This window comes from Bradyrhizobium sp. HKCCYLRH3073, assembly GCF_051167995.1.
Lineage (GTDB): Bacteria > Pseudomonadota > Alphaproteobacteria > Rhizobiales > Xanthobacteraceae > Bradyrhizobium.
Genome location: NZ_JBNPUD010000008.1, coordinates 300,120 through 354,765, shown reverse-complemented (window position 1 = coordinate 354,765; position 54,646 = coordinate 300,120). Strand labels below are relative to the sequence as shown.

At 66.8% G+C, this 54,646-nt stretch carries 56 protein-coding genes (2 of these 56 only partly in view); 23 read left to right on the top strand and 33 right to left on the bottom strand.

The window, feature by feature from the left end:
- A protein-coding gene (locus ACQR1X_RS20875; protein ID WP_315733902.1) for a hypothetical protein crosses the window boundary here: on the top strand, window positions 1–242 show its 3' portion. 43 nt of this gene lie to the left of the window's left edge; only the last 242 of its 285 coding nucleotides appear in the window; the start codon falls outside the window, past its left edge; the stop codon is at window positions 240–242.
- A 100-nt stretch (window positions 243–342) separates the two neighbouring features.
- On the opposite strand, the gene ACQR1X_RS20870 is transcribed toward ACQR1X_RS20875, so the two are convergent.
- Together ACQR1X_RS20870 and ACQR1X_RS20865 are read right to left on the bottom strand one after the other, a co-directional pair.
- Window positions 343–894, bottom strand: coding sequence for a DUF4112 domain-containing protein (locus tag ACQR1X_RS20870; protein ID WP_315803496.1), 552 nt, complete (start codon window positions 892–894; stop codon window positions 343–345).
- 63 nt (window positions 895–957) lie between these two features.
- Window positions 958–1,917, bottom strand: a complete 960-nt coding sequence (locus ACQR1X_RS20865; protein WP_315803339.1) for a helix-turn-helix transcriptional regulator — start codon at window positions 1,915–1,917, stop codon at window positions 958–960.
- 260 nt (window positions 1,918–2,177) lie between these two features.
- Between ACQR1X_RS20865 and ACQR1X_RS20860 the strand changes: the two genes are divergently transcribed.
- Window positions 2,178–2,423: a hypothetical protein gene (locus ACQR1X_RS20860; RefSeq protein WP_434881284.1), complete on the top strand. Its 246-nt coding sequence runs from the start codon at window positions 2,178–2,180 to the stop codon at window positions 2,421–2,423.
- 31 nt (window positions 2,424–2,454) lie between these two features.
- A complete protein-coding gene (locus ACQR1X_RS20855; protein WP_434899486.1) occupies window positions 2,455–2,703 on the top strand; it encodes a GCG_CRPN prefix-to-repeats domain-containing protein in 249 nt (82 codons plus the stop codon).
- A gap of 10 nt (window positions 2,704–2,713) precedes the next feature.
- Here the strand turns inward: ACQR1X_RS20855 and ACQR1X_RS20850 are convergent, their stop codons facing one another.
- The 6 genes from ACQR1X_RS20850 to ACQR1X_RS20825 form a co-directional block, all read right to left on the bottom strand.
- A complete protein-coding gene (locus ACQR1X_RS20850) occupies window positions 2,714–3,151 on the bottom strand; it encodes a DUF5413 family protein (protein ID WP_315803336.1) in 438 nt (145 codons plus the stop codon).
- Between the two features lie 54 nt (window positions 3,152–3,205).
- On the bottom strand, window positions 3,206–4,855 hold the full coding sequence (locus ACQR1X_RS20845; protein WP_315803335.1) for a hypothetical protein: 1,650 nt from the start codon (window positions 4,853–4,855) through the stop codon (window positions 3,206–3,208).
- Window positions 4,856–4,891: 36 nt separating this feature from the next.
- Entirely contained in the window at window positions 4,892–6,184 is a 1,293-nt protein-coding gene (locus ACQR1X_RS20840; protein WP_315803334.1) for an adenylosuccinate synthase, read from the bottom strand.
- 347 nt (window positions 6,185–6,531) lie between these two features.
- Window positions 6,532–7,215: an ABC transporter ATP-binding protein gene (locus ACQR1X_RS20835; RefSeq protein WP_434899485.1), complete on the bottom strand. Its 684-nt coding sequence runs from the start codon at window positions 7,213–7,215 to the stop codon at window positions 6,532–6,534.
- Window positions 7,208–8,434 (bottom strand): ABC transporter permease, encoded by a 1,227-nt coding sequence (locus ACQR1X_RS20830; RefSeq protein WP_315803332.1) that lies wholly within the window; start codon window positions 8,432–8,434, stop codon window positions 7,208–7,210. The genes ACQR1X_RS20835 and ACQR1X_RS20830 overlap by 8 nt, the downstream gene beginning before the upstream one ends.
- Window positions 8,431–9,699: an efflux RND transporter periplasmic adaptor subunit gene (locus ACQR1X_RS20825; RefSeq protein ID WP_434899484.1), complete on the bottom strand. Its 1,269-nt coding sequence runs from the start codon at window positions 9,697–9,699 to the stop codon at window positions 8,431–8,433. Before ACQR1X_RS20825 ends, ACQR1X_RS20830 begins: the two co-directional genes overlap by 4 nt.
- A 210-nt stretch (window positions 9,700–9,909) precedes the next feature.
- Between ACQR1X_RS20825 and mgtA the strand changes: the two genes are divergently transcribed.
- The 3 genes from mgtA to ACQR1X_RS20810 all read left to right on the top strand — a co-directional run bounded on the left by mgtA (window position 9,910) and on the right by ACQR1X_RS20810 (window position 14,589).
- Window positions 9,910–12,471 (top strand): magnesium-translocating P-type ATPase, encoded by a 2,562-nt coding sequence (mgtA, locus tag ACQR1X_RS20820; RefSeq protein ID WP_434899483.1) that lies wholly within the window; start codon window positions 9,910–9,912, stop codon window positions 12,469–12,471.
- Between the two features lie 147 nt (window positions 12,472–12,618).
- Entirely contained in the window at window positions 12,619–13,542 is a 924-nt protein-coding gene (locus ACQR1X_RS20815) for a DMT family transporter (protein ID WP_316217476.1), read from the top strand.
- A 114-nt stretch (window positions 13,543–13,656) separates the two neighbouring features.
- A complete protein-coding gene (locus ACQR1X_RS20810; RefSeq protein WP_434899482.1) occupies window positions 13,657–14,589 on the top strand; it encodes a DMT family transporter in 933 nt (310 codons plus the stop codon).
- A gap of 24 nt (window positions 14,590–14,613) precedes the next feature.
- Here the strand turns inward: ACQR1X_RS20810 and ACQR1X_RS20805 are convergent, their stop codons facing one another.
- From ACQR1X_RS20805 to ACQR1X_RS20780, 6 genes are all read right to left on the bottom strand, one after another.
- Window positions 14,614–16,299, bottom strand: a complete 1,686-nt coding sequence (locus ACQR1X_RS20805; RefSeq protein WP_316217478.1) for a methyl-accepting chemotaxis protein — start codon at window positions 16,297–16,299, stop codon at window positions 14,614–14,616.
- Between the two features lie 118 nt (window positions 16,300–16,417).
- Window positions 16,418–18,274 carry an ATP-dependent zinc metalloprotease FtsH gene (gene ftsH / locus ACQR1X_RS20800; protein WP_434899481.1) on the bottom strand — a complete coding sequence of 619 codons (1,857 nt, stop codon included), beginning with the start codon at window positions 18,272–18,274 and terminating at the stop codon, window positions 16,418–16,420.
- 130 nt (window positions 18,275–18,404) lie between these two features.
- Entirely contained in the window at window positions 18,405–20,072 is a 1,668-nt protein-coding gene (locus ACQR1X_RS20795) for a mucoidy inhibitor MuiA family protein (RefSeq protein ID WP_434899492.1), read from the bottom strand.
- A gap of 192 nt (window positions 20,073–20,264) precedes the next feature.
- A complete protein-coding gene (gene serA, locus ACQR1X_RS20790; RefSeq protein WP_316237580.1) occupies window positions 20,265–21,854 on the bottom strand; it encodes a phosphoglycerate dehydrogenase in 1,590 nt (529 codons plus the stop codon).
- A gap of 206 nt (window positions 21,855–22,060) precedes the next feature.
- On the bottom strand, window positions 22,061–23,233 hold the full coding sequence (locus tag ACQR1X_RS20785) for a phosphoserine transaminase (protein ID WP_434894662.1): 1,173 nt from the start codon (window positions 23,231–23,233) through the stop codon (window positions 22,061–22,063).
- Window positions 23,234–23,377: 144 nt separating this feature from the next.
- The gene (locus tag ACQR1X_RS20780; RefSeq protein ID WP_315803323.1) at window positions 23,378–23,668 is read right to left on the bottom strand and encodes a hypothetical protein; all 291 of its coding nucleotides are present in this window, start codon (window positions 23,666–23,668) and stop codon (window positions 23,378–23,380) included.
- Window positions 23,669–23,774: 106 nt separating this feature from the next.
- Between ACQR1X_RS20780 and ACQR1X_RS20775 the strand changes: the two genes are divergently transcribed.
- Together ACQR1X_RS20775 and ACQR1X_RS20770 are read left to right on the top strand one after the other, a co-directional pair.
- The gene (locus ACQR1X_RS20775) at window positions 23,775–24,761 is read left to right on the top strand and encodes an aldo/keto reductase (RefSeq protein ID WP_434899480.1); all 987 of its coding nucleotides are present in this window, start codon (window positions 23,775–23,777) and stop codon (window positions 24,759–24,761) included.
- The gene (locus ACQR1X_RS20770) at window positions 24,758–25,609 is read left to right on the top strand and encodes an amidohydrolase family protein (protein ID WP_434899479.1); all 852 of its coding nucleotides are present in this window, start codon (window positions 24,758–24,760) and stop codon (window positions 25,607–25,609) included. Before ACQR1X_RS20775 ends, ACQR1X_RS20770 begins: the two co-directional genes overlap by 4 nt.
- Here ACQR1X_RS20770 and ACQR1X_RS20765 read toward each other — a convergent pair whose 3' ends face one another.
- From ACQR1X_RS20765 to glmM, 4 genes are all read right to left on the bottom strand, one after another.
- Window positions 25,610–26,065: a GNAT family N-acetyltransferase gene (locus ACQR1X_RS20765; RefSeq protein WP_434881276.1), complete on the bottom strand. Its 456-nt coding sequence runs from the start codon at window positions 26,063–26,065 to the stop codon at window positions 25,610–25,612.
- A 28-nt stretch (window positions 26,066–26,093) separates the two neighbouring features.
- On the bottom strand, window positions 26,094–26,921 hold the full coding sequence (locus ACQR1X_RS20760; RefSeq protein ID WP_316237585.1) for an outer membrane protein: 828 nt from the start codon (window positions 26,919–26,921) through the stop codon (window positions 26,094–26,096).
- Between the two features lie 194 nt (window positions 26,922–27,115).
- Window positions 27,116–27,958, bottom strand: coding sequence for an outer membrane protein (locus tag ACQR1X_RS20755; protein WP_316217483.1), 843 nt, complete (start codon window positions 27,956–27,958; stop codon window positions 27,116–27,118).
- A 397-nt stretch (window positions 27,959–28,355) separates the two neighbouring features.
- Entirely contained in the window at window positions 28,356–29,708 is a 1,353-nt protein-coding gene (gene glmM, locus ACQR1X_RS20750) for a phosphoglucosamine mutase (RefSeq protein WP_315803317.1), read from the bottom strand.
- 404 nt (window positions 29,709–30,112) lie between these two features.
- Between glmM and ACQR1X_RS20745 the strand changes: the two genes are divergently transcribed.
- Window positions 30,113–31,249 carry an alpha-hydroxy acid oxidase gene (locus tag ACQR1X_RS20745; RefSeq protein ID WP_316237586.1) on the top strand — a complete coding sequence of 379 codons (1,137 nt, stop codon included), beginning with the start codon at window positions 30,113–30,115 and terminating at the stop codon, window positions 31,247–31,249.
- 57 nt (window positions 31,250–31,306) lie between these two features.
- Here ACQR1X_RS20745 and ACQR1X_RS20740 read toward each other — a convergent pair whose 3' ends face one another.
- From ACQR1X_RS20740 to ACQR1X_RS20705, 8 genes are all read right to left on the bottom strand, one after another.
- Window positions 31,307–31,885 carry a hypothetical protein gene (locus ACQR1X_RS20740; protein WP_315803494.1) on the bottom strand — a complete coding sequence of 193 codons (579 nt, stop codon included), beginning with the start codon at window positions 31,883–31,885 and terminating at the stop codon, window positions 31,307–31,309.
- Between the two features lie 144 nt (window positions 31,886–32,029).
- Window positions 32,030–32,872 (bottom strand): shikimate dehydrogenase, encoded by an 843-nt coding sequence (locus tag ACQR1X_RS20735; RefSeq protein WP_316177613.1) that lies wholly within the window; start codon window positions 32,870–32,872, stop codon window positions 32,030–32,032.
- Between the two features lie 117 nt (window positions 32,873–32,989).
- Window positions 32,990–34,753 carry a SulP family inorganic anion transporter gene (locus ACQR1X_RS20730; protein ID WP_316177611.1) on the bottom strand — a complete coding sequence of 588 codons (1,764 nt, stop codon included), beginning with the start codon at window positions 34,751–34,753 and terminating at the stop codon, window positions 32,990–32,992.
- Between the two features lie 93 nt (window positions 34,754–34,846).
- Window positions 34,847–35,149, bottom strand: a complete 303-nt coding sequence (locus ACQR1X_RS20725) for a helix-turn-helix domain-containing protein (RefSeq protein ID WP_315757334.1) — start codon at window positions 35,147–35,149, stop codon at window positions 34,847–34,849.
- Window positions 35,150–35,353: 204 nt separating this feature from the next.
- Window positions 35,354–37,402, bottom strand: coding sequence for an elongation factor G (locus ACQR1X_RS20720; RefSeq protein ID WP_315803313.1), 2,049 nt, complete (start codon window positions 37,400–37,402; stop codon window positions 35,354–35,356).
- A 175-nt stretch (window positions 37,403–37,577) separates the two neighbouring features.
- Window positions 37,578–38,051: a DUF992 domain-containing protein gene (locus tag ACQR1X_RS20715; RefSeq protein WP_315803312.1), complete on the bottom strand. Its 474-nt coding sequence runs from the start codon at window positions 38,049–38,051 to the stop codon at window positions 37,578–37,580.
- 178 nt (window positions 38,052–38,229) lie between these two features.
- On the bottom strand, window positions 38,230–38,754 hold the full coding sequence (locus tag ACQR1X_RS20710; RefSeq protein ID WP_315803311.1) for a DUF992 domain-containing protein: 525 nt from the start codon (window positions 38,752–38,754) through the stop codon (window positions 38,230–38,232).
- Between the two features lie 121 nt (window positions 38,755–38,875).
- Window positions 38,876–40,078: a pyridoxal phosphate-dependent aminotransferase gene (locus tag ACQR1X_RS20705; protein WP_315733933.1), complete on the bottom strand. Its 1,203-nt coding sequence runs from the start codon at window positions 40,076–40,078 to the stop codon at window positions 38,876–38,878.
- Window positions 40,079–40,269: 191 nt separating this feature from the next.
- Here ACQR1X_RS20705 and ACQR1X_RS20700 point away from each other — a divergent pair, with 191 nt between their 5' ends.
- From ACQR1X_RS20700 to ACQR1X_RS20680, 5 genes are all read left to right on the top strand, one after another.
- Window positions 40,270–41,502, top strand: a complete 1,233-nt coding sequence (locus tag ACQR1X_RS20700) for a glycosyltransferase family 87 protein (RefSeq protein WP_434899478.1) — start codon at window positions 40,270–40,272, stop codon at window positions 41,500–41,502.
- 193 nt (window positions 41,503–41,695) lie between these two features.
- The gene (locus ACQR1X_RS20695; RefSeq protein ID WP_315803309.1) at window positions 41,696–42,346 is read left to right on the top strand and encodes a glutathione S-transferase family protein; all 651 of its coding nucleotides are present in this window, start codon (window positions 41,696–41,698) and stop codon (window positions 42,344–42,346) included.
- A gap of 194 nt (window positions 42,347–42,540) precedes the next feature.
- Window positions 42,541–42,792: a hypothetical protein gene (locus ACQR1X_RS20690; RefSeq protein WP_316237589.1), complete on the top strand. Its 252-nt coding sequence runs from the start codon at window positions 42,541–42,543 to the stop codon at window positions 42,790–42,792.
- Window positions 42,793–42,859: 67 nt separating this feature from the next.
- Complete coding sequence (locus ACQR1X_RS20685) at window positions 42,860–43,054, top strand: hypothetical protein (protein ID WP_434840259.1); 195 nt, start codon at window positions 42,860–42,862, stop codon at window positions 43,052–43,054.
- A 61-nt stretch (window positions 43,055–43,115) separates the two neighbouring features.
- Window positions 43,116–43,577 carry a GNAT family N-acetyltransferase gene (locus tag ACQR1X_RS20680; RefSeq protein ID WP_434899477.1) on the top strand — a complete coding sequence of 154 codons (462 nt, stop codon included), beginning with the start codon at window positions 43,116–43,118 and terminating at the stop codon, window positions 43,575–43,577.
- Window positions 43,578–43,841: 264 nt separating this feature from the next.
- On the opposite strand, the gene ACQR1X_RS20675 is transcribed toward ACQR1X_RS20680, so the two are convergent.
- The 3 genes from ACQR1X_RS20675 to ACQR1X_RS20665 form a co-directional block, all read right to left on the bottom strand.
- The gene (locus tag ACQR1X_RS20675; RefSeq protein ID WP_316217492.1) at window positions 43,842–44,162 is read right to left on the bottom strand and encodes an antibiotic biosynthesis monooxygenase family protein; all 321 of its coding nucleotides are present in this window, start codon (window positions 44,160–44,162) and stop codon (window positions 43,842–43,844) included.
- 135 nt (window positions 44,163–44,297) lie between these two features.
- Window positions 44,298–45,521 carry a DUF1501 domain-containing protein gene (locus ACQR1X_RS20670; RefSeq protein WP_434899476.1) on the bottom strand — a complete coding sequence of 408 codons (1,224 nt, stop codon included), beginning with the start codon at window positions 45,519–45,521 and terminating at the stop codon, window positions 44,298–44,300.
- Window positions 45,518–47,038: a DUF1800 domain-containing protein gene (locus ACQR1X_RS20665; RefSeq protein ID WP_315803302.1), complete on the bottom strand. Its 1,521-nt coding sequence runs from the start codon at window positions 47,036–47,038 to the stop codon at window positions 45,518–45,520. The genes ACQR1X_RS20670 and ACQR1X_RS20665 overlap by 4 nt, the downstream gene beginning before the upstream one ends.
- Before the next feature lie 145 nt (window positions 47,039–47,183).
- Here ACQR1X_RS20665 and ACQR1X_RS20660 point away from each other — a divergent pair, with 145 nt between their 5' ends.
- The 4 genes from ACQR1X_RS20660 (at window position 47,184) to ACQR1X_RS20645 (ending at window position 49,423) form a co-directional block, all read left to right on the top strand.
- Entirely contained in the window at window positions 47,184–47,405 is a 222-nt protein-coding gene (locus tag ACQR1X_RS20660) for a cysteine-rich CWC family protein (protein WP_315803301.1), read from the top strand.
- Window positions 47,402–48,085, top strand: a complete 684-nt coding sequence (locus tag ACQR1X_RS20655) for an HAD family hydrolase (protein WP_315803300.1) — start codon at window positions 47,402–47,404, stop codon at window positions 48,083–48,085. The genes ACQR1X_RS20660 and ACQR1X_RS20655 overlap by 4 nt, the downstream gene beginning before the upstream one ends.
- Before the next feature lie 342 nt (window positions 48,086–48,427).
- Window positions 48,428–48,925 carry a hypothetical protein gene (locus ACQR1X_RS20650; RefSeq protein ID WP_316217496.1) on the top strand — a complete coding sequence of 166 codons (498 nt, stop codon included), beginning with the start codon at window positions 48,428–48,430 and terminating at the stop codon, window positions 48,923–48,925.
- A gap of 15 nt (window positions 48,926–48,940) precedes the next feature.
- On the top strand, window positions 48,941–49,423 hold the full coding sequence (locus ACQR1X_RS20645; RefSeq protein ID WP_316237593.1) for a hypothetical protein: 483 nt from the start codon (window positions 48,941–48,943) through the stop codon (window positions 49,421–49,423).
- Here the strand turns inward: ACQR1X_RS20645 and ACQR1X_RS20640 are convergent.
- Window positions 49,398–50,027 carry a TetR/AcrR family transcriptional regulator gene (locus ACQR1X_RS20640; RefSeq protein ID WP_434899475.1) on the bottom strand — a complete coding sequence of 210 codons (630 nt, stop codon included), beginning with the start codon at window positions 50,025–50,027 and terminating at the stop codon, window positions 49,398–49,400. The genes ACQR1X_RS20645 and ACQR1X_RS20640 overlap by 26 nt on opposite strands.
- Window positions 50,028–50,119: 92 nt before the next feature.
- Between ACQR1X_RS20640 and ACQR1X_RS20635 the strand changes: the two genes are divergently transcribed.
- On the top strand, window positions 50,120–50,908 hold the full coding sequence (locus ACQR1X_RS20635) for a crotonase/enoyl-CoA hydratase family protein (protein WP_434899474.1): 789 nt from the start codon (window positions 50,120–50,122) through the stop codon (window positions 50,906–50,908).
- Here ACQR1X_RS20635 and ACQR1X_RS20630 read toward each other — a convergent pair.
- From ACQR1X_RS20630 to ACQR1X_RS20620, 3 genes are read right to left on the bottom strand one after another with little or no spacing between them, the layout of a single operon-like run.
- Window positions 50,905–51,600, bottom strand: coding sequence for a glutathione S-transferase family protein (locus ACQR1X_RS20630; RefSeq protein WP_434899473.1), 696 nt, complete (start codon window positions 51,598–51,600; stop codon window positions 50,905–50,907). The genes ACQR1X_RS20635 and ACQR1X_RS20630 overlap by 4 nt on opposite strands.
- A gap of 30 nt (window positions 51,601–51,630) precedes the next feature.
- A complete protein-coding gene (locus ACQR1X_RS20625) occupies window positions 51,631–51,870 on the bottom strand; it encodes a hypothetical protein (RefSeq protein WP_316177581.1) in 240 nt (79 codons plus the stop codon).
- Between the two features lie 7 nt (window positions 51,871–51,877).
- On the bottom strand, window positions 51,878–52,639 hold the full coding sequence (locus ACQR1X_RS20620; RefSeq protein ID WP_434840247.1) for a TSUP family transporter: 762 nt from the start codon (window positions 52,637–52,639) through the stop codon (window positions 51,878–51,880).
- 90 nt (window positions 52,640–52,729) lie between these two features.
- Between ACQR1X_RS20620 and ACQR1X_RS20615 the strand changes: the two genes are divergently transcribed.
- From ACQR1X_RS20615 to uvrB, 4 genes are all read left to right on the top strand, one after another.
- Window positions 52,730–53,653, top strand: a complete 924-nt coding sequence (locus ACQR1X_RS20615; protein ID WP_315803292.1) for a LysR substrate-binding domain-containing protein — start codon at window positions 52,730–52,732, stop codon at window positions 53,651–53,653.
- A 66-nt stretch (window positions 53,654–53,719) separates the two neighbouring features.
- Window positions 53,720–53,932, top strand: a complete 213-nt coding sequence (locus ACQR1X_RS20610; RefSeq protein WP_315803493.1) for a hypothetical protein — start codon at window positions 53,720–53,722, stop codon at window positions 53,930–53,932.
- 203 nt (window positions 53,933–54,135) lie between these two features.
- Complete coding sequence (locus ACQR1X_RS20605; protein WP_315714095.1) at window positions 54,136–54,318, top strand: hypothetical protein; 183 nt, start codon at window positions 54,136–54,138, stop codon at window positions 54,316–54,318.
- Window positions 54,319–54,482: 164 nt separating this feature from the next.
- Window positions 54,483–54,646: the 5' portion of an excinuclease ABC subunit UvrB gene (gene uvrB / locus ACQR1X_RS20600; RefSeq protein WP_434899472.1), read on the top strand. The gene runs 3,241 nt beyond the window's last position; 164 of the gene's 3,405 nt are visible here — the first part of the coding sequence; the start codon lies at window positions 54,483–54,485; its stop codon lies off the right edge, out of view.

Genomic DNA, 54,646 nt, shown 5'->3' with positions numbered 1-54,646 from the left:
TGTTTCCCGCCGCCATCCGCAAGAAGAAGCGGGCGGGTTTCGCCTATCGGCGGTTCGGCACCGCGGCCGAAGCCGTGCGCTTCGCCATGGAGGAGTTGCCTGCGGATTCGCTGAATGGCGCCTACCTGCAGGTCGAGGAGGCCCGGTTCGACCAGAACGGCATCCGCACCCTGTATGAGAGCGAGGCGTTTCCGCTGCCGCGCCGGGTGGTCGACAAGGCGCCGGACGCCGATGCGGCCTGACGGCTGCCAGAGCATTCTTCGATACCCTGCCCCGCCTCGTGCGGGGCAGTTTTTTTATGGGGGTCTGTTTGTCCGTTTGTTGCCCCGGTCCCGTCGCACGTCAGCGCGGCTGGGTATCCAGCCACCGCCGCAGGATCTTGGCGTTGCGCATGTTGGCGCGGAACAGCACGTCGAAGGCGTCGCCCGCCACCGGCACCATGCCGATCACGCCCTCGACCGCGACATTGCCCAGCATCCGCGTGATGACATGCCAGGGCGCGCCCAGCGCCCGGGCCTCGCGCACCAGCCAGAGCGACAGCGCGGTCGCGATGAGGTCGCCAACCACCGGGATGAGGCCGATGATGCCGTCGATGCCGTAGCGGATGTTGGTGCCGGGCAGGACGAAGGCGACGTCGAGCAGCTTCGCCACCGCCTCGAGCCGCGCGATGCGCTGCTCGCGGGTCAGGTTGCCGAACGGATTGGCGGTGTTGAAATCGAAGCGCACGCCATCCGGGCCGACGAAGGCGCCATTGAACGAGGACCGGAACGCCCCTTGCGGGATCTCTCGTCCGTCCTGGTCGATGATCGGTCCGCGCGCCTCATCGGCGTTGAAGCGCGCCTGCGAGGCGCGTCCCGATGCGCGGCGGGGCGAGGTGGACATCTGGTCTTGCATACCCATGAGATGGCAACGCGCGGGGCCCGGCACAAGTTGCGTCGAACCGCCGCCTTGTCTCGCCTAGCGGCCCCGTGCGCCGGTCGGCGTCAGCCCGAAGCGGCGCCGGAAGCAGCGGTTGAAATAGGACAGGTCGTTGAAGCCGCAGGCAAACGCGATATCGCTGATGCGGCGTCCGCCACCGGCCAGCAGGTCCATGGCCTTGCGCAGGCGCAGCTCATTCAGCCGGGCCGAGAAGCCGGCGCCGGCCTCGTGCAGCAGGTCATTGACGTAGCGCTCGGACAGGCCCGCCGCGGCCGCAAGCTTCTGCGCCGAAAAATCCGGCTCGGCAAAGCGGCTGTTCAGAATGGTCAGCAGCCCCGCGAGGCGAACGCTGCGCAGGCCGCCGCGGCCGGCCTTGCGCATCGCGTCGCCGCGGACGCCGAGCCCGAGCGCCACCAGATCGAGCAGATGCTGCGCGATCGCCGGGCCGGCTTCGTCGGCCGCGGCGGGATGGGCGAGCAGCAATTCGCTGTAGTCCATCGCGAGCGACAGCGCGCCGCCGGGCGCCAATTCGCGCCCGACCAGGTCATCGACACCGGAGACCATCGAGCGCAGCGTCATCATCGGCAGATGCACGTTGACGAAGCGCTTGTGATTGGCGCCATCGGCGCTGAAGAACGGCTCATCGAGCTTGAGCAGCACCATCGCCCCCGGCCGCAGAGCGAACTCGCGTCCGCGATGAACGACCATCGCCTCGCGACTGCCGGCGTTGCGCGCCAGGCAATAGCGGTCGTCGTTGGTCGCGAGCACCTGGCGCCGTTCGCGCCTGACACGGGTGAAGGTGCCGTCGCAGCGCCCGAGCAGGGTGGTGCCGATGTGGATGGCGTTCATTACGGCGCGAAACGGCACGTCCTCGGCCGGATCGAGCTCGCCCGTGTTGGAGAAGTGCTCGAACAATTCCGCAAAGCACAAGAAGCGCTGCCTGTCGTCGAGCCCTTTCGGCAGCATGTCGGTCGACAGCATTTTCCTGACGATGGTCATCGAAATCAGATCCGAGGCAAAGGAATTTCCGAAGCAACGCGATCAATGTGGCAGCGGCGGGATGAACGGCCGCTGAAGTCGGCAAAGCTCATCAGGACGGATCGGGAGCGCCGATCAGTCCAAGTCGCGCGACCGTTCATGCCGATGAGTCCAAGACAGCGGCAACGGGTTCAACTAGCGATGCGGATGGACGCACGCCGACATGCGTTGCGGCCTGCATCCTCCAAGTCGAACAGCCATGAGTCCGAGGAGAGATTGAAATGACCATGTCTTCCGCGGCCCGCAAGCTCGGCCTCGGCGCCGCCCTCGCGGGTTGCATCGGGATCGGCTACGCGCTCGGCGCGCAGCCGCACATGACCGCGACCGTCACCATGCTGCAATCGGCCCGAGCCGAGCTGGCTCAGGCGACACCGAACAAGGGCGGGCATCGCGAACGCGCGCTGGCGCTGATCGATCAGGCCATCACCGAGGTGCGTGCCGGCATCGCCTTCGCAGCCGGCGGCTGACCATTTCGCAAATCAAACCAGGAGACCATCGATGCGAACCATCCTCACCAGCACGCTCCTGTTGGGAGTTCTGACCGTCGGCGCATCTGCGATGCCGCAGGCTTCGATCGAGGCCGGATCCAAGCCGGAGGTAATCCAGGTCGCCGGAGGCTGCGGCCCTGGCTGGCACCGCGGTCCCTATGGCGGATGCCTGCGCAACTATGCCAATCCGGCGGCGCACGCCTGCCCGCGCGGTTTTCACATCGGCCCTGGCGGTCGCTGCCGCGGCAACGGCAGGTAGGGCCGATCGGCTACGCGGTCGGCGGTTCGGTGGCGACCGCCGGCTGCGGCTCCTCGACGAATCTGTGCACCAGCCAGGACGACACCGTCGCCGGGATGAAGCCGACCAGCCCGTACAGGATCCACTGGATGATGCCGTATTCGGAGCCGTGCGAGGCGTAGTTGAAGGCCGCGAGCAGGAAGGCGATGGCTCCCACCAGCAGCATCCGCAACGTCGGCCCGATGCGCCTGACGTGGAACAGGATGTCGTCGATCGCACAGATCATCAGCGCCGGCAGGAAGCCGAACAGATAGCTGTATTGCAGCGAGGTGACGAAGACCTTGAACAGCTTGGCCACTTCGCCCGGATTGGTGTTGGTCCAATAGCCGGACATGTAGGTCGTGACCAGGAGCAGCGCGAAGCCGCCCAGCGCCGGGCCTACGGCAACGAAGATGAGATATCGCTTCATGCCCAATCTCCTGCCTCACCGGCCCGCCGACCGGGCCAAGCCCGTGCTGATTCCTCAGTCACCCCACAGCGCGAAAGCGTCGTTGAAGGCGCGCTCGCCCGGGGCGCCCTTCTCGATCGCGATGATCGCCCGGCGCTGATTGGTGTAGACCAAGGGAACGTCGAACCAGGAGCGCTCCTTGAGGAGCTGCACGTTGCGGGCGCGATCGGCGTCGACGTTGGACAGGCCGACCAGGAAGAAGCCGTCGGTGACCTTGACCGCGAGGCCCGCCAGCGGCGTTCCGCGCGACTGTTCGTTGGACTTCATCAGGATGCCCGGCACGTTGCCGACGCCGCCGCCGTTGAAATCCTGCGGCAGGATGAAAGTGAGCTCGGCGGTGTGGCTCGCCGGCAGCGACGTATCGGTGTTGCGGCGGAACGACATCGTCATCTTGAACTTGCGATCGGGAATCTCGATGTCGGCGCGCACCGCGATGTCGGCCTTCTGCGTGGCCGTCGCCTTGATCTGCTCGGTGCGCCAGACGACCGAGCCGATATATTGCTTGCCCTTCGGATCGGACGGATCCTCGTCGTACAGCACGACGCGCTGCGCGACCGGCGCGATCTGGTCCGAGGACGGCGACTGGCCGACGCGGTCGGTGATCTTCGGCTTGCTCAGCGGCGCGCCGGTGTCCTTCGGCGCCTCGACCGTCGAGGAAGATTTGAACAGGCCGTTGACCATGCCGACCAGCGGCCGGCCCCACAGAATTCCGGCGCCGATCAGGATCAGCACGATCCCGGCGGCGATGGCGGCCTTGAACGGAAAGGTCGAGCCGCTGCGCTCCGACTTCTTCTTGCCCTCGCGATCCGGAGCGGCGCCACGCTGGCGGGTCGAGGTGGCCGGCAGCGCGTAGCGCTCGGCCTCCTGGACCGACTCGTCATAGGAGTACGGCGCTTCGGGCAGCGGCGGCCGGTCATCGTCGTCGCCCTCGAGCCGGTCGAGATCGGTGGCCGGAACGTTGGCGTAGGTCTTGCGCGCCGCGCGGTTGGCCTGAGCGGTGGCCTTGCCGAGATCGTCGACATCAGCGGTGATGTCGCGGAAGCCGCGCATGGCGGGCGGCGTTGCCGGATTGCCGTTGTCCTGAGCACCGCGGCGAGCGGCAGCCGGACGTTCGCGCACGGGAGGCGCCGCCCCATCCTGTGGAGGCGTTTGAGGCGGCTGGGGCCGCGGTGGCACGGCTGGTGCGCCAGCCGCAGCCGGCGGCGCTTCCGGTCGCTGATTGCGCGCCGGACGCAGCTCGGCCGTCTCGCCGGCGAGCGGCGGCCGGTCGGCCCGGGCAGCAGCCGGGGCCGCCGGTCGCGGCCGGGGGGCGGCCGTGGCGGCCTGGTCTGGAGTCGGAGTGGGCTGAGCCGAGGGGGGTGCCGGAGCATCCGAACTCCGCGCACCGGCCCGTCGGAGCGCATCACCTGGGCGAGCGGCGCCACTGGACGCCCGCTGCGCCTCGCGGGCACGCTGGGCTGCTTCCGCCTCGACCTTGCGCACGGCCTCCTCGAGCGACAGCCGCTCGCGCGTGATCTCGGACTCGCTGAGCGGCGGCTGGACGCTGCGCAGCTGCGCGATCAACGCCGCCCGCGCCCGCTCGTAAAGCGCACGCCGGCTTTCCCCCGGAGCGTTGGGGTCCAATCCGGCAATGGCACGGGCTATCAGCGGGTAGTAGTCGGCCATATCAACTCAATTCGCGCGCTCAGCTGTCGGGTCCCGTCATGCCTCGAAGGGATTCTGGACCAGAATAGTATCCTCGCGTTCGGGGCTGGTGGAAAGCAGCGCGATCGGGCAACCCACCAGTTCCTCGATGCGCCGGACGTATTTGATGGCCTGAGCCGGCAGATCGGCCCAGGAGCGCGCGTTCGCCGTCGGCTGCTTCCAGCCTTCGATCGTCTCGTAGATCGGTTCGACCCTGGACTGCGCGCCCTCACCTGCCGGAAAATGATCGATCTCCTTGCCGTCCAGCCTGTAGCCGGTACAGACCTCGATGGTGTCGAAACCATCGAGAATGTCCAGCTTGGTCAGCGCAAGACCGTTAATGCCGCAGGTCCGCACCGCCTGGCGAACCAGCACCGCATCGAACCAGCCGCAACGACGCGGCCGGCCGGTATTCGTTCCGAATTCGCGGCCGCGCTCGCCGATCTTGCGGCCGGTCTCGTTGTCCTGCTCGGTCGGAAACGGCCCCTGTCCGACGCGGGTCGTGTAGGCCTTGCACAGGCCGAGCACGTAGCCGATCGCGCCCGGTCCGAGGCCGGCGCCGGTCGCCGCCTGCGCCGCCACCGTGTTGGACGAGGTCACGTAAGGGTAGGTGCCGTGGTCGACGTCGAGCAGCGCACCCTGGGCGCCCTCGAACAGCATGCGCTTGCCTTCGCGGCGCTTGATGTCGAGCAGCCGCCACACGGTCTCCGCGTAGGGCAGCAGCTTCGGCGCCAGCGCCGTCAGCTCGCGCAGGATCTGCTGGCCGTCGATCGGCTCGAGGCCGAGACCCCGGCGCAACGCGTTGTGATGGGCGAGCAGGCGATCGATCTTGTGCGGCAGCGTATCGAGATCGGCGAGATCCATCAGCCGGATCGCGCGGCGGCCGACCTTGTCCTCATAGGCCGGGCCGATGCCGCGGCGGGTGGTGCCGATCGCGGTCGCGGCGCTCGCGGACTCGCGCAGCGCGTCGAGCTCGCGGTGCAGCGGCAGGATCAAGGTGACGTTCTCGGCGACGCGCAGATTGTCCGGGCTGATGGCGACGCCCTGCGACTGCAGCTTGCCGACCTCGTCGAGAAAGGCCTGCGGATCGAACACGACGCCATTGCCGATCACCGACAGCTTGCCGGTGCGCAGCACGCCCGACGGCAGCAGCGCCAGCTTGTAGGTCGCGCCGTTGATGACCAGCGTATGGCCGGCATTATGGCCGCCCTGGAAGCGCACGACGATGTCGGCCTGCTCCGACAGCCAGTCGACGATCTTGCCCTTCCCCTCGTCACCCCATTGGGCGCCGACGACGACGACGTTAGCCATTCGCAGCTCTTTCCTCTGCCAAGATCCAAAACAGCACGATCGGTTCGGACGAAATCGCTTCCGATGAGGGGCCAGCCTGGCCAACCATGCGCCCAGCCCAAATCGCGGCCAGGACCGCTCGCTTGCGAGGCGACCCACCGGATAAAGGAAGCCGCCGGGCTAGGCAAGCGAGAACGGGCCTTCGGAGCACACAACAGCGCCACCAAGCCTTTGATAAGCCCCAAAATTTCAAGCCGCCCCGGCTGCGGATCGGGCGACCCGGCCGTGCGCTTCTGGCGGCGCATCGACCCGGGCAGTTCCATTGAGCACCCGAACGGCGGCGAATCTACGATCGAAGCGGCCAGCTCTCAGCTCTGGATGCGGCCGTCGACAACCTCGATGATGCGATCGCAGCGCCGGGCCAGATCAAGGTTGTGGGTGACGAGCAGGAAGCTCGTGCCGACCTTCCGATTGACGTCGCGCATCAGGCCAAAGACCGCCTCGGCAGACTTGGTGTCGAGGTTGCCGGTCGGCTCGTCCGCCAGGACCAGATCGGGGTTCATCGCCAGCGCCCGCGCCACCGCGACGCGCTGCTGCTGGCCGCCCGACATGTTGCTGGCGAGATGGTCGGCGAATTTCGCCAGCCCGACCTGGTCGAGCAGCTTCGACGCCTGCGCCTCGATCTCGGGACCCGGGAAGCCGCGATCGACCAGCAGCGGCATCATCACGTTCTCCTTGGCCGTGAAGGCGGAGATCAGGAGATGAGACTGAAAGATGAAACCGATGGTATGGCCGCGCAGATGGGTGAGCTCGGTATCATTGAGCGATGCAGTATCCTGGCCCTTGATCGTCAGCCGGCCGGAGGTCGGCCGGTCCAAGAGACCGACGATGTTCAGCAGAGTGCTCTTGCCGGAGCCGGACGGGCCGATCAGCGCGACGAACTCGCCGCGGTCGACCTCGATGTCGATATCGTGCAGCACCTCGGTCTCGGTCGACAGCCCGACATTGTAGGCCTTGCAGACCTTTTCCAGTCGCAGCAGGACCTCAGCCACGGATCGCCACCACCGGATCGAGCTTGGCCGCGCGCAGCGCCGGCGCGGTCGCGGCGAGCAGGCCCGTCACCGTCGCGAGCAGGGCCGTGATGACGAACAATCGGCGTTCGAGGATCAACGGAAACAACTCCGAGCCATCGGCCTGACGCTGCACCGCATGCCAATAGATCAGCGCACCCGCGCCCATCGCCGCGCCGAACAGCGAGCCGACGAAGCCGAGCAGCCCGCCCTGCAGCAGGAACACGCGCAATATCTGTCCGCGCGAGGTGCCCATCGCACGCAGGATCCCGATCTCCTTGGAGCGCTGGATTACCGAGACGATCAGCACAGCGGCGATGCCGAACGCGACCGAGAGCGCGACGAAGACGCGGATCAGCGTGTTGGATGTCGCCTGCGCGCGCACCGCGGTGAAGAACTGGGCATTGGTCTTGATCCAGCTGTCGGCCTTGACGCGATTGGCGGCCTGGATGCGCTGCGCAATGTCCTCAGCGGCATAGATGTCCCGTACGGTCATGTCGATCGTGGTGACGCCGCCGACCATGCCGAGCAGCGACTGCGCCGTGCGCAGCGCGACATAGGCGGAGCGCTGATTGGCGCCCTTGCTGCCGAGGTCGACGAGGCCAGTCACGATCAGCACGCGGTTGGCGCCGGAGGCGGCCTGAACATTGAGCTTGTCGCCGACGATGGCGCCGAGATCCCTGGCGAGCTCGGTACCGATGATGATGTCCTCGCTGGTCAGCCGCGGCTCGCCGGCGACGATGTAGTCCGGCACGCGCACGATTCTGAAGTAGCTCTCCGGCTCGATGCCGGACAGCGTCACGGCGCGGCTGGCGTCGCCGCGAATGGCGAGGGCGGAGCCGGAGATGGTCGGCGACACCGCCGAGATCTCCGGCATCGCCAGCATCTGATTGCGGATCTTCGGCCATTGATCGATCGAGATCACGCGCTGGCTCGGACGCTGCACGATGGCATCCTCGATAACGCCATTGTCGTTGCGCAGGGGACGCGCAACCTGATCCGGCGTCAGCAGCTGGATCTGCGGCTGCGAGGTCAACACCCGCTTGATGAAATTGGCCTCGAGGCCGGCCAGCATCGCCGACATGAACACGATGACGCCGACGCCGATCGCGATGCCGCCGATGATGAACAAGGTCTGCAGCCGGCCCTCGCGCAGGAAGCGTACCGCCGCGATCCACTCGAAGGGCAGCCAGCGGTTCACGGCAGCACCGGACGGAAGCGCTGGCCGGTCAGGATGCCGGAACTCTGGGGCACGGCCATGTCACCGGCATTCAAGCCGTCGACGATCTCGACATGGCTGTTGCCGCGGATGCCGACGCGCACCGGCTGCTTGGCGGCGCGGCCGTCCTTCACGCCGAGCACCCAGGGCTGTCCCGAGGTGATATCGTGAACCGAGCGCACCGGCAGCTCCAGCGTATCCTTGCGGGAGGCGACCTCGATGTCGACAGACACCGTCATGTCCTGGCGCAGATAGTCGGGCGGGTCCTTGACGATCAGCTTGACCTGGACGGACGCGCGGGAAATATCGATGCCGGGGTTGATGTAGCTGACCACGGCGGGGAAGCGCTTGTCGGGATAGGCATCGGCCGACGCCAGCGCCGTCTGGCCGAGCGCCAGCTTGCCGAGATTGCGCTCGTCGATCTGCAGGACAAGCTGGAGATCGCCGGCAGGTGCCAGGACGAGCAGCGTCTTGCCGGGTTGCGCCACGGTGCCGCGCTCGACACTGCGCGTGATCAGCACGCCGTCGCGTGGCGCCGAGATCGTCGCATAGCCGAGACGCGACTGCGCGGTGTCGAGATTGGCGCGCGCCTGGTTCAGCTGCGTCTCGGCCATGACGTAGTCGCTGCCGCCGGGGCTCGCCGTGAAGACCTGGAATTCGGCGGCACGCTTCTGCGCCAGCGCAACGTCGAGCGTCTTCTGGGCCTCGTCGAGCGCAGCGCGCGTCGCATAGCCGTTGCCGGTCAGCTGCGACGTCCGGTCATAGGTCTGCTGGGCATTGAGCAAGGTCGCCTGCACCTGGCGCAACGCCTCCTTCGCCGACGGCAAGGTCAGCTCGGCGAGCTGGCGCATCCGCGCCTCGGCCTGCGCCACCTGCCCTTGTGCCTGCACCACCGCGGCCTTCAGTTCGCGCGACTCCAGCGAGATCAGCGGCTGGCCCTTGGTGACATGCTGGCCTTCCAGCACCAGCACCTCCTCGACGGTGCCGGTGATCTGGCTGCCGATCTCGACGCGGAACGGCGTCTCGACGTGACCGCTGGCGACGACAGTCTCGACGAGGTCGCCGCGCCGGACCTGATCGACCACGATGGCAGGCCCAAGCATGACGCGGACGCTTTGCCAGCCGCCAAGGCCGAGCAGCACGATGATGGCGAGAGCGAACCAGCGATGCGCCCAGACCGCCGCCAGGACGGTCGGACCAGCGGCGGCTTTGGTGGGGGATGGGAGAGCTGCGGCTTGTTCGGCCATGGTCCTCAATACAAACTCGTCAATGCGGATGATGCCCGGCGACGGGCGCCATCCATTCCTCGGGTGCGGCCGTCAGCCCGCGGCGCATTGCCCGCAAAGCTAGGGGATCGCGGCAGCAGGATGTTGCGCTAGGTCAACCGGCGCACGATCCTTCATGCAAATCAGACAAGATGACCATCACCAATCATCCACGAACATGAACGGATGCATGTGAGCACCGATACGAGCCCCGGCCTGCACCGGTTCTGGCGGCTGTCGCCTGCGCAGGCAGCCGCAGCGCTGGGCTGCGACCTGAACGGCCTCGGCGGGGCCGACGCCGGGCAGCGGCTGCAACGCTACGGCCGGAATGCCGACTCCCCATCCCATGTCGTGGGGCCGATGCGCGCCGTGCTTCGCCGCCTGCTCGAGCCGTTATCGCTGATCCTGCTGGTGGCCGGCATCATCTCGATGGTGACGGGCGACGTGATCGGCGGCGCCATCATCGTCCTCATCCTCACGCTGTCGATCGGGCTCGATACGGTTCAGGAGGGGCATGCCGTCAAGGCGGCCGAGGAGCTCCGCCGCTCCGTGGCCCTGAAGGCCGAGGTCAAGCGGGACGGCGCCTATCGCGAGATCGACGTCGACGCCGTCGTTCCCGGAGACATCCTGCGCGTCCGCGCGGGCGACATCGTTCCTGCCGATGCGCTGATCACCGAAAGCAAGGCCTTCACTGCCGGCGAGGCGGCGCTGACGGGAGAGCCCTATCCCGTGACGAAACAGGCCGGCATCCCCGGCGATGAGAACGACACGTCGAATGTGCTGTTTCGCGGCTCAGTGGCCCAGACCGGAGAGGCCGTCGCGATCGTCGTCAACACCGGGCCGAACACGATGTTCGGCGCTGCCGCCTCGGCGCTGGCCGAAGCGCAGGCCCGCACGCCGTTCGAGCGCGACCTGCACGAATTCGGCCTCGTCATCGCGCGGCTGACGCTGGCCCTGGTCGTGATCGTGCTCACGGTGCGCGTCGTATTCGGACGCGATGTGCTCGACTCGCTGTTGTTCTCGGTGGCGCTGGCCGTCGGACTGACGCCCGAGCTGCTGCCGATGATCACGACCGTGACGCTGTCGCGCGGCGCGCTCCGCATGGCCAAGCGCAAGGTGATCGTGAAGCGGCTCGCGGCGATCCATGATCTCGGCGCGATGTCGGTGCTGTGCACCGACAAGACGGGAACATTGACCTCAGCCGAGATCACGCTGGCCCGAAGCATCGCGCCCGACGGCAGCGACGACCCGCGAGCCGCGGAGCTCGGCGCGATCGCTGCCGCACTCGGCGGTGATCGTGGTTCGCTCGACACCGCGCTCATCGCCGGCGCGGACCTTGAGGTGGCAGGATGGACACTGGGCGGACAGCAGACCTTCGACTTCTCGCGCCGGCTCGGCTCGGTGCTGGCGATACGCGGGGCAGAACAGATCCTGATCGTGAAGGGCGCGCCGGAGGCGGTGATCGAACTGTGCACGCAGCAGCGGCAGGGCAGCACCGTCGCGCCGCTCGACGACAGCGGCCGCACCGACATGCGCGAGCGCGTCCACGCGCTGGCGCGCGAGGGCCTGCGCACGGTCGCCATCGCGTCACGGCCCTGGACCGGCGTGCCGCGCGAGATCGAGACCGATGACGAGCAGGAGCTGATCTTCGAGGGTCTGTGCGCGTTCGCCGATCCGCCCAAGCCGACCGCAGCCGCGGCCATCGCGCAGCTTGCGCGCGCCGGCATCGCGCTGAAGATCCTGTCCGGCGACGATCCGGTCGTGGTCAAGCGACTGGCCGGGCTGGTCGGGCTGAGAGCGGATCGCGTGCTGTCCGGCAGCGACATCGCCGAGCTCAGCGACGATGCGCTTGCGGTGCAGGTGCGTTCGGCCGATGCGTTCGGCCGGCTCGCCCCCGATCAGAAATCGCGCATCGTCAAGGCGCTGCAGGCCTCGGACCACGTCGTCGGCTTTCTGGGTGACGGCATCAACGACGCGCCGGCACTGAAGGTGGCCGACATCGGCCTGTCGGTCGACGGGGCGACCGGCGTGGCGCAATCGGCCGCCGACATGATCCTGCTCGCCTCCGATCTCGAGGTGGTCGCCGACGGCGTGGAGGAAGGACGGCGCACCTTCGCCAACATCCTGAAATACGTGCGGATGGGCGCGAGCTCGAATTTCGGCAACATGCTGTCGATGGCGGTCGCCTCGATCATGCTGCCGTTCCTGCCGATGCTGCCGACGCAGATCCTGCTCAACAACCTGCTCTACGATCTCTCCGAGCTCGGCATCCCGTTCGATCGTGTGAGTCCGCAGGCCACCGCGCGGCCGCAGCGCTGGGACATGAAGCGGCTGCTGCGCTTTGCCGCGATCATGGGCCCGCTGTCATCGCTGTTCGATTTTCTCACCTTCGGCGCACTGCTGTATTTGTTCCACGCGACGCCCGACGAGTTCCGGACCGCCTGGTTCCTCGAATCGATGGCGACCCAGATCCTCGTCATCTTCATCATCCGGACCAACGGACGGCCATGGAGCAACCGCGCCGATCCGATGCTGACGGCGTCGTCACTGACTGCGCTCGCCGTCGCGCTGGTCGTGCCCTTCACCCCGGCCGGCGCCTGGTTCGGCTTCGTTGCGCCGCCTGCCATCGTCTTGGCCGCCATCGCCGCTCTCGTCATCGTCTATCTGCTGAGTGCGGAGCGTCTCAAATCCGTCGCGGTCCAATCCGGACCCCGGCGACGGCACCGTGGACATGCCCCGCATGCCGGCTCCTGAAGACGATCATCGCTGCATGGTCGCGATGCATCTGCCCTCTTGATAGGCAGCTGCAATTGGTGTCTGTCGACCCAGCCGGGGAGAAACTTCGGCCTGGGATCGCCGGGCCGATTGCCGCGGCGCATCAACCGGGTCCTACAGCGCCGCATGTCTGCCGCCGACCGCACCGCGTCCGCCGCGCCCGGCTGGATCGCCAACCAGCCCTACGTATTGCTGAGCATCACGGCGCTGTGCTGGGCCGGCAACTCGATCGTCGGCCGGCTCGCCGCCGGCCACATCCCGCCGGTGACGTTGTCGTTCCTGCGCTGGTCGTTGGCCTTCCTGCTGATCCTGCCGCTCGCCTGGAAACAGCTGCGCCAGGACTGGCCCGCGATCCGGTCGCGGCTCGGCATCATGATCGCATTGTCCGTGACGGGCATCGGCGCCTTCAACACGCTGCAATACTGGTCGCTCGAATATACGCAGGCCCTCAACACCCTGCTGCTGCAGTCGGCTGGTCCGCTCATCGTGGCAATCTGGTCGATGCTGCTGCTGCGCGTGCACCTGACCCTGGCGCAGGCCATCGGCATCGTGCTGTCGCTCGTGGGCGTGCTGCTCATCCTGACCCGCGGTCACCCCACCGCGCTGGCCGACATCAGCTTCAACAGAGGGGACCTGATCTTCCTGCTGGCGATGGCGGTGTTCGGCTTCTACTCGGTGCTGACGATCAAGCGGCCGCAGATCCACGGCCTGTCGATGGTCGCCTTCACCTTCGGCTGCGGTGCAGCCAGCCTCATTCCGCTGCTGATCTGGGAACTCCACGCGCGGCCGGTCATGGCGTTCGACGCGCAGAACCTGTTGTCGCTGCTCTACGTCGCGATCTTTCCTTCGACGATCGCCTATCTCTGCTTCAACCGCGGCGTGCTCCTGATCGGCGCCAACCGCGCCGCGCCGTTCTTTCACGTGGTGCCGGTGTTCGGCTCGATCATGGCCTTCGTGTTCCTCGGCGAGCAGCCGCAGATCTTCCACGTGATCGGCTTTGCCCTGGTGCTGGCCGGCGTGTTCGTGGCGTCGCGCAAACAGGCGACGTGAGAAGCTGCTCCCGGGCGACGGCGCCTGCATGGCACCAATCCCCGGCGGCGCATTGCGCAGCGCCGCGATTTGGCCCACCTTGCGTCCTCCCCCCGCCAGAGCGTCCCGCCTCCCTTGCCCGCCGACGACATCAAGCCATCATCGCCGCTCGCCTGGCTCAACAACCAGCCTTACGTGCTGCTCACGCTGGCTTCGCTGTTCTGGGCCGGCAACATCGTGCTCGCGCGCTACGTCGCCGGGCACGTGCCGCCGCTGACGCTGTCGTGCATCCGCTGGATCGGGACCTTCCTGATGCTGTGGCCGTTCGCACGCACGCACCTGGCGCGCGACTGGCGCACGCTGCTCGCGCACTGGCCGCTTCTGCTGCTGCTGGCGCTGACCGGATTCGCGATCAACAACGCGCTGTCCTATTGGGCCATGCAATACACCCAGGCGCTCAACGGGCTGCTGATCCAATCGTCGACGCCGCTGTTCGTGGCGCTGTGGTCGTTGCTGCTGTTCGGCGTCAGGCTGAGCCTGGCCCAGTTCGCAGGCATCGCGATGTCGCTGAGCGGCGTGCTGGTGATCCTGACGCGCGGCGATCTCGGTGCGCTCGCGGGCATCCAGTTCAACCGCGGCGACCTGATGTTCGCGGGCGCATTGCTGGTGTTCGGCCTCTACTCCGCCGCCATGACGCGGCGGCCGGCGGTGCACCAGTTGTCGCTGATCTCGTCCTGCACGGCGCTCGGCGCCGTTCTGCTGCTGCCGCTGGCGGTCTGGGAATATTCCTCCGGGTTCGTGCTCGCGCCCGACCTGCTCTCGATCGCGACGCTCGGCTACGTCGTCGTCTTCGCCTCGACGCTGGCCTATCTGTTCTTCAACCGCGGCATCAGCCTGATCGGACCGAACCGCGCCGCGCCGTTCCTGCACCTGGTCCCGTTGTTCGGCTCGGTGCTGGCGATCCTGCTGCTCGGCGAGGAGCTCAGGCTGTTCCACCTCATGGGCTATGCGCTGGTCATCGCCGGCGTGATCATCGCCTCGCGCACGGGCGGCGCCAAGATGGCCTGAGCGTGGGGTCCGTTCCAGGCAGCCTCAGGCCGTTCGCACCTTCGCCATGAAGCCATCGACGGCCTGCTGCAGCAGGCCCGACTGGCTGTCGAGCTCACGTGCGCTCGACAGCACTTCCGAGGCGGCCATGCCCGTCGCTTCCGCCGCCTTGGTGACGCCGCCGATATGGGCGCTGATCTCGTTGGAGCCCGCCGCGACCGACTGGATGTTGCGCGCGATCTCGCGCGTCGCGTCGCCCTGCTGCGCGATCGAGGTCGAGATCGAATTGGTGATCTCGCTCATCTGCGCGATGGTCTGGGTGATGCCGCTGATGGCGGTGACCGCATCCTGGGTCGAGGTCTGCATCGCCGCGACCTGCGCCGAAATCTCCTCGGTCGCCTTCGCCGTCTGGTTGGCGAGCGCCTTCACCTCCGAAGCGACGACCGCAAAACCCTTGCCGGATTCGCCGGCGCGGGCGGCTTCGATCGTGGCGTTCAGCGCCAGCAGGTTGGTCTGCGCTGCGATCGAATGGATCAGCTTGACGACCTCGCCGATCTTCTCGGCACCGGTCGACAACACCTGAACGGTGGCATTGGTGCGCTCCGCGTCGCCCACGGCTTTGCTCGCGATCTCGCTGGAGCGGGCGACCTGGCGCGAAATCTCGTTGACCGAGCTCGACAGCTCCTCGGCCGCGGCGGCGACCGTGCCGACATTGTCGTTGGCGCTCTGGGTGGCGGCGCTGACGGTCGAAGCGCGCGAGCTGGCATCGCTCGCGGTCGAGGTCATCGACTGCGCGGTGTGCTGCATGCCCTCGGCCGCCGACGCCACCGAGCGGACGATGCCATTGACGCTGCGCTCGAAGTCGGCTGCGAGGTTCTGCATGGCCGCGGTCCGCTCGGCGGCCGCGCGCTGCTGGGTGGCGGCCTCGGCCTGCTCGAGCTCGCGCATCCGCAGCGCATTGTCCTTGAAGATCTGGACGGTCGCGGCCATCCCGCCGATCTCGTCGCCGCGGCCGACACCGGGAATCTCGCCCTCGAGCCGGCCGTCGGCGATCTCGCGCATGCGGACGCCGAGACGATCGAGCGGCACGCTGATGCTGCGGCTGATCAGCCAGGCGATCCCGCCGGCGACGACCGCGATGCCTGCGCAGGCCATCCAGATCAGCCATTTCAACGGCTTCATCTTCGCGTCGAGATCGTCGACATAGACGCCGGTGCCCACGAACGTATTCCAGCCGGGAATCATCACCGCATAGGAGATCTTGCGGGTCGGCTGCTCCTGACCGGGACGCAGATATTCGTAGTGCAAGGTGACTTCGCCGTCCTTGGCAACGCCGTCGCGCAGCTCGACGACGAGCTTGCGGCCGTTGAGCTCGAAATCGATCACGTTCGAGCCGCGCTGCTTCGGATCCTGGGACAGCACCACATTGCCGTCCATCGTATAGGCGAACAGATAGCCCGTGCCCTTGTCGAAGGTCATCGTTCTCCCGCGATCGACGAACTCGTCGAGCGCAGCCTCCTTCGTCAATTTGCCGGCTTCGACATCCTTGATGAGGCCGAGGGCCATGTTACGCGCGGTCTCGACGATCGCCCGGCACTGTTCGATGCGGGCATTGACCATCTCCTTTTGCATCAGAGTGCCGGCAAACGTACCGGCCGCGGCAAGGCCCAGCATCGCGACGCCGACGACGATGGCGAGCTTGGGGGCAATCTTCAGGTTGTTCAGCAGCACGCAAAGAACTCCGCCCGGTCCCCGATCGACGGCCTCGATCTGTCAAGGTGAGCTGCCGGTTAACTGATCAGGTGATGGTTAGAGTTCGGTTGCGAACGCGCCCCCGTAGAAACCCGGATCAGCTCGGGACAACGGCATCCGGGGCCGGCGCCGCGGCGGAGGCGGGCCGCAATGGCGCGAACTCCTCGGCGGTCAGCGTCTCCTTGGCGATCAGGAGGGCGACGCCGCGCTCGAGGTCCGGGCGATGGCTTTCGAGAATCGCCCTGGCACGGGCATCGCCGTCTGCGATCAGATCCCGCACCGCGAGGTCGATCTCGCGCCCGGTCTCCTCGGCCGCCGACACGATCTGATCCTGCGGCTGCAGGAACGAGATCTGTGGACGCGGCGCGTAAGTGCGCTGCCCGACAGTCGCATCCATCCCGTATTTGGTGACCATCTCGATGGCGATCTCGGTCGCGCGCTGCAGATCGTCGGCGGCGCCGGTCGACACGTCGCCGTCGAAGATCAACTGCTCCGAGGCGCGGCCGCCCATCAGGACGGCGATGCGGTTCTTCAACTCGCTGACCGCGAGCAGAAAGCGATCCTCGGTCGGGCGCTGCATCGTGTAGCCGAGCGCGCCGACGCCGCGCGGAATGATCGAGACCTTCTGCACCGGATCGACGCCGACGAGATTGGCCGCGACCAGCGCGTGGCCCATCTCGTGATAGGCGACACGGCGGCGCTCGGCGGGACTGAGCACGCGGCTCTTCTTCTCGATGCCGGCGACGATGCGCTCGATCGCCATCGTGAAATCGTCGAACGTCACCTCGTGACCCTTGCGGCGGGTCGCCGCGATCGCCGCCTCGTTGATCAGGTTGGCGAGGTCGGCGCCGGTGAAGCCGGCCGTCAGTGCCGCGACCTTGTCGAGATCGACGCTGTCGGCGACCGTGATCTTGCGGACATGCACCTTGAGAATTGCGAGCCGCCCGCCCCTGTCAGGACGGTCGACCAGCACCTGGCGATCGAAACGGCCGGCGCGCATGAGCGCGGGATCGAGGATCTCCGGCCGGTTGGTGGCGGCGAGCAGGATGACGCCGGAGCTTGGGTCGAAGCCGTCGAGCTCCGCCAGCAATTGATTGAGCGTCTGCTCCTTCTCGTCGTAGCCGCCGAGTTGGCCACCCGCGGTTCGGCTGCGGCCGAGCGCGTCGAGCTCATCGATGAAGATGATGCAAGGCGCGGCCTTGCGGGCCTGCTCGAACAGATCGCGCACGCGGGCAGCGCCGACGCCGACGAACATCTCCACGAACTCGGATCCGGAGATCGAGAAGAACGCCACCCCCGCTTCGCCCGCCACCGCGCGCGCGAGCAGGGTCTTGCCGGTGCCGGGCGGGCCGACCAGCAGGATGCCCTTGGGGACGTGTGCGCCGAGCCGGCCATAGCTCTTCGGATCCTTCAGGAACTGCACGACCTCCTGCAGCTCGAACTTGGCCTCGTCGACCCCTGCGACATCGGCGAAGGTGACCTTGGTGTCGGTCTCGACATAGACCTTGGCGCGCGACTTGCCGATCGACATCAGACCGCCGAAGCCTTGGCGGTCCATCACCTTGCGGCCGAGGAACACCCAGATGAGATAGAACATCAGCGCCGGCACGACCCAGGACAGCAGCGTCTGGATCAGCCCGCCCGAGGGCACGCCGGTCACCTTCACGCCCTTCGCGGCAAGCTTCTCGGCCAGCGGCGGATCGACGCGCGCGGTGATGAACGACGTCTTGCCGTCGGACTGCTTGTCCTTGAACTTCCCCTGGATGGTGTCCTGGCTGACCGACACCTCGGAGATCTTGCCCTGCTCGATCAATTGCTCGAACTGGCTGTATGGAATGGTCTCGACCGTGTTGTAGGTCGTCAGCAGCCACTGCAGCAGCAGCATGCCGACGCCGGCGAGGAAGATGTAGCCGACGGCGACGGCCTGCTTGCGGGTGTTCGGGTCGGATTCCATGTCGGCGCTCTCGGTCGAGATTGATCACGGCCGGACAGGACGTGATCAACGGGGTTCCACTCGCGCATAACAGGACCGGGACCGGGCAGCTTGTCATGGATCAAGCGGCACCAGTCCCCCCGCCCGGCACTCAGCCCGACGGCTGCATCACGATCGACTTGTCCTTCGGCCAGCGCACGCGCCAGGCGAAGGCGATATCCTTGGTCTCGCCGGGTTTGGCGTCGATCACCCATTCGACGACGCCACGCCGGTCGCGGACGTTGGTCGAGACCGGCGGCGTGGTCGCAGGAAGCATCTCGACCGTGATCTCTTCGTTCTCGCTGACCGGCAGCTGATCCTGGATCGCGACCTTGACCGGGAAATCATGCGCGTTGCGGACCGTCGTCTTGAAGGCGCGCTCGTCGATCTTCGCCGTCGTCACGATCAGGCCGGCCGAGCCTTCGTTGCGCTTGACGACACTACGCTCGACCTTGACCTTGTCGTCGGCCCCGAAGCCGAGGCGAACGGGCTCATCCTTGCCCGCGGCGGCCAATCTGCTGGTGCCGACGAACATGCCGTCGCGATAGATCGAGACCTTGCCCGGCAGCAGCGGCGCGTCCTCCGCCTGTGGGAAGCTCGCTTCGAGATAGGCGGTGGGATCGATGACGGGCGCGGAACGGATCGTCAGTTCGGGCGTGATCGTCGCGGTGGAGATGCGCAGGCTCTTCGCGCCATCATTGGCACTGACGCTGACGCGTCCGGGAAGACGGAAGACGGTCTGGAAGGCGCTGATGTCCGCGACCGTCTGCTGCTCGACGGCCTTGTCCGCGACATCTCCGAACGTCGTCCCTCCGTTAAAGCGAAACTCCTGCCGGCTCTCCATGAGTCCTCGTGCCGCGCTCACGGCGGCCGGCTTCGGCGCTGGCGGTGGCGGCGGCGGATATTGCGCGATGATCGTCCTGAGCTCGGGCGCACTGCCGCCGCGTCCGGTCCGCACCGTCGAAACCGTGAGCGCGACCTCGGGCCAGTCCTCGCCGGTGGCCTGCTGGATCTCGGCGCGTCGCACCAGCTCGAGAGCCGGTTTGTGGTCCTTCGCCGACGTGTCAAGACGCGCGTCATAGAGCGGCACCCAGCGGGCATTGCGCACCGCGTAGGTCACGCGCAAGGTCGCCTTGGTCGCTGCCGCCGCCGACAATTCGATCCGCACCTCCAGCTTGCTCGGGGGCTTCGTCGTGAGATTGTCTTGCAGGCGCGCGATCTCGCGATCGATCTCGCGCTGCTTGCGCTCCGCACCACGGATCGCCGCGTCGGCCTGTCCGACCTCGTCGGCAACGGCGGCGAACGCGGCACGCCATTCCGTGATCGGACGCGCCTCGCCCTTCTCGCCGAGCCCGGCCGGCGATGCCTCGGCAAAACGCTCGGCAAATTTCTTGCGCGCAACAGCCGCTGCAATCGCGCCGTCGAGATTGGCACGCTCGTCCTGCAGCGCTTCGATGCGCTTGTCGATGTCGGGCAGGTTGACGGGCGGCGCCGCACGCGGCGGCTTGGCGTCGACGGTGCCGATCACGAGCTTGGTGCCGGCCTCGCCTTCCACGCGCAGCGAGGACGCATCGAGGCCGAGCGGGAAGTCCTTGGCGATCGCGGTGCTGTCACCTGCGGGAAGGTCGAGCGAGATGACCCGGGTCACCGTCGCGCCATCCGGATAGACTGTCACGGCATCGACGGTGGAGGTCGTATCGACGTTTGCCGCATGGCCGGGCACCGCCGTCAGCGCAGCACCCAGGACGAGACCCGTGGCAAGCAGGCCCTTGTTTCGCATGGTCATCACTTTCTCCGCAGCCCAACGCCCACGGGACCGGATCAGCCGGTCCTTCATCGGGCGTTAGACGCAGGGAAAGAAAGCCGGGTTCAATCGACGGCTTGAAGGGCCGGTCGCTCGATGGCCCTTCAGAGTCGCAACGGCGACAGGGCCAGAGGCCGCGCCGCCGTTGCAACTCATCTCATCGGACGATCAGAACGCCAGCGCCTTGGCCTGCTTGACCTGCGGCAGCGCCTGGATCTTGGCGAGCAGATCGGCCGGCACCGCACCGTCGACCTCGACCAGCGCGATCGCGTCGCTGCCCGGCGCGACGCGGCCGAGATGGAAGGTCGCGATGTTGATCTTGGCATCGCCCAGGAGGCTTGCGAACTTGCCGATGAAGCCCGGCTTGTCCTCGTTGGTGACGTAGATCATCGACTTGCCGAACTCGGCGTCGACACGGATGCCCTTGATGTCGACGAGGCGCGGCTTGCCGTCGGCGTAGACCGTGCCCGACACCGCGCGCTCCTGGTGCTCGGTGGTGACCGCGACCGTGATCAGGCTCTCATAGTCGCTCTCGCCGGCGCGCAGCACCTCGTCGACGATCATGCCGCGCTCCTTGGCGATCACCGGCGCCGAGACCACGTTGACCTCGCCCAGCATCGGCCGCAGCAGTCCGGCCAGCACCGCCGAGGTCAGCGCCCGGGTCTTCATCTCGGCGACGTGGCCTTCATAGGTGATCTGGATCTTGGTGATGCTGCTTTCGGTGAGCTGGCCCGCGAACGAGCCGAGCTTCTCGGCGAGCGCGATGAACGGCTTCAGCTTGGGCGCTTCCTCGGCCGTGATCGACGGGAAGTTGATCGCGTTCGAGATCGCGCCGGTGAGCAGGTAGTCCGACATCTGCTCGGCGATCTGCAGCGCGACATTCTCCTGCGCTTCCGTGGTCGAGGCGCCGAGATGCGGCGTGCAGATCACGTTGGCATGGCCGAACAGCGGATTGCTGGTGGCCGGCTCCTCGGCGAACACGTCGAGCGCGGCACCCGCGACATGCTTGCTGTTGAGCGCCGCGAGCAGCGCCTGCTCGTCGATCAGGCCGCCGCGGGCGCAATTGATGATGCGCACGCCCTGCTTCATCTTGGCGATCGCCGCGGCATCGATGATGTTGCGGGTCTTGTCGGTCAGCGGCGTGTGCAGCGTGATGAAATCGGCGCGCTTCAGCAGCTCCTCGAGCTCGACCTTCTCGACGCCGAGATCGAGCGCGCGCTCCTCGGTGAGGAACGGATCGAAGCCGATCACCTTCATGCGCAGGCCCTGCGCACGGTCGCAGACGATCGAGCCGATATTGCCGCAGCCGATCACGCCCAGCGTCTTGCCGGTGATCTCGACGCCCATGAAGCGGTTCTTCTCCCACTTGCCGGCCTGGGTCGAGGCGTCGGCCTGCGGGATCTCGCGCGCCAGCGACAGCATCATCGTGATCGCATGCTCGGCGGTGGTGATCGAATTGCCGAACGGCGTGTTCATCACGATGATGCCCTTGGCGGTCGCCGCGGGGATCTCGACATTGTCGACGCCGATGCCGGCGCGGCCGATCACCTTGAGCCGCTTGGCGCGCTCGATGATCTTGGCCGTGGCCTTGGTGGCGGAGCGGATCGCAAGGCCGTCATAGTCGCCGACGATGTCGGCGAGCTTGTCCTTGTCCTTGCCGAGATTGGGCTGGAAGTCGACCTCGATGCCGCGATCCTTGAAAATCTGCACGGCAGCCGGGGAGAGTGCGTCGGAAATGAGAACTTTGGGTTTGGACATGACGATGTTCCTTCACGCCCTCTTTGCGAGGGACGGCGCAGGGCGCCGAGATGAGTTGGAAACTTGTGGGGTGGGCAAAGCGACTTGCCCGCCGTAGCTCTTCGAGCGAAGGCGGGAGCGTGCCCACCGCTCTCTCGCGTGAGGTGAGATAGAGGGTGGGCACGGCGCTACGCGCCTTTGCCCACCCTACGAAGACAGCACGTGCTTCAGGCGGCCTTCGGCAGCGCAGCCTTGGCCTCGGCGAACGCCCAGTCGATCCACTGCGTCAGCAGCGCGACGTCGCTCGCTTCCACGGTGGCGCCGCACCAGATGCGCAGGCCAGCCGGCGCATCGCGATAGTGTGCGAAGTCGAAGCCGGCGTTCTCCTTCTCGACCAGCGCCACCAGCTTCTTGGCGAACTCCGCCTGGGCATCGGCCGACAGCGATGTGATCGCGGGATCGATGACCTTGAGGCACACCGAGGTGTTGGAGCGGATCGCGGGATCCTGCGCCAGGAAGTCGATCCAGGGCGTGCGCGCCTTCCAGTCGGCCAGCACCTTGGTATTGGCGTCGGCGCGGGCGATCAGCGCCTTCAGGCCGCCGATCGACTTGCCCCAAGTGAGCGCATCCAGATAGTCCTCGACGCACAGCATCGACGGCGTGTTGATGGTCTCGCCCTCGAAGATGCCGGCATTGAGCTTGCCGCCCTTGGTGAGGCGGAAGATCTTCGGCAGCGGCCAGGCCGGCTTGTAGGTCTCGAGACGCTCGACTGCGCGCGGCGACAGGATGAGCATGCCATGCGCGGCTTCGCCGCCGAGCGCCTTCTGCCAGGAGAAGGTGACGACGTCGAGCTTCGGCCAGTCAAGCGGCTGGGCGAATGCAGCGGAGGTCGCATCGCAGATGGTCAGGCCTTCACGCGTCGCGCTGATCCAGTCGGCGTTGGGAACGCGGACGCCCGAGGTGGTGCCGTTCCAGGTGAAGACGACGTCGCTGGCCGGATCGACCTTCGACAGATCCGGGATCTCGCCATAGCCGGCATGCAGCTTGGTGACGTCCTTGAGCCTGAGCTCCTTGACGATGTCGCTGACCCAGCCTTCGCCGAACGATTCCCAGGCGATCGTGGTGACGGGCCGCGCACCGAGCAGCGACCACAGCGCCATCTCGACCGCGCCCGTGTCGGACGCGGGCACGATGCCGATCTTGTAGTCGGCCGGCACTTCGAGAACGTCGCGCGTCAGCTCGATCGCCTGCTTGAGCTTGGCTTTGCCGACCTTCGCGCGATGCGAGCGGCCGAGGGGAGCGTCCTTGAGATTTTCGGAGGTCCATCCGGGACGCTTGGCGCAGGGGCCGGAGGAGAAATGCGGCACAACAGGCCGCTGCGAGGGCTTCGCTGCAGTCATCGTCTATCCTTCCAGATAGTAAGCCTCCCGTTGGGGGGAGGTGTCCCGCCCCGGTGATTACGGGAAGGGTCGTTCCGCGTCAAGGAACTTCGCGCGCTCGCGCCGGCGTTCACGCAGTCGTGCTGGCATGCAAGCGAATGCAATTCATTCCGGCGCGGCACCGACGGGCGACTGGCCAGCCGGAGGACGATGCAGGAAGGTCATCGAGGCGTAGGCGCCGATCCAGGAGCCGACCGCAGCGAACGCGACGTAGATCCAGTTCTCCGTGTAGCTGATCACGGCGAATGACGAGAGCATGTACCAGATCGAGCTCCAGGTCGCGGCCGATACGCGCCGCTTGGCGACGACCGCCGACGTGAACATCACGTAGACCGCGTCGGTCGCCGCCGTCGCCAGCACGACTCCGAAGGCCGTCAGTGGATTGATCGCCGACATCGTCCCCTCCTCTTCGTTGTGCTGCACCATGCGACGTCATTGTTTCGTCGAACGCATCCATGCACAATGACGCGATCTGCACGCGCCGAACAACAAGGATAGAAGAATGGAACGCGTCCGTCTCGGGAGGAGCTCGCTCGACATCACCCGTCTCGGCCTCGGCACGGCGCCGCTCGGCGGCCTGTTCGCGCCGGTCAGCGATGGCGATGCCGAAGCCACGATCGCCGCGGCGTGGTCGCGCGGCGTGCGCTTCTACGACACCGCGCCGCTGTACGGCTTCGGCCTCGCCGAGCAGCGGCTCGGCGCGTTCTTGCGCCGGCAGCCGCGCGACAGCTACGTGATCTCGACCAAGGTCGGCCGGCTGTTGCGGCCGGACCCGACGGCCTCGGGCGAAGACCCGCACTACAAGGGCACGCCGCCGCTGCGGCCACAATTCGACTACTCCTATGACGGCGTGATGCGTTCGGTCGAGGAGAGCCTGGTCCGGCTCGGCCTGGATCGCATCGACATCCTGCTCGTGCATGATCCCGACGATCACTATGACGAAGCCGTGGCGGGGGCCTTCCGCGCGCTGCAGCGGCTGCGCGACGAAGGCAGCATCAAGGCGATCGGCGCCGGCATGAACCAGTCGGAGATGCTGGCGCGCTTTGCGCAGGCCGTTCCGGTCGACTGCTTCCTGCTGGCGGGCCGCTACACGCTGCTCGACCAGGGCGCGCTGACGACGCTCTTTCCAATCTGCCGCGAGAAGAACATCGCCATCATCCTCGGCGGCATCTACAACAGCGGCATCCTCGCCAACCCTCACGGGCCGGCGAAGTTCAACTACGAGGATGCCGATGCCGCGCTGGTGGCGCGGGCGCGCCAGCTCGATTCGTTGTGCAGGCAGCACGGCACCGAGCTCAAGGCGGCCGCGATCCAGTTCTGCCTGGCCCATCCGGCCGTGACCGTCGGCCTGCAGGGCGCCCGCAATGCGCAGGAGGCGGCCGACAACATCACGATGGCGCAAGCATCGATCCCAGCGGCGTTCTGGCGCGATCTGCGTGCCAGCAATCTCGTCGATGCCCGGGCGCCGCTGCCGGGAGACGCGCCATGAGCCGCGTCATCGATGCGCATCAGCACTTCTGGGATCCCGGTCGCGCCGACTATCCGTGGATGGCCGGTGACGCGCTGGCGCCGATCCGCCGGCCGTTCGGTCCCGCCGACCTCGCTCCGCTGCTCGTCGAGAACGGTCTCGAGGCCAGCATCCTGGTGCAGACCCGCTCATCGCTCGACGAGACCGAGGAATTCCTGCGCATCGCCGACGCGACGCCGTTCGTCGCCGGGGTGGTCGGCTGGGTCGACCTGACCGATCCCTCGGTCGGACCAACGATCGATCGGCTGCGAAGCCTGCCCGGCGGCGACCGGCTGGTCGGCATCCGCCACCAGGTCCATGACGAGGCCGACCCGGCATGGATCTTTCGCGGCGACGTCAGGAGCGGCCTCGACAGCGTGTTCGCCCGCGACCTGACCTACGATCTGTTGGTGCGCACGCGCGAGCTGCGAGCCACGATCGCGACCGTGCGTGCTTTCCCAACGGCGCGCTTCGTGCTGGACCACGCGGCCAAGCCGCCGATCGCCACCGGCTTCGATCAGGACTGGGCCGATCGCATCGCCGAGCTCGCGGCCTGCGGCAATGTCTGGTGCAAGGTGTCGGGGCTCACCACGGAAGCCGTCTGGACCGACTGGGATGCGGAGCGGCTGCAGCCCTATGTAACATATGTGGCGCGCTGCTTCGGCGCCGACAGGCTGATCTTCGGCTCGGACTGGCCGGTGTGCCTGCTCGCCGGCGGCTACGGCGAAATCAAGCAGGCGCTGGAGCAGTGCCTGATGCGGCTCGGCTCGGACATCCGCGACAAGGCGTTCGGCCCGAACGCCGTCGCGGCCTACCGCCTGCCGCGCTGATCAGAACCGCATCACCATGCCGAAATGGCTCTTGGCGAAGCCGAGCCGCTCGTAGAAGCGCTGCGCGTCGGTGCGACTCTGATGCGTCATCAGCTCGACCAGATTGCAGCGCTGCTTGCGCGCCTCGGCGATCGCCCATTGCAGCAGCTGCTCGCCGATGCCGCGGCTGCGGCGGTCGGTGGCGACCCGAACATCCTCGACCAGCGCGCGCGACGCACCTTGCGAGCTGAGCCCGGGCAGGATGCAGAGTTGCAGGCAGCCGACCACCCGGCCCGCCTCCTCGGCAACGATCAGGGTGATGTTCCCATCCCGCGCGATCGTCTCGAACGCGTCGTAGTAGGACTGCGGCAACGGCTGCTCGAGGCGCTCGCGCGCCCGGCCGAGATGATCGTCGGCGAGCATGGCGACAATGGCAGCGACGTCGTCGCGCTGCGCAGGACGGATGCTGATGGACATCGGCATACAGAACAGGCTTGCAATCAGCTCAGAACTTGTAGCCGAGGCCCGCGCGCACCGTATTGATGCTGGTGTCGACCGTCGAGGTGAAGCGGACATACTCGTATTCGGCCCGTGCGAACAGACCGCCGACCAGATTGACGTCGACGCCGAGACCGGCGCTGTAGCCGTAGATCAGGTGATTGTGCTGAAGGTTGTTGGCGCTGAGCGGCGCAAGCGGCGTGTAGGTGCCGAGAAATGTCGTGCTGACCCGGTCCTGAACCGTCACGGACTGGCCGATATCTGCGTTGCCGAGTGCAAGGCCGAAAAATGCGTAGGGCAGGAAGCAGCCCATCGCATAGCCGGCACGACCGCGGATCGTTGCCATGTCGGTGATCGAGATCTGCGAGGACTGCGTCGACGTCACGGCGTGGAAGTTGCCGTCGGTCAGTGCGGCCGTGCTGACGAGCGTGCGGCTCGAAGAGGCCATGCCGCCGTATTTGCCGTGCAGATAGCTCGCCTCGACGCCGAGCACGACGTCGTCCCACTGACTGTTGTAGCCGACGAAGGCGCCGAAGCCCGATGCGCGCGAGGATTGCTTGCCGAGGTTCGGGTTCCAGGACGAGACCTGCATCTGGCTCTCGATCAGCGTGTTGGCCAGCACCGCCGCCGTCATGTTCTTGGTCGAGCCGTTGAAATTCTCGTCGGACGAGCCATAGCCGCCCTGGACGCCGACGTAGTAGCCGTCCCAGTTGACGCGCGAATTGTTCAGGCCCTCGGTCATGCTGCCCCTCAGGATGGGCAGATCGGACAAATCCGCGGCCTGCGCTGCCGAGATCATGCCGCACACCGAGACCGCCACCACCAGGCTACGCATTGCAACGCTCCAATCAGCACTTGAACTCTCTGTTCCGATCATCGCGCGTTAACCTTAATCATTCGTTGTCGTAGCGCCCTGCGCGGAAATTCTTTCCGCGAAGACGCAGCACGCTGCGCCGGATCAGAAACGTAAGAACGGCGCGGGAAGACCCGCGCCGCTCGTTCGAGTGCAGTGAGTGGCGACCGCTCGGCTCAGCCCTTGCGGATCAGCGCCGGCATCGGAGGCGGCGGCGGCTGGTCGAAATTCCAGCGCACGCCGAGCTTCAGGTCGTGCGAGGTGATGTCCTTGAACTTGAACACGTTGCCGGTGGTGTTGCCGACATAGTCGGACAGGACGCCGGTCTGGCCTTGACCGAGATCGACGTAGCTGTAGGCCAGCTCCAGCACCAGGTTCGGATTGACGTTGTAGGCCAGACCAGCATGGGCCGCCCAGGCGAAATTCCATTTCGAGGAGGTCGGCGCCGTCGCGAAACTCGTGGTCGTGAACGGCAGGTTGTTGATGCCGGTGTCGGTAAAGTTCGAGACCGTCACCCGCGCGCCGCCGACGCCCGCGCCGATGAACGGCGTCACGCACCACCAGGTGCCGAGATCGACATAGGCGTTGGCGAGCACCAGCCATTCCGACTTGCTGCCGCTGTAATTGTCGATGCCGCTATAGGGCACGCCGCCCGCGGTCGCGTTGAAGCGGTCGGTGGCCTTGAAGTTCGAATTGCCGCGATACTGTCCGGTGACATCGGCGCGGAACCAGCTGTTGAAGCGATAGCCGACGCCGACGCCGTAGATACCCGCGGTATCGAACGCCGAGGTCTGATTGAACGACGTCATCGGCGTATAGGCCGACTCGCGCGAATAATGGACGTCCTTGACCTTCTGATTGCTGAAGCCGATGTCGCCGCGCAGGTACCAGCCGCCGAAATCGGCCGCCGGCGGCGGCGCGTAGACCGGAGGCGGCATGATGGGCATGTCGGCCGCAAAGGCCAGAGTGGAAAACAGAGAGGCCGCTCCGGCGGCGATCAAAGACATAACGCTACGCATTGGCTTCGTCCCTTTGGCCGGTGAGGCAATCGAGAACCAGGCCCCACATCACAACTGACGGCCGTACAATCGCACCAAATGCTTAAGCGGCGCTTAACCCTAATAATTAAGGTTGATTTTCCATGAGCGAGTGGGAACCGTTAACGGCCGGACAACTCATCCTAACAGATCGTTAGCGGCTGCGCCGGGCGATGCAGGCAATGCGAACTAATTAGTCGACCGACCCGGCTCATGGCGAAGCCATGCCTTCCAAATACCGATCCGCCGTACGAAATGGTTGAACGACGCGATCAGAAGCATCCTGGCGACGTACTCGGACGCGAGAAGATCGTGAGCCAGCAAAAAGGCCTGCCATCTGACGATGACAGGCCACAATCGAAAATATGATCGCCGGTGATCAGGCGGCAGCAGCCGCCGCATTGCCCACCGCGGCCACGATCTCGTCGACGACCTCCTCGACCAGGTCGCGGTCGTCGCCCTCGCCCATCACGCGGATCACCGGCTCGGTGCCGGAGGAGCGCACGAGCAGTCGGCCATGGCCGTTGAGGCGCTTCTGTCCGGTATCGATCGCCGACTTCACCTCGTCCGCGTCGAGCGGCTTGCCGCTGCGATAGCGCACATTCTTGAGGATCTGCGGCAGCGGATCGAAGCGGTGGCAGACCTCGGACACCGGACGGCGCAGCCTCTGCACCGTCGCCAGCACCTGCAGCGCGGCGACGAAGCCGTCCCCCGTGGTCGCGTAGTCCGAGAGAATGATATGGCCCGACTGCTCGCCGCCGAGATTGTAGCCGTCGGCCAGCATGCGCTCGAGAACGTAGCGGTCGCCGACCGGCGTGCGCACCAGTTCGAGCCCCTGCCCCTGCAGGAAGCGCTCGAGACCGAGATTGGACATCACGGTCGCGACGATACCGGCGCGCGCCAGGCGGCCGTCCTCCTTCCAGCTCTGCGCGATGACCGCGAGCAGCTGGTCGCCATCGACGATGTGGCCGCGCTCATCGACCAGGATCACGCGATCCGCGTCGCCGTCGAGCGCGATGCCGATGTCGGCGCGCATCTCACGCACCTTGCGGCACAGCGCCTCCGGCGAGGTCGAGCCGCATTCCTTGTTGATGTTGAAGCCGTCCGGATCGACGCCGATCGAGATCACGTCGGCGCCGAGCTCCCACAGCGCCTCGGGCACGACCTTGTAGGCCGCGCCATTGGCGCAATCGACCACGACGCGCAGGCCGTCGAGCGAGAGGTCGCGCGGCAGGGTGCGTTTGGCGAATTCGATGTAGCGATCGTGCACGCCGTCGATGCGGCGGGCGCGGCCGAGGCTCGCGCTCTGCGCCAGCTTCTTGTCGAGCGATTCATCGAGCAGTTGCTCGATCTGCCTCTCGACATCGTCGGACAGCTTGAAACCCTGCGGCCCGAACAGCTTGATGCCGTTGTCCTCGAACAGATTGTGCGAAGCCGAGATCATGACGCCGAGATCGGCGCGCATCGACTTGGTGAGCATCGCGACCGCCGGCGTCGGCATCGGGCCGACCAGCAGCACGTCCATGCCGACCGAGGTGAAGCCGGCCACCATGGCGTATTCGATCATGTACCCGGAGAGGCGCGTATCCTTGCCGATCACCACGCGGTGGCGGTGCTCGCCGCGCTGGAACAGAAGACCTGCGGCCTGCCCCACCTTGAGCGCGAGTTCCGGCGTGATCAGGCCGTTGGCGCGGCCACGAATCCCATCGGTCCCGAAATAGTTACGGCTCATATGACCCCCAGCAACGGCTTCTGGATTTCGTTACCGGCGGTTGCGAATCACGGGAGCCGCCCTGCCGGTCAGCCCGCGGGTTATAGTCGCCTTAAGGCTAAGATGGCTTCAAAAAATATGATGAATCATTACCACGAAACCGCCATAGCCTCTGTAAGCCGTTGTTAAGGCTAATTTTTCATTCGACCTGACGGCTCCGGAGGGCTCGCCCGCCGGAGCCCGCCGCAGCCGGAATGTGCTCGCTCCGGCAGCCCCGACGTCGTGTTGCGTGACGCGCGCAGTTTGCCCTGCCTTGCCCAGACGCCGTTGCGGTTCCCAAGTTGGATTTGGCAGGCGCCGCAAAGATGCTAGATGACTGCCCCAGCCTTAAGAAACGAGACGCCGGTGGGGAGCCGAAGACCGCGATGAAACACGTCACCTGCATTGAAGACCTGCGCCTGCTGCACAAGCGCCGCGTGCCCAAAGCCTTCTTCGACTACGCCGATCGCGGCTCCTATGCCGAGGAGACGCTGCGCGCCAACCGCGACGATCTGCAGAAGATCAAATTCCGCCAGCGCATCCTGGTCGACGTGTCCAAGCGCGATCTGTCGACGACGATCCTCGGCGAGCCCGCGTCGATGCCGCTGATCCTGGCGCCGGTCGGCCTCCTGGGCATGCAGCATGGCGACGGCGAGATTCACGCCTGCCGCGCGGCGCAGGCCGCCGGCATCCCGTTCACGCAGAGCACGATGTCGATCTGCTCGATCGAGGACATCGCTGCTAGCGTCGAGAAGCCGTTCTGGTTCCAGCTCTACGTCATGAAGGACCGCGGCTTCATTAAGGCCCTGGTCGAGCGCGCGATCGCCGCGAAGTGCAGCGCACTATGCCTGACCGTCGACCTGCAGGTGATCGGCCAGCGTCACCAGGACATCAAGAACGGCATGAGCGTGCCGCCGGAATGGACGCTGTCGAAGCTGTTCGATTTCGCGATCAGGCCGGCCTGGGTGCAGGGCGTGCTGCAGGGCAAGCGCCGGACGTTCGGCAACATCGCCGGCCACGTGAAGAACACCGAGGACCTGACCAAGCTCTCGGCCTGGACCGCGGCGCAGTTCGACACCTCGCTGAACTGGAAGGACGTCGACTGGATCCGCTCGATCTGGCCGGGCAAGCTGATCATCAAGGGCATCCACGACATCGAAGACGCCAAGCTCGCGGTCGAGACCGGCGCGCAGGCGATGGTCGTCTCCAACCACGGCGGCCGCCAGCTCGACGGCGCGCCGTCCTCGATCCACGTGCTGCCCGGCATTGCGGAAGCGGTCGGCGACAAGATCGAGATCATGTTCGATGGCGGCATCCGCTCCGGCCAGGACGTGATGCGTGCGCTCGCGCTCGGTGCCAAATCCTGCATGCTCGGCCGCGCCTATGCCTACGGCCTCGGCGCCGGCGGCCAGGCCGGCGTCGCCAAGGCCATCGACATCATCCGCAACGAGCTCTTGACGACGATGGGCCTGTGCGGCGTCAACACGGTGGCCGAGATCGACCGCAAGGTGCTGGCGGATTAGGCGGAGTTGGGTCGAGGGTCTAAGGGGAGAGGGAGCGCACCGTGCTCGCGGCGCCGCTCACATCGGCGGCGTCAGCCCGTCGCGGCCGACGCTGACGCGGCTGGTCTCGAGCGAACCATCAGGCAGCGGCTTGACGATCGCGATCACCTTGGCGCCGGCTTTCAGCTCGGACTTGTCGCCCGGCACGAAGGTGACGATCGGCGTGTCCGGCGCGATGTCGACGCGCTTCTCGCCGCCCTTGTACTTGACCAGCAACGTATGACCGTCGGTCGAGACCGAGCTTTCGGATACGGTGGCGTTGGTCATGCTCGAGTTCGGCTTCAGGTCCCACGACCGCGAGCCTTCGCCCGTGCCGCGCATGTCCTCGGGAAAAATGTGGATCTCGACCGCCTTCGGCGCGCCGTCCGGGCCGGGCACCGTGGTGGCGCCGATGAACGAGCCCAGCTTGATGTCGGAAAGCTGCGCCTTGACGACACCCGAGACGCGCAGATCACCGGCCATGCGGAGCTTGAAGATCTCGCCGCTGCGGGCTTTCACCGTCATGGTATCGGCGTCGACGCTTTCGATGGCGCCGCGCACGCGCGTCGGCACTGGCGCCTGCTGCGCGATGGCGGTCAGCGACGCCGCCGCAACCATTGCGAGCGCGGCGACCGGACGGATCAGAACGAGACGGGCAGACATGCTGAAAACTCCGAGGGCTCGAGAGACGCGTTCCGCGCTCGTATCGGAGACGCGGGCATCTGACGAGTGAAACGCCGGAGAGGGCCGCTCATTCCACACTCAAGCCCTTGTGAGATCAGCCTCGACCAACGCGCGCAGTTCGGGCGTGACCTGGGGGCGGCGGTGGAACCACAATTCGAAGCCGCGCACCGCCTGGTGCAGCAGCATGCCGAGCCCATCGGCGGTGCGCAGGCCCCGCGATCGCGCGGCGCCGAGCAATCGCGTCTCCAGTGGCACGTAGACGAGGTCGGCGACCACGGCGTGCGGCGACAGCAGATCGACGTCGAGCTCGAGCGGCGGCTGGCCGTGCATGCCGAGCGAGGTGGTGTTCACGAACAGGCCCGCGCGCGGCAGTAGCGCGCCGACGCGATCCCAGCCTTCGGCAACGACCCGGTCGCCGAACTGATCGGCCAGCGCCTGCGCGCGCGCAGCGGTGCGGTTGACCACATGGACGCGGCCGATGCCGCGCTCGAGCAGACCGAACACGACGGCCCGCGCCGAGCCGCCAGAGCCGAGCACCAGCGCCTCGTCGGTGCGGTCCCAGCCCGGGGCGGCGGCATCCAGGTTGCCGATGAAGCCTTCGACGTCGGTGTTGGTGGCCCGCAGGATGCGGTCCTCGTACCACAACGTATTCGCGGCGCCGACGGCACGGGCGCGCGCGTCCGGCTCGGTCAGCTCCAGCACGCGCTCCTTGTGCGGAATGGTGACATTGGCGCCGACGAAGCCGCGGCGGTCGAGATGCGTGACGAAATCCGCAAGCTCTTCCGGCGGCACCGCCTCGATGGTGTAGCCGCCGGCAATGCCGAGCTCATGCAGCCAATGATGATGGATCAGGGGCGAGCGCGAATGCGCGGCAGGCCAGCCGATCAGGCACGCGGCGCGGGGTTTGGCGGCGACGGTCATGGCCGTGACATCGGACAAGCTCCGGCCGGAGTCAATGCTGCGGGCCGGTCGAACCGGCCGCGACGACGAAGCCGGCCGTCGGTGCGCCTCGGTGGAGACCGGCGCGCGAGGCCGGACTCAGCTCGCCGCCAGCCCGTCGGAGATGTCCTCCTGCGGCGTCTCCTTGCCCTTGATGTCGGCGACCGCGCGCTCGATGGTCTCGCGGAAGCGCACCAGCGGCGGCCGCACGCCGTGGGTCAGCAGCGCCCGGCGCACGGTCGGTGATGCGCCGGTGATGAACAGGCGGATGCCCTGGCGCCTGGCCTTGGCGGCGACGCGGCTCATGGCGTTGGCGGCTGTCGAATCCAGGAACGGCACCGCTGCGAAGTCGACCACGAAGGCCTTGCGGCGGTCCGCGATCGAGTCGAGCACGGTGCCGACGGTCGAGGCGGCGCCGAAGAAGAACGCGCCGGTGATGCGATAGACCAGCACGTCCTTGTCGGCGCTGAGCTTCGGATTGTATGGCACCCGCGCCTCATCCTCGAAGTCGGCGCGGTCCTTTGCGGCCAGAGGCGACCCGCCCTCGACGCCGGTCATCTGCGCCATGCGGTTGATGAACAGCACGGCGCCGAGCGCGAAGCCGACCAGGATGCCCTCGGTGAGATCGCGGAAGATCGTCAGCCCGAAGGTTGCGAGCAGCACCGTGGCATCGCCCCAGGACGATCGGATCAGGGTGGCGAACTCGTGCTTCTCCGCCATGTTCCAGGCGACAACGACGAGCACCGCGGCCAGCGCCGACAGCGGGATGTAGCTCGCCAGCGGCGCTGCGATCAGCATGAACACCAAAAGAAACAGCGAATGCAGCATGCCCGACACCGGCCCGCGCGCGCCGGCGCGGACGTTGGTCGCGGTGCGCGCGATGGTTCCGGTGACGCAGATGCCGCCGAACAAGGCCGAGCCGATATTGGCAAAGCCCTGCGCCACCAGCTCGCAGTTGGAGCGATGGCGGCGGCCGGTCATGCCGTCGGCGACCACGGCCGAGAGCAGCGACTCGATCGCCCCGAGCAGCGTGAAGGCAATCGCATCGGGAAACACCGCCTGGATCTTGGCAAGCGAAAACGCCGGCAGCGCCGGTGCCGGCAGCTCGCGCGGGATGCCGCCGAAGCGGGTGCCGATGGTCTCGACGGGAAGCTGCAGCGCGTAGGTGATGATGGCGGCGACCACGACCGCGATCAGGATGCCGGGCCAGGTCGGCCGCAGATGCTTGAGGCCGACGATGATCGCGATCGACAGCGCGGCCGTCGCGACCGCAGGCATGGTCGCGGTCGGCGCGCCATGCGCGAGCGCAGCGAGCTTCGGGATCAGCTCGCCCGGCTCCTTGCCCGCAAGCGTGATACCGAACAGATCCTTCAGCTGGCTGGCAAAGATGATGACGGCGATGCCCGCGGTGAAGCCGACCGTGACCGGATAGGGAATGAACTTGATGTAGGTGCCGAGCCGCAGATATCCGGCGATCACCAGCATCACGCCGGACATCATCGCCGCGATCAGCAGGCCATCGAGACCCTGGCGATCGACCGTCGCAGCGACCAGCACGATGAAGGCACCCGCGGGACCGCCGATCTGAAAGCGGCTGCCGCCGAGCAGCGAAACCAGGAAGCCGCCGACCACGGCGGTGTAGAGGCCGCGCCCCGGCGAGACACCGGAGGCGATCGCGATCGCCATCGACAGCGGCAGCGCCACGATCGCTACCGTCAGGCCCGCCAGCGCGTCGGCACGAAAGTCGCTGAGGCCGTAGCCCTCGCGCAAGACCGTCAGGAGCTTGGGGGAATAAAGCTCGGCGAAGGTCGGCTCATGATGTCCGACCCGCCCGTGCGAACGGTGTTCGTTTGCGATGCTCATGCCGACCACGCTCCCGTCGCCTCATCGGACCGCGGCGCAGCCGACGATGCGTCCCACACGAAGCGCTCAGGAGCCCCGTGGCGCGCGATGAGCCTAGCTCGCGTCATCGCGCACAATGTCAGTTTGACGGCCCATGCGGCGAGGCGGCCCCGGGTCCTTCAGGCGAACACCACGCCCGCCATTCTCACTGCGGGAATGCTCACCGATCAGATCCACGCCCGCACGATTGAGCGCATCGACGACCTTGGTCAGCGAGTCCACCACGCCGCGGACGTTGCCCGTGGAGGCTTCCATCCGCTGGATCGTCGGCAGCGACACGCCAGCCAGCTCGGCCAAGGTTCTCTGATCTATCCCGAGCAGCGCTCGCGCTGCCCGCATCTGGAACGACGTGATCACGATGGCCTCACGTGGCAGACACCATAAATGATGTCTGAGACAAAGACAATGATGTAAAATACATCATAAACTGATCTCGGACGCAAGCTGGAACCTGCCCTCGCCGTCTGTTCCTGCGCGCGCGAGCGACGGCCGTGACGCGATCCGGCCCGCCATCCCGAGAGAGGATGACGGGCCGGTGCTGTTCGGCGCGAAGCGTTCGGCTCAGGCGGCGTCGCGGTGGGAGGCGATGATGTGATCGGCGGCGCGGCCGGTCACCTCGGCCATATGGTCGAACTGGCGGGTGAAGCTGCCGGCGCCGGCGGTGGCCGAGCGCAGTTCGACGATCAACTCGCCGATCTCCGCCTCCGGCATCATCGCCCGCACGCAGTCCCAGCCCGGCCAGCCGTCACGGGTATCGAAGGACAGGATCTGGCCGCGCCGCGCCGACAGGATCGCGTTGATCCTGGCGGTCGCTTCCGTCGGGCAGACGATCTCGACGGTATGGATCGGCTCCAGCAGCACCGGCGCGCATTGCGGCAGGCCTTCGCTGACGCCGGCCCGCGCCGCGGTGCGGAACGCGAGGTCGGACGAATCGACGCTGTGATAGGAGCCGTCGGTGAGCGTCACCTCGACGTCGATCACCGGAAAGCCCAGGGGGCCGCGGGCCATTGCGTCGACGACACCCTCCTCCACCGCCGGGATGTAGTTGCGCGGCACCGCGCCGCCGACCACCTTCTCGGCGAAGCGGAAGCCTTCGCCGCGCGGCAGCGGCTTGATGTCGAGCACGACGTCGCCGAACTGGCCGTGCCCGCCGGACTGCTTCTTGTGGCGGCCGCGCTGCGTGATCGGCTTGCGGATGGTCTCCTGATAGCCGATCGCGGGCTGGTGCGATTTGACGTTGACGCCGAAACGGTCGCGCAGCCGCTCCAGCGCAACGCGCAGATGCATCTCGCCCTGCCCCCACAGCACGGTGTCGTGGGTGCGCGGGTTCTGCACCATGGTCAGCGACGGATCCTCCTCATGCAGCCGCTGCAAGGCCTGGCCGAGCTTGACGTCGTCCTTGCGGTCCACGGCGGCGATCGAGAGCGCCAGCACCGGCGGGCACGCCTCCACCTTTGCCAGCGGCGGTGGCGCCGTCTTGCCGGTCGCAACCGTATCGCCGGTCTTGACCGCATCGAGCTTGCCGAGCGCCACCGTGTCCCCGGCCTCGGCGCCCGCGCGCTTGCTGTCATAGGCGCCGGTGGCAGCCAGGATGCCGGACACGCGCGCCGCCTCGCCCGAGGCGGCATGCAGCGTCGCGCCGTCGTCGAGATGGCCGGACAGCACCCGCGTCAATGACAGCTTGCCGCCATGCTGCAGATGCAGCGTCTTGAAGACATAGCCGAGCGCCTCCTTGGTGTCCTTCACACCGAGCCGCCGCGCGGTCTCGGCGATTCCGGGCGCCTCGTGGCGCAGCGCCTTCATCAGCCTCAGCACGCCGTTCTCGCGCAACGCCGAGCCCAGCAGCACCGGGCAGATCAGTCCCTCGCGCAATTCGCGCGCGAGATCATCGAACACGGCGTCGCGCGGCGGCGGGATGTCCTCCAGCAGCTGCTCCATCAGCGAATCGTCGTGATCGGCGAGCTTCTCCAGCATCGAGAAGCGCGCCTCCTTCTCACGGTCGAGATCGCCGCCTTCGAGCGCGATCACCTCGCTGGCCTTGTGCTCGCGATAGATGAAGGCGCGCTCCAATGCGAGGTCGACGAAGCCCTCGATCAGCTCGCCGTTCCAGATCGGGATCTGGCGCAGCACCAGCGGCACGCGCGAGGCCGGCTGCAAGGTCGCGAGCGTCTCCCTGATGCGCGCATTGGCGCGGTCGATCTTGTTGAGGAACAGGAAACGCGGGATGCGCAGCTCCTCGAGCTCGCGCAGGATGATCTGCAGTTGCGGCAGCTTCTTCTCATCGGCCTCGCAGACCACGATCGCGGCATCGACCGCCGGCAGCGCGGCGCGCATGTCGTGGATGAACTCGATCGAGCCGGGACAGTCGAGGAAGGTGTAGCTGTCGCCCATGAAGGTCGTCGTCGCCGCCGTCATGGCGACGCTCATCTTGTGCTGGCGCGCCTCCGGACTGGCATCGCCGACGGACGTGCCGGCGTCGACGCTGCCCGCGCGCGCGATCGCGCCCGTCCGCGCCAGGATCGCCTCCAAGAGAGTGGTTTTACCGCTTTGGAAAGGGCCCACCAGCGCGATGCACCGTGGACCTCGGGGACTTCTCAGGTCTTGTCCCATTCGCCGCCTCCTCGTTGTGGAGCTCGGCCCTTGATTGGGTCGGCAAAGCCGAATGCTCTGCCTCGGCTGCCGCTTTGGCAAGCAGGCGGCCTGCCAAAAACGTTGCTGCAGTGCGGGGATCCCACCGTCTTCCCGCACGATGGCGGGAAGAGCGCTGTTCACGGCAAAGGGAAGATCACCGACCCGGGCGCAATTCGAGGCTTTGCAGCCCCGCCGCGACGCTGATGCCGACCTGGCCCTGGACGCTGAGCGGCTGCAGCGCGATCGAGTTGGCGGAGCCGCCGACCAGCACGTTGCCGCCGACACCGACGCCGACCGCGGCCGAACCCTGCGCACCGGCATAATCGCCGGAGAGATCGCCCGGCCCGAGCCGCGCGACCGGCGCATAGACCACCCAGGCCAGCAGCGATTCCTGGGTGATGCCGAGATCGAGGCCGACCTTGCGGATGGTCGCGACGTAACGATCCTCCGGCAGCCCGTCGGCGCGCAGCACGCAGCCGAGATGGGTGACCGAGCCGACGATGAAGCCGACGCTGGCGCCGCCGCGGCATTCGAGGACGCCGACCCGCACGCGATCTTGCGCCTGGGCAGCGCCGCCGATGCAGAGGACGGCCGCAGCGGTGAGCCCGGCGAGGATGGTCGAGCGCATGAATAAAACTCCGGCTGAAATGAACATGTGATGCGGCGCTCGGTGATAGGGACTGATGATCACGAGCCATCACATCTATGCCACAAGGCTTACAGCCGCACCAGAAGCGGCGCGCCGTTCATCTGGCTGAACGAAGCACGCTCTCGCACAGCGCGGCTGCGAGGCATTGTCGCCGTGCTCAGCGATAGTAGCGCGAGAAGTAGGACGAGGGCTGGCTCGGGCTCGGATGGATCGGCAGCAGCGGCACCAGCTCGACCTCGGTGATTCCCGCGGCGAGGTTCATGCCGGTCTGCCCCTGCAGGCTGATCGGCTGCAGTTGGGTGGCGCGATCGGTGTCGCGCACCAGGAAGCTGCCGCCGAAGCCGACCAGCGCGGCGGCGTTGGCCGACAATCCGCCATAGCGCCCGCGCAGCTCGCTGCGGCCGAAATCGTTGACGGGCGCGTACACCGCCCACGCCATCCGGGTCTGATCCGTCAGTCCGAGATCGAGACCGTAGCGGCGGACCTTGGCGACATAACGCTCCGGCGCGCGGCCCTGGCTGCGGAAGACGCAGCGCAGACGGGCCTGTGACATCACGAGCTTGCCGGCCGTCCGGCGGCCCTCGCACTCCAGAACCCCCGCACGCATCGGGCGGCCCTGATGGGCCTGCGCGAGCGGCACGAGCATCACCATCGCCACGATCGACAGCACAAGCAGCCGCATCGAACTCCAACCTTACGCCACGCAACTTGATCCCGGACAAAAGAAAGGCGCCATGTTCAAAACATGGCGCCTTTCTGTGCGGAAATTGACCTTTAGAGATTCAAAGGTCGCTGTTGCCCGATTACCTCAAATTGCCGCAGAAGCGCTGGATGCGCTTGCAGGCGTCCTCGAGGTCGGAGGTCTTGGTCGCGTAGGAGATGCGGAATGCCGGGCCGAGGCCGAATGCCGAGCCGTGCACCACCGCGACGCCCTCGGTCTCCAGCAGCTCGGTGACGAAGGCCTCGTCATTGTCGATCACCTTGCCCGACGGCGCGGTCTTGCCGATCGTGCCGGCGCAGGACGGATAGACGTAGAACGCGCCCTCGGGGCGCGGGCATTCGATGCCGCTGGCCTGGTTCAGCATCGACACCACGAGGTCGCGGCGCTCCTTGAACACCTTGTTGTTGGCCGGGATGAAGTCCTGCGGACCATTCAAGGCTTCGACGGCAGCCCATTGCGCGATCGAGCACGGGTTGGAGGTCGACTGCGACTGGATCGTCGCCATCGCCTTGATCAGGTGCGCTGGGCCGCCGGCATAGCCGATGCGCCAGCCGGTCATGCAATAGGCCTTGGAGACGCCGTTCACGGTCAGCGTGCGGTCGTACAGTGACGGCTCGACCTGCGCCGGCGTGGTGAACACGAAGTCGTCATAGACGAGGTGCTCATACATGTCGTCGGTCATGATCCAGACATGCGGATGCTTGACCAGCACCTCGGTGAGCGCCTTCAGCTCGGCCTTGGTGTAGGCCGCGCCCGTCGGGTTCGACGGCGAGCACAGGATCAGCCACTTGGTCTTCGGCGTGATCGCCTTCTCCAGCGCCTCCGGCTGCAGCTTGAAGCCATGGGCGGCAGTGCAGACCACCGGCACCGGCTCGCCGCCGGCGAGCGCGACCATTTCCGGATAGCTGACCCAGTACGGCGCCGGGATGATCACCTGGTCGCCGGGATTGATGGTCGCCATCAGCGCATTGTACAGCACCTGCTTGCCGCCGACGCCGACGATCACCTGGTTCGGCTTGTAGGTCAGGCCGTTCTCACGCTGGAACTTGCCGATGATGGCTTCCTTCAGCTCCGGGATGCCGTCGACCGCGGTGTACTTGGTCTTGCCGTCCTGGATCGCCTTGATCGCAGCCTGCTTGATGTTGTCGGGCGTGTCGAAATCCGGCTCGCCGGCCCCCAGGCCGATCACGTTGCGGCCCGCCGCTTTGAGGACGCGCGCTTTGTCCGTGACCGCGATGGTCGCGGACGGCTTCACACGGTCGAGCGCAGCGGCGAGAAAGGACATCATCAGCTCCTATGCAGGCGTCGTGGATCACCCTTTTCGGGCCACGACCAGTCATGTCAGGGAAACGCCTGCTTTTAAGGCCCCAGGCGCTGCATCGCAAGAAGCTTGGGCACATGGCTCCCAAGACTTTAGGGAACGTTAAAGCGGCCCCGCTAGCGTGGACCCACGAAGATCGAGAGTCTCAGGCCGAAATGACCAATATCGGGTACGCCCTGCGATCCGGCGACTGGCTGACGGCCACGCGGATCAAATCCTACAGCTGGATCCTGCTCGCGGTCACGGTCGCGGCCATCGCCGGCTGGATCGCGCTGTCCGATGGCCTGATCGACCGCAACGGCAAGCCGATCGGCACCGACTTCTCCAACGTCTATGCGGCAGGCGTGCTGACCCTTCAGGGCAAGGCGGCCGACGCCTATGATCCGCCGCTGCAGCATGCGATGGAAAAGGCCGTGTTCGACGGCCGCGACGTGCCGTTCTTCGGCTGGCACTACCCGCCCTTCTTCTTCGCGATCGCCGCCATCACCGCCCTGCTGCCCTATGCCGGAGGGCTCGCGCTCTGGGTCGTGTCGAGCCTGCTCGCGTACCTCGCGGTCATGCGCGCGATCCTGCCGCGCTCCGAGACCCTGCTGGTTGCGACCGCCTTTCCCGCCGTGTTCGTCAACATCGGTCACGGCCAGAATGCATTCTTCACCGCGGCGCTGCTCGGCGGCGCGCTGCTGTCGATGGAGCGCGGCCGGCCGTGCACGGCCGGCATCCTGATCGGCCTGCTCGCCTACAAGCCGCAATTCGGCGTCCTCATTCCCGTGGCGCTGCTCGCAGGCGCGCGCTGGCCGACGGTTGCTGCGGCAACCGCCACGGTGGCCGCGCTGGTCGCGATCAGTTTCGCCGCGCTCGGCAACAACGTCTGGCACGCCTTCTTCCAGTCGATGACCTTCACACAGAGCGTCGTGCTCGAGCAAGGCGGCACCGGCTGGGAGAAGATCCAGTCGGTGTTCTCGGCCGCGCGTCATTGGGGCGCCGATGTCAGGTCCGCCTATGCGCTGCAGAGCCTGCTGGCGCTGTCGCTCGCGGCCGCACTTGCGTGGCTGTGGCAGAGCGAGGCCGCATTCGATCTCAAGGCATCGGCACTGGCGAGCGCGAGCCTGCTGGCGACGCCCTATGTGCTCGACTATGACCTCGTGGTCCTCGCAGTCGCGATCATCTTCTTCGTCCGGCACGGCTTCGCGAACGGCTTTCGCGACTACGAGCTCAGCGTACTCGCGGCCGCCTGGATCGTGCCGCTGCTTTCGCGCAGCGTCGCCGGGCTGACGACGATACCGCTGGGCCTCATCGTTCTGATGGCCCTGTTCGCGCTGACCTTGCGCCGCGCACTCACCGATCGCGCCGTCGAGATCGGTGGACAGGCGCGCATCGCGCAGGCGTGATCTCGATTGTTTGAATCTATTGGAAAGTTGTTATTCGAGAGTGCAGTGCAGTAGCGCATTTCGACTTTTTCCATCCGCCGGCTCTTGCAGCCCGCGCCCATCGGCATCATTGTCTGGCCGCATTGCGGGGCGATCTGGCGTCCGGATGCGCGATGCGTCCAACCCTTGATTCCTCGAACTCGAAATCGGCCGGATGTACAAACTCTACTCGATGCAGCGGTCAGGCAACAGCTACAAGGTCCGCCTTGCGCTCGCGCTTCTCAATGCGCCCTATCAGGCGATCGAGATCGACATCTTGCGCGGCGAGAGCCGCACGCCGGATTTTCTCGCCAAGAATCCCAGCGGCCAGGTGCCGCTGCTGGAAGTCGGCGAGGACCGCTTCATCGCCGAATCGAACGCGATCCTCTGGTATGTCGCCGGCGGCACGCCGCTGGTGCCGGAGCAGCGCATCGAGCGCGCCGAAGCGCTGCAGTGGATGTTCTTCGAACAGCATGCGCTCGAGCCGAACATCGGCGCCGCCTATTTCTGGCTGCTGCTGGTCAAGGGCGGCCGCGACCTGCAGACCCATGCGCTGGAGGACTGGATGGAGCGCGGCTATGCCGCGCTGCAGGTGATGGAGAATCATCTCAAGAGCAACGACTACTTTGCCGCGAAGCAGCTGACGGTCGCCGACATCGCGCTCTACGGCTACACCCATGTCGCCGATCGCTGCGACTTCGATCTGTCGACCTTCCCGAAGATCCGCAGCTGGCTGCGCCGTGTCGAGCAGACGCCCGGCTTCGTCGCGATGGACTGGCAGCCGGCGCTGATCGATTCGGCAGGCATTGCTGCCGACTACGGCTGACACGTTCACCGTAAGACTACCGACTATCCGTAGAACAGCGGGGAAAATACACGCGATGGCGGGAACGATCACCGCCGACGCCATGTTTCTGCCCTTTTTTCTGATTTGCCGCCGCAATCCTGCCCAGCGCGACCTTAGAATTTACCTCTGCGAGTGATTCGCTCGCGGATGTATGGGTAAGGGATTTCGACTTCATGTCCGGGTGGCGTCTTGCTTCCGTTCCGAAGTTCAGTTGGGTTCGCGGCCAGGCATGGCCGCTAGCGCCGGACCTCCGCCGAGAGCTCCCGGCGCCCGTCAGCGGCTTTCACGACGACGCGACGCTCACCCTGTCGCCGAGCCTGACCACCGCCGTGGTCGCGACGATCGCGGCCAGCACGCTCTCATTGGGTGTCAGCGTCACCATCGCGGTGGTGTCGATCCGCGCCCTCTTGTCGATGCCCGCTTAGCAGGAAGCCATTTTGACAACCCTTCGCGGTTTTCGCGACAACAGGCGATGATTGTCTCGCGCACAAAATGGCGATGAAATCAACGGTCGTAATCGTTGCCGTGACCCTGGCACTCGCGATCCTGCTGGCGGCGTCACTGCTGATCCTGATCGAGCGGCGGGGCGAGCTTTCGTTCTCACCGCTGACCGAGGAGGATCGGTCTGTCTATGTCGAGCTGGTGCGGCCGCCCGCCACCGAGCCGGTGCCGCCCGTCCCGGATTGATCGCGAGCGCGGCTGCGCGTATCGAAGGTCCGTCGAGATTCAAACGGACGGCGAAGCCTTCATGCACGAAGCCCTCACTGTGCGCGCCATCGCGCGCGACGATCATGATCGCTGGTTGCCGCTCTGGGACGGCTACAACGCCTTCTACGGCCGTTCGGGGCCGACGGCGCTGCCGAGCGAGGTGACCGCCGTGACATGGTCGCGCTTCTTCGATGCCGACGAGCCGGTGCATGCCCTGGTCGCCGAGAGCGGCGGCGAGCTGATCGGCCTGGCGCACTACCTGTTTCATCGCGCCACCACCACGATCGGGCCGCTCTGCTATCTCAACGACCTGTTCACGAGCGAGGCCGCCCGCGGCAAGGGCGTCGGCCGGGCGCTGATCGAGGCGGTCTACCGCGAAGCGCGACAGGCCGGTGCGCCCCGGGTCTATTGGCAGACGCATGAGACCAACACCACGGCACAGGCGCTCTACGACAAGATCGCCGAGCGCTCGGGCTTCATCGTCTATCGCAAGGCGCTGTGAACGGGCGGTGTCACGCCGCCGTCACGGGGCAGGCCTACGCTCCATTGAGCGCCTGATCATCCCCCGTCACCGGTCACGCGTTTCAGCGGTCCCCGTCAGTCGCCGTCTCTGACCGGGGCCGCATTTTTTTGGCGTGGCCACCTCTGAGAGCGGAAAGCGAGATGCTGCCGTGCGATCGGTGGGCTCCCTCTCCCCGTTCTTCACGGGGAGAGGGAGCATACCGGCTACGCAGCGGCAGCTCGAATCCAAATCCCGAGCAACGTCCTACTTCTTCCCACCCACCGTCTGCCTCACCTCGAAGCCCTCGAACTGCGGCGGGCCGAGATAGAGCGGCTTGTTGTCGCCGGCGCCCTTGTGGGCCATGCGGAAGGCTTCGGACTTGGTCCAGTCCTCGAACGCCGCCTTCGACGCCCAGATGGTGTGCGAGGCGTAGAGCGTATGGTCCTCGGCTTCCGGTCCCTTCAACAAGTGAAACTCGACGAAGCCCGGCACCTTGTCCAGATGGCTGTCGCGCGACAGCCAGACCTGCTCGAAGGCGGCCTCCGAACCCTTGGCAACGCGAAAACGATTCATGGCGATGAACATGCTGATCTCCTGAGGGATGAATGCCGCAGGCTAGGGAGTAGCAGACTTCGCGATGCAATGCGCCTGCGGCAATCGCCGCTAATGCCGCGACGTTGAACGCTACGGGACCCGATCAGGACAGGGCGCAAGCGATCCCTATGCTACGAGCCCCTTGATCGGCTTCACGGCCGCGCTGTCCGGAAACACCGCGCCGCCGAGGGCGTGCTCACCGATGCCGAGATGATCGGCGAGCACGCCCTTGAACACCGCGCGCAGATCCGCGGTCGGCGCAAGATCGCGTCCCTGGTAGAGGCTGGCCATCTTCAGCGTCGGCCAGTCGGCGATCACCCGCCCGCCCTTCACCGCACCGCCGGCGAGCAGGGCGACGGTGCCGGTGCCATGATCGGTGCCTTGCGTGCCGTTGATCTTCGCGGTGCGCCCGAACTCGGTTGCGACCATCACGACCGTATCGCGCCAGCGCGGGCCGAGCCCGCTCTCGAACTCGGCGAGCGCACCATCGAGACCCGACAGGAGTTGCGCCAGCCGGCCGACCGCGCCGCCTTCATTGGCATGGGTGTCCCAGCCGTCGAACGCCAGCGCAGCGATGCGCGGACCATCATCCGCCGCGATCAGCTTCGCCGCGCCGCGCGCGACCTGGCGCATCGCCGCGATCTGGTTGCCGCCCGGCTTCGGCTTCATGTCGTCGCCGAACGCGACCTTGTCGAGCTTGAGCCCCTGCGACAGCGCAGCCGCCAATGCGGGATCGCGATGCGCATAGAGGTCGACCAGCCGCGTCGCGGTGTCGTCATCGGCCTGCGGCAAGGTCACCGGCGCCCAGCCGACGGTGGGCGCTGCGCCGCGTAGCACCAGCGGTGCCGTCGGACCGACCGCGAGCGCGCCCGTGACGCGGGGGCCGCGTGGCAGAGCCTCGACTGCGCGGTTGAGCCAACCCGATTGCACGCGGCCGGGACCGGCGAAGCCGCTTTCGAGCACGTCCTGGCCATCGAAATGCGAGCGTTCGCGATACGGTGTCGCGACCGCGTGAACCACCGCCGCCTGCTTGTCGCGATACATGCGTGCGAATTCCGGCATCGCCGGATGCAGCGCAAAGAACGAGTCGAGCGGCAGCGCCGGATTCGGTCCCGCCGTCGTCAGCGCGATCGCGCCATGCAGCCCGGCGTAGTCGGGATCGCCGACCGGCGCCACGGTGGCGAGCCCATCGAGCGCGCCGCGCAGGATCACGACGATCAGCCGTGGATCACGCCGATCGGCGGCCCGCGCGAATTTCGGCAGATAGCCCCAGGCGGCAAAGGACGCGCCTGCCAGCAGCAGGTGGCGACGCGAGGTCAACAGCGAGGTCGCGATCCGGTCCATCGTCATCTCCTCTGGAATTCCGGCGACATCAGCAGCAGCGCCAGCGCCTGCTGGCGCGATTCCGCACGCTCGATCGTGCGCCGCGTCTCCGTCGAAGTCGCGTCTCCCGCGGCGAGATCGAGCAGATCACGGGGATCGAGATTGTTGCCGAGACGCGCGGCGAGTTGCGCGGAGATGTCCAGCCGCAGCTTCATGCCCTCGGGGGCGGCCCACATCGCGGTGGTATCCGCGAATCCGTTCGGCCCTGCGGGCGCCCACAGCGGCTGTCCCAGCATGTTCAGGGAATTGAGATAGAAGCCGGGATCCTCGGGCACGCGCGCCAGCAGCCGGCCGCCCGCGACCAGGAACTCATAAGGCGAGCGGATCTTGGTCAGCGGTGCCGACCAGGCTTCATCGGCATCGACGAGCGCCAGCGTCACCGCTCTCAGATCGCCGTCGCTCTTCTTGAATACGGCCTCGAGCCGCGCGACCAGCGCGGGCGGCGGATCATCGGCGACGAAATGGCGCGCGAGCTTGGTGGCGATGAACTTCGCAGTCGACGGATGCCGCGCGATGTCGGCGAGCGCAGCCTCGCCCTGGGCGAGGCCATCATCCCCGTAGACCTTGCCGAGCAGAGTCTGCGGCCCCGGCTGATGCGCATTGGCATTGAACACGAAGCTGCCGGGCGCCGCGTTGCGGGCGTTGCGGCCGGCGAAGCTCCAGCCAGTGATGATGCGCGCCAGCGACGTCACGTCCTCCTGGCTATAGCCGCCGCCGACACCCAGCGTGTGCAGCTCCATGATCTCGCGCGCGAGATTCTCGTTGAGGCCGCGCTTGCGGTTCTGGCCGGCGCGCGAGTCCGGTCCGAGCGATTCCTGGTTGTCGAGAAAGAACAGCATCGCCGGATGCTGCTCGACCGCCTTCAGCATGTCGGCGAAGCGCCCGAGCACGTGCGGCCGGATCGCCTCGCGCTCGAACGCGCCAGCCCACATCCGCGCCAGTTCGCCCTTGCCCGCTGAGATGCAGAAATGATTCGACCAGAACGCCACCAGGCGCTCAGTGAAGCCGCAATCGGCGAGCACGGCGCGCTGCAGCCGCGCCAGCGCTTCGGCACGGAACGTCTTCTGGACGACGTTGGGCGGCTGCTGAGCCTGCGCGGGCTTTGCCGGCGCTCCCTGCATCGCGGGTGCGGGGTCGGCACCGGCCGCCGGGGCTGCCGAGGGCGGCGCGGCCATGGCTTTGTCCGCGCCGCTCGTGGACAGGCCGCGCGTCTGACTGGATGGCTCCTGCGGCGCGGCCTCGGACTTCGCGGCCTCACGCGCCCGCTTGACCTCGTCCTGATAGGCGAAGACGGCAGCGGCGAGTGCGGGCGTCGACTGCAAGCCCGGCGCCTCCAGCAGCGCTCCATTGGGACGGCCGAGCTCGGCCTTGACGAAGCCGCGCGGGTCCGACGCCGCATTGACGAGATCGCCCGAGGCGCCGCCACGCGCGCCGAAGCCGAAGCGATTCAATGCGACAAGAGCCGCCTGGGCATCACGCGCCATGCCTCATCCTCACCAGCGGCCCGTCATCACGGGAGCTCCCGAAGCAGTTTGCTGCCGCGACCGCAGACTGCGATGGCGCGGCAGATTGTCACGCACTATACTTGCCCGCGCAGATGAACCGGACATGAAAAGAGGTGGATCGGACGTGGTTCCGAAGGTGACAAATCGTTTAGCAGACGTGGCCGCGCGGCAACTCATCTGCGAGTCGTGCGGCGCGGAGTTCAGCTGCGATCCCGGCGGCTCCTGCTGGTGCTTCGAAGAGGCCGTGCGCCTGCCGCTGCCCGAGACCGGACAGACCCGGTTCAAGGACTGCCTGTGCATCAACTGCCTCAAGAGGCTGGCCGGCGAACCGGAGCCGGGCTCGTGACACGCTGGCACGTCGAAGCCGTCCTGCTCGACATGGACGGCACGCTGCTCGACACCGAGAAGGTCTATCTCGAAGCGGCAATCGCAGCGCTGAATGCGCTCGGCTATAGTGATGGCGTCGTCGAGCTCTGTCACGCGATGATCGGCATTCCCGGACCCGACAACGAGCAGACCCTGCGCGACCATTTCGGCGACGATTTTCCGCTGCTCGAAGTCAACCGCCTGTTCGCGGCCAAGACCATCGAGATCCTGCAGGCGGGCATGCCGCTGAAACCCGGCGTCATCGCGCTGCTCGACGCGATCGACGCGGTCGGGCTGCCCAAGGCCGTCGTGACCTCCTCCTCGCGCCGCACGGCGGCGGAACACCTTGGCCTCGCCGGCATCGACCACCGCTTCGATGCGGTGCTGACGCGCGACGACGTGACCCGTGCCAAACCGCATCCGGACCTCTATCTGCTCGCCGCGGAACGGCTGCGGACGCGCGCGCCAGCCTGCGTCGCGATCGAGGATTCCAATCCCGGCGTCGCCTCGGCGTACGCCGCCGGCGCGATCACCTTGATGGTGCCGGACATCGTGGCGCCGAACGATCATTCGCGGGCGAATGCGGCGGCCGTGCTGCCGGATCTCGACGCCGCCATGGCGCTGCTCGCGCGCCGTTCGGTGCTGCCCGCCAGGATGTGACGTCAGATCCGCGGCCTGTGAAGCGGCCGTACAGCTTTGCCATTGTCTTCAAACGCGACCGAACATAGTCACAATCGGTTCACGTCGTTGCGCCGGTGCCCACGGCCCTATCGGATGCATTAACCCGCACGCCCTACCGTGCACGGCGTTGGTGGATGGGCTTATTTCATGTTGCGATTCATTGGCGCCGCAGGTGCGGCATTCTTGGCTGCGTTCGCTGGTGTGAGTTGGGCGGTCAGGGGGTTTCCGCTTCCGGATGGACCGTGGCGGGGCATGATGCAGACAGCTTCGATTGAAGCCGCATCAAATCTCGCTGCGCCGACGCCCGGGACCGTGGCGGTCGTGGCTCCCCTCTCCCCGACGGTCGACAGGACCTTCGGCGGCCCAGAATCGAAGGAGTTCGAGCGCAAGGCGTGGCTCGCGCAGCACACCTCGCAGAGCGACAAGAATCCCAAGCTGGACGTTTTGCGCATGGACGCGTTGCAGGCCGCGACGGCCTACAAGCTGTCGCCCTGCGACACAACCATGAAGCAGAACCTGGTCGACGCACTGACGGCCTACACGCGGGCCTATGTTGCCAAGCTGGACTGCAAGCGGCAGTTCTGGGGCGCGAAAATCTGCACCGACAAATCGCTTCGGGAGGCGGCCGACAGCGTCGGCACGCCGCTCGATCAGCGCGTGAAGGAGGCGTTGTTCGAAGCCTTCGAGGAGAAGGGCATCACCAAGGCGGACTTTCCGGCTGATGTGCGCGAGGAGGTCCCGCACTTCGCCGGACCCGCTTTCTGGTCCGACGAGTCGGCGGTGTGCCGGACGAGGCAGGCGCAACGGGACCGGCGATAGCAAACGGGCGCTGCCATGAACCGGCTGATCTTCATCATTGCGGCCATCGTCGTCTGGCAGGTCGGCGGACGGCTGTTCCTGACAGACGCGCCGACCACGGCGGCGTTTCCGCCCGTCACCGGCGCGGAGTTTCAGGACCACGAGAAATACACCGAGGACGCCCGGCGTTCGCAGCGCGAAGACGCGCTGAAGTCGCTCGACCTCGCCTGGAGCGACCGCTGCGGCGCCAAGCGCGACAACTTCATCAGCGGCCTCAACCACTACTACTATCATCGGCAGAACCAGAACGAGCGCTACCCCGAGACCTATGGTCCGGCCGGCGCCGCCTATATCGCCGGCGTATGGACGACCGCCGAGGATCGAAGGATCGAACGGCTCACGCAGGAAGCCTACGCCGCCGGCTACATCAAGCCATCCGATTTCGACGGCATGGCGAGCCAGATGGTCGCCACGGTCGTCCGCGGCGAACAGGTCAGGGGACGCGGCTGCGCCGGCTGACGGTTGCGCGCGACGCGGATCGCTTGCCCTTCGGCAGGGCCGCGGCGACCAGCGTCCGTGCCGCCGCGCCCGCGGTTTCCATGTAGCTGGCGTCACGATGCAGCAGCACGACGGCGAACGCGCCGTCGAGCAGCAGCAGCATCTGGCGGGCGAGCACGCCCGCTTCGGCAATTCCCTGCTCTGCGAAGATCGCCTGCAGCCAGGCCTCGAACTTCTTCTTGTGGGCGGCGCCGATCCTGATCGCGGGATGGCCGGGCAGATTGGCGAGCTCCGCGGTGGTGCGCAGGAAGCCGCAGCCGCGCCATTTCGGATGCCGCGCGGCGCGGGCGAGCTGGTTGAAGATCCCGGCGATCTTGTCGGGCAGCGCGCCGTCGGTCTCATCGAACCAGCGCTTGAACAGCGCCAGGTTCGGCTGGTCGCGCGCGGCGAGATAGGCCGCGACGAGATCGTCCTTGCTGCGGAAATGATAGTACAGCGTCTTCTTGGTGACCCCCGCCTTCTCCGCCACCGCATCGACGCTGACGGCGCGGATGCCCTCGGCATAGAACAGCCGGCTCGCGGCGGCGACGATGCGGGCGGGCGTGGGATCGGAGGAACGGGGCATGGCGGCGTCCAATGTATACTGACCAGTGAATATACCTCGGCGGCCGCGGCGCCTAGTCTCCGCCTGCTCCACCCTTCAGCCTGCGAGACGCCATGACCGACCTCATTCTGCTCGACATCTCCGACCGCATCGCCGTGATCACGCTGAACCGGCCGCAGCGGCTGAACGCGCTCAGCTACGCGCTGATCGACCGGTTGATGGCCGCGCTCGACCGCATCGAGACCGATGCCGGCGTCAGGGCCGTGATCCTCACCGGCGCCGGGCAACGCGCCTTCTCAGCCGGCGCCGACATCGACGAATTCACCGCGAGCGTCCGCCAGGGGCGTGCCGCGGCGCTGCGCGACTTCGTCCGGCGCGGCCAGGCGATGACGGCGCGGCTTGAGGCGTTCCGCAAGCCGGTCATCGCGGCGGTCAACGGGCTCGCCTTCGGCGGCGGCTGCGAGATCACCGAGGCGGTGCATCTGGCGGTGGCGAGCGAGCGCGCCAGCTTCGCCAAGCCCGAGATCAGGCTCGGCATGCCGCCGACCTTCGGCGGCACGCAGCGGCTGCCGCGGCTGGTCGGCCGTAAGCGCGGGCTCGAGCTGCTGCTGACCGGCGATTCTGTCCCGGCGCAGCGCGCGCTGGAGATCGGCCTCGTCAACGCCGTCGTGCCGCACGACGGGCTGTTGCCGGCGGCGCGGGCGCTGGCACAGCGCATCATCCGCCATGGGCCGGACACGGTCGGGAGCATCATCACCGCCGCGACGCGCGGGCTCAACATGACGATTGGCGAAGGGCTGCAGGTCGAGAGCGAGCAGTTCGCGAGCCTGGTCGGCAGCCGCGATCTCGCCGACGGGCTGGCGGCCTGGCGCGAGCGCCGGCCGCCGCGGGTCCCCAGCTAGACCGGATGGCCGGGCGACTTGCGCGCCAGCCCGTCGAACGCATCGAGCAGCCGCTCGCGCCAGGCATGGACGCTGTCGCTCTCCTCGAGCAGCCGGAACGGGCTCACCACGCGCGCCCACTGGAAGCCGCCGAACACGATGTAGTCGGCATAATCGGGCGCATCGCCGCCGATGAAGGCCTGCGTCTTCAAGGTCTGGCGCAGCGGCTCCAGCGACCTGCGGAAGCCGATGACAGCCTGGTCGCGCGCGGCCATGACCTCTTCGAGGCTCTTGCCGAACCGCGCCTCGCGCGATTTGCGGAAGTAGTCGGCATCCGCGGCGGCGAGGTTGTTCGGAATGTCGGCGATGATCAGCGGGAAGATGCCGCCGACGATGGCGATGTCGCCCCAGGCATTCATGAAGCGCGCCATCGCGCGGCCGCCGGCGCCGCCGAACAGCGACGGCCGGTCCGGATAGGTGTCCTCGAGGTAGTTGGCGATCGCCCAGGAATCGGCCACCGCGCGGTCGCCGTCGAGCATGACCGGCACCTTCTCCGAGCCATGCGGGGCGATCGCGCTCTTCTCGGTGAAGCGCCACGGAATCGTATCGGCGCTCAGCCCCTTGTGCGCCAGCGCCATCCGCGTACGCCAGCAGTACGGGCTGAACGGGCGGCCCGCATCGGTCCCGACGAGTTCATACAGCTTCACGGCCATTCCCGGTCCTTCCTCCATCTCCGGCCCGTTCTAGCGCACCACGCGGCCGTTGTCGCGCAGCAGCTGCGCGCCGGCGTCGGTGACGACGATGAAGATGCCGACGCCCGCGATCGCCTCGCGCGTGACATAGCCGAGATCGGCGGCATCCTCCCACACCGTCAGCCGCGGGCAGCTCGTCCGCCACGTCGCCACCACCTCGGCGTGGCGGCGCGGCGCGCGCGCGATCCACTCGACGAAGTCCAGCACCAGGGGATCTGCCGATACGGCCATGCTCGCCTTACTCCGCCGCCGAGCTCTGCGCGGCCAGCAGCAGCCAGCCGCCATAGAGGATGTAATAGCTCGCCACCGCCGTGATGATGCGGTTGGCCCAAATGCGGAACTGCTGCTCGCTCATCGCCTCCAGGAGCCGCCGCGCCAGGCTGGTGCCGAGCATCGACGCCGCCACCGCAACGAGCGCGAGCACCGGATCGAGGCCCGCGGCCTGGTCGATGATGCCGCCGAAATAGATCAGCTTGGTGAGATGGCTCGCGACCTGGCAGGTCGCCTTGGTGGCGACGATCGACCTGCGATCGAACCGCGCGCCGAGAAAGAACGTGTCGAGCAGCGGCCCGGACACGCCGGTCATCAGCATCAGCCCCATGCAGATCGTGCCGTAGATCGCGCCCTGCCAGACACTGTCCGGATCGGGCTTCAGGCTCGGCGGCATCAGCCGCGCCATGAACGGGGTGATGCCGAGCAGCAGCAGCGCCATCGGCGTGTCCGGCACGTAGCGGATCAGCGACCACAGGCCGAGCGCCAGCGCGCAGCCGACGAGATACACCGCGACCGGCCGCCAGCGGATGTGCCGGCGCCACAGCACCGCGCGCCAGCCGTTCGACGCCATCTGCGTCGCCGCGTGCAGCACCATCGCCGCCGGCAGCGGCATGATCGCCAGCAGCACGCCGATCAGGATCAGCCCGCCCGCCATGCCGAACAGGCCCGACAGGAACGCCGTCGCCACCATCAGCAATCCGAGCGCTGCAATCAGGGCGGGTGTCATGGCTGAGCTCCTCGCCATGCAATTTGTCGCACTGGCGATATCGGCACAAACCGAGTTATCTTGCCCTCCATCAGTTTTCCTGAGGGCGCGATGAGACGGCTGCTGTTCCTCAACGGCATCAAGGCGTTCGAGGCGGCGGCGCGCACCGGCAGCTTCGCCGCGGCAGGCAGCGAGCTCAACGTCTCCGCGGCCGCGATCAGCCGCATGGTCAACCTGCTCGAGCAGCGGCTCGGCGTGGTGCTGTTCGAGCGCAAGGCCAACCGGCTGGCGCTGACCGCCGCCGGCCGCGCCTATCAGAGCGGGCTGACGCCGATCTTCGACGCGCTGTCGAGCCTGACCGCGCAGATCATGGCGCCGTCGTCGATGCGGGTGCTGACGCTCGGCGTCGGTCCGACCTTCGCGATGAAATGGCTGATCCCGCGGCTCGCCGATTTCAGCACCGAGCAGCCGGACATCGAGGTCCGCATCACCACCGGCGGAGCGGCGGTGCCGTTCGGCGACGATTGGAGCTGCGGCATCAAGCTCGGCGACGGCGCCTGGCCGGGCCTCGTCGCCGAGCCGCTGTTCGCCGCCGACCTCGTGCCGGTGTGCACGCCGCGGCTCGCCGCGACCTTGAAGAAGCCGGCGGATCTCAAGGGACCGAGCCTGCTGCGGGTGTCGCACGCCGCCGAGGACTGGGCGCTGTGGCTGAAGGCCGCGGGCATCACGCGCGTCAGCGCGCGCGGCACCGAGTTCCAGTACTATGGACATGCGCTGCAGGCCGCGATCGACGGTCTCGGCGTCGCCATGGGCATCCGGCCCTATATCGACGACGATCTCGCCGCGGGACGCCTGGTTGCACCGTTCGCACTGACCGTCCCGAAAGGCGAGCGCTGGTATCTTGTCTACCGACATTTCCAGGCCGGCCAACGTGATTTCGCCGCGTTCCGGCGCTGGATCATGCGCGCGGCGTCACAGCCCGCGACCCGGAATTCTCAACGCAGGGACGCGATCAAAAAAGACGCGGACGTGTGAACCTGTTCACAAATGATCGGACCAATTCATGCTGTCGTTGCCGTTCGGGACATCCAGGACTGCGCAATGACGTATTTGTACGAGGACTTCGCCATCGAGCCGTTCGAAGCAGGACGCGGCTTGTGGCACGCGCGGATCCGCCGCGCGGACATGACCCCGGTGGTGATCAATGGCGTTTCGTTCCCCTCGCTCGAAGTCGGCTTCGCCTGGTCCGATGCGGACATGGCGATTGCCGACGCGAAAAGCCATATCGACCGCTTTCGCAAGCGGTGGGGCTGACACCTGCAAACCGATTCGGCGCACTTTGAGGCACGCGACGGAGGATATCGACCGAACCCCGGGAAAAGACGGATAGCGCGACGTGGAACAATCTCCGAGAGTGAAGTCCCCGAGAGTCCACCCGCGCGGCCAGACGGTTCCAAGCCAACATTCCAAACGCCAATTCGAAATGCCGAGTGTATTCGTAATGCGGACTGCAATTCATGGCTGAGCCTGCCGTCAAACACCTCGCTTTTTCGGTGCGTACGCGATGCCCGGACTGCGATGCAGAGCTGAGCGTCCTGAGCGTCATCAACGGCCGCGGCGGTTCCGAGTACTGGGCCCTGCAATGCGTCGCCTGCCACGGCGTGCATCTCGACATCGTCGAGCAGCCGACCCGGCATTGACCGTCGGCACGGCGTCGCGGGAACGCCATCGCGCTCATTGAACGCGCGTGGTCGTCCGCGCGCATGAGCATCGCGGCGTCCTGCTGCCACCATGCTGTCAGCAGGGCTGGAGGGGGCGCCCGATCACTCTTTCAAGTCGGCCTCATCCGTCCCATATTCGGGCGATGGCGAAGACCCCCGACACCCCCAAGAAGCCCGGCCGAACTCCGAAATCGAAAGCGCACCGGCCCGACGTGCAGCCGATCGGGCCCGCGCTCGCCGAGCTGCTCAATCCCGCCATCAACCGCGGCGAGAGCGGCATCGGTTCCTCAACGGGACTGCAGCCTCC

What these genes read in the sequence shown, in the direction of transcription:
- ACQR1X_RS20870 (WP_315803496.1), bottom strand. Translation starts at nt 894, where the DNA reads ATGCAAGACCAGATGTCCACCTCGCCCCGCCGCGCATCGGGACGCGCC.
- ACQR1X_RS20865 (WP_315803339.1), bottom strand. Translation starts at nt 1,917, where the DNA reads ATGACCATCGTCAGGAAAATGCTGTCGACCGACATGCTGCCGAAAGGG.
- ACQR1X_RS20860 (WP_434881284.1), top strand. Translation starts at nt 2,178, where the DNA reads ATGACCATGTCTTCCGCGGCCCGCAAGCTCGGCCTCGGCGCCGCCCTC.
- ACQR1X_RS20855 (WP_434899486.1), top strand. Translation starts at nt 2,455, where the DNA reads ATGCGAACCATCCTCACCAGCACGCTCCTGTTGGGAGTTCTGACCGTC.
- ACQR1X_RS20850 (WP_315803336.1), bottom strand. Translation starts at nt 3,151, where the DNA reads ATGAAGCGATATCTCATCTTCGTTGCCGTAGGCCCGGCGCTGGGCGGC.
- ACQR1X_RS20845 (WP_315803335.1), bottom strand. Translation starts at nt 4,855, where the DNA reads ATGGCCGACTACTACCCGCTGATAGCCCGTGCCATTGCCGGATTGGAC.
- ACQR1X_RS20840 (WP_315803334.1), bottom strand. Translation starts at nt 6,184, where the DNA reads ATGGCTAACGTCGTCGTCGTCGGCGCCCAATGGGGTGACGAGGGGAAG.
- ACQR1X_RS20825 (WP_434899484.1), bottom strand. Translation starts at nt 9,699, where the DNA reads ATGGCCGAACAAGCCGCAGCTCTCCCATCCCCCACCAAAGCCGCCGCT.
- ACQR1X_RS20815 (WP_316217476.1), top strand. Translation starts at nt 12,619, where the DNA reads ATGTCTGCCGCCGACCGCACCGCGTCCGCCGCGCCCGGCTGGATCGCC.
- ftsH (WP_434899481.1), bottom strand. Translation starts at nt 18,274, where the DNA reads ATGGAATCCGACCCGAACACCCGCAAGCAGGCCGTCGCCGTCGGCTAC.
- ACQR1X_RS20795 (WP_434899492.1), bottom strand. Translation starts at nt 20,072, where the DNA reads ATGCGAAACAAGGGCCTGCTTGCCACGGGTCTCGTCCTGGGTGCTGCG.
- serA (WP_316237580.1), bottom strand. Translation starts at nt 21,854, where the DNA reads ATGTCCAAACCCAAAGTTCTCATTTCCGACGCACTCTCCCCGGCTGCC.
- ACQR1X_RS20785 (WP_434894662.1), bottom strand. Translation starts at nt 23,233, where the DNA reads ATGACTGCAGCGAAGCCCTCGCAGCGGCCTGTTGTGCCGCATTTCTCC.
- ACQR1X_RS20780 (WP_315803323.1), bottom strand. Translation starts at nt 23,668, where the DNA reads ATGTCGGCGATCAATCCACTGACGGCCTTCGGAGTCGTGCTGGCGACG.
- ACQR1X_RS20775 (WP_434899480.1), top strand. Translation starts at nt 23,775, where the DNA reads ATGGAACGCGTCCGTCTCGGGAGGAGCTCGCTCGACATCACCCGTCTC.
- ACQR1X_RS20770 (WP_434899479.1), top strand. Translation starts at nt 24,758, where the DNA reads ATGAGCCGCGTCATCGATGCGCATCAGCACTTCTGGGATCCCGGTCGC.
- ACQR1X_RS20765 (WP_434881276.1), bottom strand. Translation starts at nt 26,065, where the DNA reads ATGTCCATCAGCATCCGTCCTGCGCAGCGCGACGACGTCGCTGCCATT.
- ACQR1X_RS20760 (WP_316237585.1), bottom strand. Translation starts at nt 26,921, where the DNA reads ATGCGTAGCCTGGTGGTGGCGGTCTCGGTGTGCGGCATGATCTCGGCA.
- ACQR1X_RS20755 (WP_316217483.1), bottom strand. Translation starts at nt 27,958, where the DNA reads ATGCGTAGCGTTATGTCTTTGATCGCCGCCGGAGCGGCCTCTCTGTTT.
- glmM (WP_315803317.1), bottom strand. Translation starts at nt 29,708, where the DNA reads ATGAGCCGTAACTATTTCGGGACCGATGGGATTCGTGGCCGCGCCAAC.
- ACQR1X_RS20745 (WP_316237586.1), top strand. Translation starts at nt 30,113, where the DNA reads ATGAAACACGTCACCTGCATTGAAGACCTGCGCCTGCTGCACAAGCGC.
- ACQR1X_RS20740 (WP_315803494.1), bottom strand. Translation starts at nt 31,885, where the DNA reads ATGGTTGCGGCGGCGTCGCTGACCGCCATCGCGCAGCAGGCGCCAGTG.
- ACQR1X_RS20735 (WP_316177613.1), bottom strand. Translation starts at nt 32,872, where the DNA reads ATGACCGTCGCCGCCAAACCCCGCGCCGCGTGCCTGATCGGCTGGCCT.
- ACQR1X_RS20730 (WP_316177611.1), bottom strand. Translation starts at nt 34,753, where the DNA reads ATGAGCATCGCAAACGAACACCGTTCGCACGGGCGGGTCGGACATCAT.
- ACQR1X_RS20720 (WP_315803313.1), bottom strand. Translation starts at nt 37,402, where the DNA reads ATGGGACAAGACCTGAGAAGTCCCCGAGGTCCACGGTGCATCGCGCTG.
- ACQR1X_RS20715 (WP_315803312.1), bottom strand. Translation starts at nt 38,051, where the DNA reads ATGCGCTCGACCATCCTCGCCGGGCTCACCGCTGCGGCCGTCCTCTGC.
- ACQR1X_RS20710 (WP_315803311.1), bottom strand. Translation starts at nt 38,754, where the DNA reads ATGCGGCTGCTTGTGCTGTCGATCGTGGCGATGGTGATGCTCGTGCCG.
- ACQR1X_RS20705 (WP_315733933.1), bottom strand. Translation starts at nt 40,078, where the DNA reads ATGTCCTTTCTCGCCGCTGCGCTCGACCGTGTGAAGCCGTCCGCGACC.
- ACQR1X_RS20700 (WP_434899478.1), top strand. Translation starts at nt 40,270, where the DNA reads ATGACCAATATCGGGTACGCCCTGCGATCCGGCGACTGGCTGACGGCC.
- ACQR1X_RS20695 (WP_315803309.1), top strand. Translation starts at nt 41,696, where the DNA reads ATGTACAAACTCTACTCGATGCAGCGGTCAGGCAACAGCTACAAGGTC.
- ACQR1X_RS20690 (WP_316237589.1), top strand. Translation starts at nt 42,541, where the DNA reads ATGTCCGGGTGGCGTCTTGCTTCCGTTCCGAAGTTCAGTTGGGTTCGC.
- ACQR1X_RS20685 (WP_434840259.1), top strand. Translation starts at nt 42,860, where the DNA reads ATGGCGATGAAATCAACGGTCGTAATCGTTGCCGTGACCCTGGCACTC.
- ACQR1X_RS20680 (WP_434899477.1), top strand. Translation starts at nt 43,116, where the DNA reads ATGCACGAAGCCCTCACTGTGCGCGCCATCGCGCGCGACGATCATGAT.
- ACQR1X_RS20675 (WP_316217492.1), bottom strand. Translation starts at nt 44,162, where the DNA reads ATGTTCATCGCCATGAATCGTTTTCGCGTTGCCAAGGGTTCGGAGGCC.
- ACQR1X_RS20670 (WP_434899476.1), bottom strand. Translation starts at nt 45,521, where the DNA reads ATGACGATGGACCGGATCGCGACCTCGCTGTTGACCTCGCGTCGCCAC.
- ACQR1X_RS20665 (WP_315803302.1), bottom strand. Translation starts at nt 47,038, where the DNA reads ATGGCGCGTGATGCCCAGGCGGCTCTTGTCGCATTGAATCGCTTCGGC.
- ACQR1X_RS20645 (WP_316237593.1), top strand. Translation starts at nt 48,941, where the DNA reads ATGAACCGGCTGATCTTCATCATTGCGGCCATCGTCGTCTGGCAGGTC.
- ACQR1X_RS20640 (WP_434899475.1), bottom strand. Translation starts at nt 50,027, where the DNA reads ATGCCCCGTTCCTCCGATCCCACGCCCGCCCGCATCGTCGCCGCCGCG.
- ACQR1X_RS20635 (WP_434899474.1), top strand. Translation starts at nt 50,120, where the DNA reads ATGACCGACCTCATTCTGCTCGACATCTCCGACCGCATCGCCGTGATC.
- ACQR1X_RS20630 (WP_434899473.1), bottom strand. Translation starts at nt 51,600, where the DNA reads ATGGCCGTGAAGCTGTATGAACTCGTCGGGACCGATGCGGGCCGCCCG.
- ACQR1X_RS20625 (WP_316177581.1), bottom strand. Translation starts at nt 51,870, where the DNA reads ATGGCCGTATCGGCAGATCCCCTGGTGCTGGACTTCGTCGAGTGGATC.
- ACQR1X_RS20620 (WP_434840247.1), bottom strand. Translation starts at nt 52,639, where the DNA reads ATGACACCCGCCCTGATTGCAGCGCTCGGATTGCTGATGGTGGCGACG.
- ACQR1X_RS20615 (WP_315803292.1), top strand. Translation starts at nt 52,730, where the DNA reads ATGAGACGGCTGCTGTTCCTCAACGGCATCAAGGCGTTCGAGGCGGCG.
- ACQR1X_RS20610 (WP_315803493.1), top strand. Translation starts at nt 53,720, where the DNA reads ATGACGTATTTGTACGAGGACTTCGCCATCGAGCCGTTCGAAGCAGGA.
- ACQR1X_RS20605 (WP_315714095.1), top strand. Translation starts at nt 54,136, where the DNA reads ATGGCTGAGCCTGCCGTCAAACACCTCGCTTTTTCGGTGCGTACGCGA.